At 34.8% G+C, this 57,671-nt stretch carries 57 protein-coding genes, 1 tRNA gene and 3 pseudogenes (2 of these 61 only partly in view); 36 read left to right on the top strand and 25 right to left on the bottom strand.

All coding sequences use genetic code 11. From position 1 onward, the window contains the following. On the top strand, positions 1 to 241 hold the 3' end of the coding sequence (locus tag AC2A1D_RS04975; RefSeq protein WP_343662844.1) for an NACHT domain-containing protein. Its footprint begins 3,356 nt before the window's first position; the window shows 241 of its 3,597 coding nt (coding positions 3,357–3,597); its start codon lies off the left edge, out of view; it ends in the stop codon at positions 239 to 241. A gap of 316 nt (positions 242 to 557) precedes the next feature. Here the strand turns inward: AC2A1D_RS04975 and AC2A1D_RS04980 are convergent, their stop codons facing one another. The 7 genes from AC2A1D_RS04980 to AC2A1D_RS05010 all read right to left on the bottom strand — a co-directional run bounded on the left by AC2A1D_RS04980 (position 558) and on the right by AC2A1D_RS05010 (position 7,665). Next, positions 558 to 1,391: a DUF6602 domain-containing protein gene (locus AC2A1D_RS04980; protein ID WP_059137838.1), complete on the bottom strand. Its 834-nt coding sequence runs from the start codon at positions 1,389 to 1,391 to the stop codon at positions 558 to 560. Then, positions 1,384 to 1,848 carry a M67 family metallopeptidase gene (locus tag AC2A1D_RS04985; protein ID WP_059137837.1) on the bottom strand — a complete coding sequence of 155 codons (465 nt, stop codon included), beginning with the start codon at positions 1,846 to 1,848 and terminating at the stop codon, positions 1,384 to 1,386. Before AC2A1D_RS04985 ends, AC2A1D_RS04980 begins: the two co-directional genes overlap by 8 nt. Continuing rightward, positions 1,845 to 3,521, bottom strand: a complete 1,677-nt coding sequence (locus tag AC2A1D_RS04990) for a ThiF family adenylyltransferase (RefSeq protein WP_185216877.1) — start codon at positions 3,519 to 3,521, stop codon at positions 1,845 to 1,847. Before AC2A1D_RS04990 ends, AC2A1D_RS04985 begins: the two co-directional genes overlap by 4 nt. After that, the gene (locus AC2A1D_RS04995) at positions 3,502 to 4,452 is read right to left on the bottom strand and encodes a nucleotidyltransferase family protein (protein WP_059137835.1); all 951 of its coding nucleotides are present in this window, start codon (positions 4,450 to 4,452) and stop codon (positions 3,502 to 3,504) included. The genes AC2A1D_RS04990 and AC2A1D_RS04995 overlap by 20 nt, the downstream gene beginning before the upstream one ends. Before the next feature lie 217 nt (positions 4,453 to 4,669). Continuing rightward, a complete protein-coding gene (locus AC2A1D_RS05000; RefSeq protein ID WP_484042555.1) occupies positions 4,670 to 6,295 on the bottom strand; it encodes a DUF4209 domain-containing protein in 1,626 nt (541 codons plus the stop codon). Between the two features lie 132 nt (positions 6,296 to 6,427). After that, entirely contained in the window at positions 6,428 to 7,033 is a 606-nt protein-coding gene (locus AC2A1D_RS05005) for a hypothetical protein (protein ID WP_185216873.1), read from the bottom strand. A gap of 167 nt (positions 7,034 to 7,200) precedes the next feature. Further along, positions 7,201 to 7,665: a hypothetical protein gene (locus tag AC2A1D_RS05010; RefSeq protein ID WP_185216870.1), complete on the bottom strand. Its 465-nt coding sequence runs from the start codon at positions 7,663 to 7,665 to the stop codon at positions 7,201 to 7,203. A gap of 245 nt (positions 7,666 to 7,910) precedes the next feature. On the opposite strand from AC2A1D_RS05010, the gene AC2A1D_RS05015 reads away from it, so the two are divergent. After that, on the top strand, positions 7,911 to 8,672 hold the full coding sequence (locus AC2A1D_RS05015) for a hypothetical protein (RefSeq protein ID WP_185216868.1): 762 nt from the start codon (positions 7,911 to 7,913) through the stop codon (positions 8,670 to 8,672). Between the two features lie 214 nt (positions 8,673 to 8,886). On the opposite strand, the gene AC2A1D_RS05020 is transcribed toward AC2A1D_RS05015, so the two are convergent. Then, on the bottom strand, positions 8,887 to 9,660 hold the full coding sequence (locus tag AC2A1D_RS05020; RefSeq protein WP_185216866.1) for a hypothetical protein: 774 nt from the start codon (positions 9,658 to 9,660) through the stop codon (positions 8,887 to 8,889). Between the two features lie 1,207 nt (positions 9,661 to 10,867). Here AC2A1D_RS05020 and AC2A1D_RS05025 point away from each other — a divergent pair. Beyond that, a pseudogene (locus AC2A1D_RS05025) lies at positions 10,868 to 11,035 on the top strand (Arm DNA-binding domain-containing protein); the annotation flags it as partial. Then, the gene (locus AC2A1D_RS05030; RefSeq protein WP_484042856.1) at positions 11,024 to 11,734 is read left to right on the top strand and encodes a phage integrase SAM-like domain-containing protein; all 711 of its coding nucleotides are present in this window, start codon (positions 11,024 to 11,026) and stop codon (positions 11,732 to 11,734) included. The pseudogene AC2A1D_RS05025 and the gene AC2A1D_RS05030, both read left to right, overlap by 12 nt. A gap of 2 nt (positions 11,735 to 11,736) precedes the next feature. On the opposite strand, the pseudogene AC2A1D_RS05035 reads toward AC2A1D_RS05030, so the two are convergent. Then, positions 11,737 to 13,149 (bottom strand): annotated as a pseudogene (locus tag AC2A1D_RS05035) (IS3 family transposase). 315 nt (positions 13,150 to 13,464) lie between these two features. Next, positions 13,465 to 14,949, bottom strand: a complete 1,485-nt coding sequence (locus AC2A1D_RS05040) for a helix-turn-helix domain-containing protein (protein ID WP_185216862.1) — start codon at positions 14,947 to 14,949, stop codon at positions 13,465 to 13,467. A 127-nt stretch (positions 14,950 to 15,076) separates the two neighbouring features. Between AC2A1D_RS05040 and aceB the strand changes: the two genes are divergently transcribed. The 6 genes from aceB to AC2A1D_RS05070 all read left to right on the top strand — a co-directional run bounded on the left by aceB (position 15,077) and on the right by AC2A1D_RS05070 (position 23,392). Further along, positions 15,077 to 16,651: a malate synthase A gene (gene aceB / locus AC2A1D_RS05045; RefSeq protein ID WP_185216859.1), complete on the top strand. Its 1,575-nt coding sequence runs from the start codon at positions 15,077 to 15,079 to the stop codon at positions 16,649 to 16,651. Between the two features lie 124 nt (positions 16,652 to 16,775). Continuing rightward, positions 16,776 to 18,056 carry an isocitrate lyase gene (gene aceA / locus AC2A1D_RS05050; RefSeq protein WP_065721666.1) on the top strand — a complete coding sequence of 427 codons (1,281 nt, stop codon included), beginning with the start codon at positions 16,776 to 16,778 and terminating at the stop codon, positions 18,054 to 18,056. Positions 18,057 to 18,463: 407 nt separating this feature from the next. Beyond that, complete coding sequence (locus AC2A1D_RS05055) at positions 18,464 to 19,015, top strand: hypothetical protein (RefSeq protein ID WP_002978558.1); 552 nt, start codon at positions 18,464 to 18,466, stop codon at positions 19,013 to 19,015. Positions 19,016 to 19,018: 3 nt separating this feature from the next. Further along, positions 19,019 to 20,377, top strand: coding sequence for a Dyp-type peroxidase (locus tag AC2A1D_RS05060; RefSeq protein WP_185216857.1), 1,359 nt, complete (start codon positions 19,019 to 19,021; stop codon positions 20,375 to 20,377). A 10-nt stretch (positions 20,378 to 20,387) separates the two neighbouring features. Then, entirely contained in the window at positions 20,388 to 21,524 is a 1,137-nt protein-coding gene (locus tag AC2A1D_RS05065; protein ID WP_185216855.1) for a catalase family protein, read from the top strand. 62 nt (positions 21,525 to 21,586) lie between these two features. Continuing rightward, the gene (locus AC2A1D_RS05070) at positions 21,587 to 23,392 is read left to right on the top strand and encodes a 3-hydroxyacyl-CoA dehydrogenase (RefSeq protein ID WP_185216853.1); all 1,806 of its coding nucleotides are present in this window, start codon (positions 21,587 to 21,589) and stop codon (positions 23,390 to 23,392) included. Positions 23,393 to 23,499: 107 nt separating this feature from the next. On the opposite strand, the gene AC2A1D_RS05075 is transcribed toward AC2A1D_RS05070, so the two are convergent. From AC2A1D_RS05075 to AC2A1D_RS05130, 12 genes are all read right to left on the bottom strand, one after another. Beyond that, positions 23,500 to 25,269: an oleate hydratase gene (locus AC2A1D_RS05075; protein ID WP_484042556.1), complete on the bottom strand. Its 1,770-nt coding sequence runs from the start codon at positions 25,267 to 25,269 to the stop codon at positions 23,500 to 23,502. 126 nt (positions 25,270 to 25,395) lie between these two features. Beyond that, positions 25,396 to 26,394 carry an MlaD family protein gene (locus AC2A1D_RS05080; RefSeq protein WP_185216849.1) on the bottom strand — a complete coding sequence of 333 codons (999 nt, stop codon included), beginning with the start codon at positions 26,392 to 26,394 and terminating at the stop codon, positions 25,396 to 25,398. A 3-nt stretch (positions 26,395 to 26,397) separates the two neighbouring features. After that, complete coding sequence (locus tag AC2A1D_RS05085; RefSeq protein ID WP_028122565.1) at positions 26,398 to 27,165, bottom strand: ABC transporter ATP-binding protein; 768 nt, start codon at positions 27,163 to 27,165, stop codon at positions 26,398 to 26,400. A gap of 9 nt (positions 27,166 to 27,174) precedes the next feature. Beyond that, positions 27,175 to 27,936 carry an MlaE family ABC transporter permease gene (locus AC2A1D_RS05090; protein ID WP_185216847.1) on the bottom strand — a complete coding sequence of 254 codons (762 nt, stop codon included), beginning with the start codon at positions 27,934 to 27,936 and terminating at the stop codon, positions 27,175 to 27,177. A gap of 36 nt (positions 27,937 to 27,972) precedes the next feature. Then, complete coding sequence (locus AC2A1D_RS05095; RefSeq protein WP_185216845.1) at positions 27,973 to 28,932, bottom strand: alpha/beta fold hydrolase; 960 nt, start codon at positions 28,930 to 28,932, stop codon at positions 27,973 to 27,975. Positions 28,933 to 29,032: 100 nt separating this feature from the next. Beyond that, complete coding sequence (locus AC2A1D_RS05100; RefSeq protein ID WP_065721661.1) at positions 29,033 to 29,665, bottom strand: porin family protein; 633 nt, start codon at positions 29,663 to 29,665, stop codon at positions 29,033 to 29,035. Between the two features lie 58 nt (positions 29,666 to 29,723). Beyond that, a complete protein-coding gene (locus AC2A1D_RS05105; protein WP_484042557.1) occupies positions 29,724 to 31,313 on the bottom strand; it encodes an oleate hydratase in 1,590 nt (529 codons plus the stop codon). 99 nt (positions 31,314 to 31,412) lie between these two features. Further along, positions 31,413 to 32,288 (bottom strand): helix-turn-helix domain-containing protein, encoded by an 876-nt coding sequence (locus AC2A1D_RS05110; RefSeq protein WP_123853386.1) that lies wholly within the window; start codon positions 32,286 to 32,288, stop codon positions 31,413 to 31,415. A 59-nt stretch (positions 32,289 to 32,347) separates the two neighbouring features. Next, on the bottom strand, positions 32,348 to 33,508 hold the full coding sequence (locus AC2A1D_RS05115; protein ID WP_185216840.1) for an ABC transporter permease: 1,161 nt from the start codon (positions 33,506 to 33,508) through the stop codon (positions 32,348 to 32,350). Between the two features lie 2 nt (positions 33,509 to 33,510). Continuing rightward, a complete protein-coding gene (locus AC2A1D_RS05120; protein WP_185216838.1) occupies positions 33,511 to 34,467 on the bottom strand; it encodes an HlyD family secretion protein in 957 nt (318 codons plus the stop codon). A 5-nt stretch (positions 34,468 to 34,472) separates the two neighbouring features. Continuing rightward, positions 34,473 to 35,855 carry a TolC family protein gene (locus tag AC2A1D_RS05125; protein ID WP_185216836.1) on the bottom strand — a complete coding sequence of 461 codons (1,383 nt, stop codon included), beginning with the start codon at positions 35,853 to 35,855 and terminating at the stop codon, positions 34,473 to 34,475. Continuing rightward, positions 35,852 to 36,307 (bottom strand): MarR family winged helix-turn-helix transcriptional regulator, encoded by a 456-nt coding sequence (locus AC2A1D_RS05130; protein WP_185216834.1) that lies wholly within the window; start codon positions 36,305 to 36,307, stop codon positions 35,852 to 35,854. The genes AC2A1D_RS05125 and AC2A1D_RS05130 overlap by 4 nt, the downstream gene beginning before the upstream one ends. 712 nt (positions 36,308 to 37,019) lie before the next feature. Between AC2A1D_RS05130 and AC2A1D_RS05135 the strand changes: the two genes are divergently transcribed. After that, complete coding sequence (locus tag AC2A1D_RS05135) at positions 37,020 to 38,252, top strand: site-specific integrase (protein WP_484042558.1); 1,233 nt, start codon at positions 37,020 to 37,022, stop codon at positions 38,250 to 38,252. A gap of 268 nt (positions 38,253 to 38,520) precedes the next feature. Here AC2A1D_RS05135 and AC2A1D_RS05140 read toward each other — a convergent pair whose 3' ends face one another. Both AC2A1D_RS05140 and AC2A1D_RS05145 read right to left on the bottom strand, forming a co-directional pair. Further along, positions 38,521 to 38,718 carry a hypothetical protein gene (locus tag AC2A1D_RS05140; RefSeq protein ID WP_484042559.1) on the bottom strand — a complete coding sequence of 66 codons (198 nt, stop codon included), beginning with the start codon at positions 38,716 to 38,718 and terminating at the stop codon, positions 38,521 to 38,523. Positions 38,719 to 38,797: 79 nt separating this feature from the next. After that, positions 38,798 to 39,145 (bottom strand): annotated as a pseudogene (locus tag AC2A1D_RS05145) (Y-family DNA polymerase); the annotation flags it as partial. A 54-nt stretch (positions 39,146 to 39,199) separates the two neighbouring features. On the opposite strand from AC2A1D_RS05145, the gene AC2A1D_RS05150 reads away from it, so the two are divergent. The 4 genes from AC2A1D_RS05150 (at position 39,200) to AC2A1D_RS05165 (ending at position 42,606) form a co-directional block, all read left to right on the top strand. Then, entirely contained in the window at positions 39,200 to 39,574 is a 375-nt protein-coding gene (locus AC2A1D_RS05150) for a HipA domain-containing protein (protein ID WP_484042560.1), read from the top strand. Next, on the top strand, positions 39,540 to 40,535 hold the full coding sequence (locus tag AC2A1D_RS05155; RefSeq protein ID WP_484042561.1) for a helicase-related protein: 996 nt from the start codon (positions 39,540 to 39,542) through the stop codon (positions 40,533 to 40,535). Before AC2A1D_RS05150 ends, AC2A1D_RS05155 begins: the two co-directional genes overlap by 35 nt. A 180-nt stretch (positions 40,536 to 40,715) precedes the next feature. Then, complete coding sequence (locus AC2A1D_RS05160) at positions 40,716 to 40,937, top strand: hypothetical protein (protein WP_116098584.1); 222 nt, start codon at positions 40,716 to 40,718, stop codon at positions 40,935 to 40,937. 88 nt (positions 40,938 to 41,025) lie between these two features. Next, positions 41,026 to 42,606 (top strand): recombinase family protein, encoded by a 1,581-nt coding sequence (locus tag AC2A1D_RS05165; protein WP_484042562.1) that lies wholly within the window; start codon positions 41,026 to 41,028, stop codon positions 42,604 to 42,606. 33 nt (positions 42,607 to 42,639) lie between these two features. On the opposite strand, the gene AC2A1D_RS05170 is transcribed toward AC2A1D_RS05165, so the two are convergent. Beyond that, the gene (locus AC2A1D_RS05170; RefSeq protein WP_484042563.1) at positions 42,640 to 42,948 is read right to left on the bottom strand and encodes a helix-turn-helix domain-containing protein; all 309 of its coding nucleotides are present in this window, start codon (positions 42,946 to 42,948) and stop codon (positions 42,640 to 42,642) included. A 111-nt stretch (positions 42,949 to 43,059) separates the two neighbouring features. Between AC2A1D_RS05170 and AC2A1D_RS05175 the strand changes: the two genes are divergently transcribed. The 21 genes from AC2A1D_RS05175 to AC2A1D_RS05275 all read left to right on the top strand — a co-directional run. Beyond that, positions 43,060 to 43,281, top strand: coding sequence for a hypothetical protein (locus AC2A1D_RS05175; RefSeq protein WP_484042564.1), 222 nt, complete (start codon positions 43,060 to 43,062; stop codon positions 43,279 to 43,281). Positions 43,282 to 43,288: 7 nt separating this feature from the next. Next, the gene (locus AC2A1D_RS05180) at positions 43,289 to 43,846 is read left to right on the top strand and encodes a helix-turn-helix transcriptional regulator (RefSeq protein WP_484042565.1); all 558 of its coding nucleotides are present in this window, start codon (positions 43,289 to 43,291) and stop codon (positions 43,844 to 43,846) included. Positions 43,847 to 43,902: 56 nt separating this feature from the next. Continuing rightward, a complete protein-coding gene (locus AC2A1D_RS05185) occupies positions 43,903 to 44,088 on the top strand; it encodes a hypothetical protein (protein WP_484042566.1) in 186 nt (61 codons plus the stop codon). A gap of 221 nt (positions 44,089 to 44,309) precedes the next feature. Next, positions 44,310 to 44,379 (top strand) — tRNA-OTHER (locus AC2A1D_RS05190). 499 nt (positions 44,380 to 44,878) lie between these two features. Next, positions 44,879 to 45,190 carry a hypothetical protein gene (locus AC2A1D_RS05195; protein ID WP_484042567.1) on the top strand — a complete coding sequence of 104 codons (312 nt, stop codon included), beginning with the start codon at positions 44,879 to 44,881 and terminating at the stop codon, positions 45,188 to 45,190. Next, positions 45,168 to 45,548: a hypothetical protein gene (locus tag AC2A1D_RS05200; RefSeq protein ID WP_484042568.1), complete on the top strand. Its 381-nt coding sequence runs from the start codon at positions 45,168 to 45,170 to the stop codon at positions 45,546 to 45,548. The genes AC2A1D_RS05195 and AC2A1D_RS05200 overlap by 23 nt, the downstream gene beginning before the upstream one ends. 48 nt (positions 45,549 to 45,596) lie before the next feature. Beyond that, positions 45,597 to 45,887: a hypothetical protein gene (locus tag AC2A1D_RS05205; protein WP_484042569.1), complete on the top strand. Its 291-nt coding sequence runs from the start codon at positions 45,597 to 45,599 to the stop codon at positions 45,885 to 45,887. A 28-nt stretch (positions 45,888 to 45,915) separates the two neighbouring features. Beyond that, positions 45,916 to 48,948 carry a primase-helicase family protein gene (locus tag AC2A1D_RS05210; protein WP_484042570.1) on the top strand — a complete coding sequence of 1,011 codons (3,033 nt, stop codon included), beginning with the start codon at positions 45,916 to 45,918 and terminating at the stop codon, positions 48,946 to 48,948. Positions 48,949 to 48,953: 5 nt separating this feature from the next. After that, positions 48,954 to 49,301 (top strand): hypothetical protein, encoded by a 348-nt coding sequence (locus AC2A1D_RS05215; RefSeq protein WP_484042571.1) that lies wholly within the window; start codon positions 48,954 to 48,956, stop codon positions 49,299 to 49,301. Between the two features lie 35 nt (positions 49,302 to 49,336). Next, positions 49,337 to 49,525, top strand: a complete 189-nt coding sequence (locus AC2A1D_RS05220) for a helix-turn-helix domain-containing protein (protein WP_484042572.1) — start codon at positions 49,337 to 49,339, stop codon at positions 49,523 to 49,525. Positions 49,526 to 49,527: 2 nt separating this feature from the next. After that, a complete protein-coding gene (locus AC2A1D_RS05225) occupies positions 49,528 to 49,977 on the top strand; it encodes a hypothetical protein (RefSeq protein WP_484042573.1) in 450 nt (149 codons plus the stop codon). A 24-nt stretch (positions 49,978 to 50,001) separates the two neighbouring features. Next, positions 50,002 to 50,445: a hypothetical protein gene (locus AC2A1D_RS05230; RefSeq protein ID WP_484042574.1), complete on the top strand. Its 444-nt coding sequence runs from the start codon at positions 50,002 to 50,004 to the stop codon at positions 50,443 to 50,445. Positions 50,446 to 50,457: 12 nt separating this feature from the next. Next, entirely contained in the window at positions 50,458 to 50,763 is a 306-nt protein-coding gene (locus tag AC2A1D_RS05235) for a hypothetical protein (protein WP_484042575.1), read from the top strand. Between the two features lie 2 nt (positions 50,764 to 50,765). Next, positions 50,766 to 51,212, top strand: coding sequence for a hypothetical protein (locus AC2A1D_RS05240; protein ID WP_484042576.1), 447 nt, complete (start codon positions 50,766 to 50,768; stop codon positions 51,210 to 51,212). A gap of 19 nt (positions 51,213 to 51,231) precedes the next feature. Next, positions 51,232 to 51,636 carry a hypothetical protein gene (locus AC2A1D_RS05245; RefSeq protein WP_484042577.1) on the top strand — a complete coding sequence of 135 codons (405 nt, stop codon included), beginning with the start codon at positions 51,232 to 51,234 and terminating at the stop codon, positions 51,634 to 51,636. A gap of 13 nt (positions 51,637 to 51,649) precedes the next feature. Continuing rightward, positions 51,650 to 51,874, top strand: coding sequence for a hypothetical protein (locus AC2A1D_RS05250; RefSeq protein WP_484042578.1), 225 nt, complete (start codon positions 51,650 to 51,652; stop codon positions 51,872 to 51,874). A 105-nt stretch (positions 51,875 to 51,979) separates the two neighbouring features. Further along, positions 51,980 to 52,408 (top strand): hypothetical protein, encoded by a 429-nt coding sequence (locus AC2A1D_RS05255; protein WP_484042579.1) that lies wholly within the window; start codon positions 51,980 to 51,982, stop codon positions 52,406 to 52,408. Positions 52,409 to 52,468: 60 nt separating this feature from the next. Continuing rightward, the gene (locus AC2A1D_RS05260; RefSeq protein WP_484042580.1) at positions 52,469 to 53,173 is read left to right on the top strand and encodes a hypothetical protein; all 705 of its coding nucleotides are present in this window, start codon (positions 52,469 to 52,471) and stop codon (positions 53,171 to 53,173) included. A gap of 463 nt (positions 53,174 to 53,636) precedes the next feature. After that, entirely contained in the window at positions 53,637 to 54,035 is a 399-nt protein-coding gene (locus AC2A1D_RS05265; protein WP_484042581.1) for a hypothetical protein, read from the top strand. A 598-nt stretch (positions 54,036 to 54,633) separates the two neighbouring features. Further along, positions 54,634 to 55,302, top strand: coding sequence for a hypothetical protein (locus AC2A1D_RS05270; protein ID WP_484042582.1), 669 nt, complete (start codon positions 54,634 to 54,636; stop codon positions 55,300 to 55,302). A gap of 9 nt (positions 55,303 to 55,311) precedes the next feature. Beyond that, a protein-coding gene (locus AC2A1D_RS05275; RefSeq protein WP_484042583.1) for a hypothetical protein crosses the window boundary here: on the top strand, positions 55,312 to 57,671 show its 5' portion. The gene runs 1,015 nt beyond the window's last position; only the first 2,360 of its 3,375 coding nucleotides appear in the window; the start codon lies at positions 55,312 to 55,314; its stop codon lies beyond the right edge, outside the window.

The raw sequence follows: 57,671 nt of genomic DNA on the forward strand, positions 1-57,671 counted from the left end.
TTATAATTCTCAGAATTTACTGAAAGTACTAATTAATAATTTATCAGAAACAGAGGTAGGTTACAAAAAAGTACGGGCAATGCTTACAAATTTAAAATCTGAAATTATGAATAATGACAATAAGTTTTTTTATGTTAATAATTTAATTGAAGATTCTAAATTGTCATACTATGCTTCTATCTCACGTCCATTTACATTTAAGGAAGCAAAAATTTTTTTAGAGGAAATTGAAAGCATTTAGATAAAAAAAGAGATATAGATGGGACGGTGGTAATAAATTAAGAAGTGTTTGGATAAACTTATTTTTAAAGGAGAAGATAATTATATATGCATACGAATCAAATATCTCTTGATGGGGGAATGACATATGCGGAAACAAATATGGCTTAGTTTTTTTCCGAGCCATTTAATGCGATTACTGCAATGTTTTTTGTAGCTATAGCTGTTTTTTGGACAATTAAAATAAAAGGTAATTTGGGTAATGGTTCAGGTATGGAGTTAATTAAAAACTCCATATCTAAACCATTACCCTGTAATTTTGATTCTTAAATAAATACTTAAATTGTAGGATCTATTTCCTCACCGATCTTATCAAGATATGTTTGCAAATTGATAGCTGGTACTGTTCCTATAGCTTGCTGAAGATATCGTGTCAGCTGCATAAAGAATGTTACCAATGAATTTTCTGGCTTACTAAAAGTTAGCTCTTTGAATGTTCTTGAATTGTAGTAGTCATGATAGCGTTTCTCAAAATCAATTTCGTTTCTCAAGCTGATATCCTCTTCACCATCATAGTCAATTGAGAAGCTTCCGTAATCAGCTATACAACCAAAGTCTATGGTTTTAAAACCTGTTTGAGCTTTTAGATGTTTTTCTATGGTTGAGGTTTGCTTGATAGTATTGGTGCTAGTTAATATTCCTCCCAAAATTTTGGTTAAAGGTCTTGCCGGAACCACTGCTCCGGAATTAATCATTTGTGTTGTAGTTCGTTTTAGGACTCTAACACTTTCAATTTTTTCTGCTGCATACTCAATATAGCTTTTACCATCTACTGTTCCCTTAAGATCCGGCTTAACTTCAAATACTGCGTATACGCCTTCTGCTGGTATGTAATGAAAGCCATTCTGCGAAAATATAAAAGGAGTAAACCAATTATCATAGATTACGATGTCGATCTGATGACTGGTATTTCCTTCATGATCAATAACAATTGCTTTATCTACGCTATATCGATTGGGTAAATATTTACTCAACCATTCGATCCAAGCATTTTCCAATGAATCTCCTTTAGATCCTGGATGATTAATGAATTCTCTATTGGTGCTAAGTTGTGAAATCATTTGGCTTTGAAGACCATTGAATAACATTTTAAGATCAATTTTTTTACTCATATGCAAATAGTTTTTTTTCTGAGTAATAGTAAAAAGTAAAATTTTGCATTTTCTTTTTACTAATACTTATAATTAATAGTAATGGGTTTTTGATTTGGACTCCATCGGATTCTGCTGTTTCAGTCATGGCATTGAGATCAGTTCCGCTGTACATCGTTGAACCATCAGGATGAGAATGCCATTCGCCAATATAATATCTGCTGTTTTCCTGATATTCTTTTATAAAAAGTTTTTCAAGATCTTTGGTAGACCTCTGAAATAGGACAGGAGATGCTTTGTATTTATAAGGTAGAATAATAGATTCTATAACTACAGATTTAAAATCTTCAGAATATTTTCCCAGTAGGAAACCTCCAAACTCGTTAGGATAATGTTGAACAGCAATCGTTTCAATTTCCTTTAGTAGAGATTCTTCCAGTACGATCTCTAAATTGTTATGCGTATTTTTAAGTATCAATATTCTATAATTTTTAAGGAATTGTTATTTTCCTGGATAACGAAATTGTTGAATGCTTTCTCTCCCGAGAAAATTCTATTGATTTGTTTAAAAGCCATTTGAACCAATAATGCAATATCGTTATAAGATGCTTTGAATGTCGGACTCCAACAACCCGTCGGTTCGTACATGTCATCCACATCGTTTTCGAGAACGTTCGAGAACTGATTGTTTACAAAATTGTAGATGTTTGGATAAAAGGCACAAACTAACTCGTTAGCATGATTAGTTAACGATATATTGATAAGCTTTGAGCGAAGCGTTAGTTTGTTTAATACGTACATCAAATCATTGTCGGTTGAACAGTCAAAAATAATATCGTATTTATCCAGATCTGACGTAATGTAGGCTCGTAAATTTTCATCTGTATAAAATGATTTGATATACTTTTCGAAGTAGTCATTATTAATTTGATGGGAAGTTACAAAAGGTGAGATCTCATAAAGTGAGCCTGCTAACTCAAGAATCTTATTATTGATTCCTTTTGAAAAGCGATATTCTGATCTACAGACATTTTCAGGCTCTTTAATATCATGATCAATGAAGTCAATAAACCTGCACCCTGACCTTGTTAACGTCGTTGCAATCATGCTACCAACAGCTCCTACACCTATAATAAGAATTTTTGCTTCCGTAATAGAATCACAAAATTTACCGCGTCCAAAAAAATATTCGTATGACGCATTTCTGGAAATACCCCAGTGAATGGGCGCATCAACAATGCCAGTATGCCATCTACCCGTTTTCCTTCCTTCATTTCGCTCAGGAACACCCTTAATCGGAAATTTTCCCACTTCCATTAACGCTACCTGCCAATGAACTTCCGTGCTGTTAATTTTATATCCAAGAAAAAACGGGATCACCTTTCCGTAATCTTCTTTAGCACACTTTTCCTCAAATTCATGAAGCATGGTTAGAATATCTTGAGGGAGATCAAGCTCGGCCCAAGTGGAATGGGCAAATCGATTATATTTTGCAGGCGGATTTTCTCGGAAAAGATAAATTCCTTCCCGGTCTGTAGGTTGCTCAAAATAAAAATCGTTCCAGGAACATTTCTTCTTTAAATCAGGAAATGTCTCAAAGTATTTTACGTAAAAATTATAAATGTGATCTTTTTTGTGATATCCATCATGCAGTAAAGACAATTTTACAATTCCTATTTCTCCCTCTTGAAATACTTTACCCGTTGATGTGAAAGTAAATGAATATTTATCACCTTTAACTGCAGAGTCTTGTACAACCAGATGTTCATATTTTTGGTCTGTCTCCTTGTTAATGTAGTACTTAATAATCCATGCCTTCAGAGCATTAAAGTCAATCCAAATCTTATTCTCAAGATCTTCACTATGTGCAGTATGTATACATATGTTTCCGTTTGCCATTACGTGATTGTACTGAATCAAATCAGAATTAAAAAATGTAATGGATTCGGAACTATATGTTTTTAAAGGGTATTCCTGAGTTATTAAAAAATCAAACAATAATGGATTTTCCAGTTCTTCAAAAGCAATTTCTATATTACCACTAATAAAGAATTCCCCTTGTTCTATGCGATTGATTTTGCTTACAAAGGGAATTTCTGATATTGCGGATTTTATTTTTTCTAACCTCACTCTATCCAAAACGCTGATCATCTTTTGGTATGGAAAGTCCTGAAGATCCTTTCAGTCCATATGATTCTGTTGTATCAAAATCTTTATTGGCTGGAAAATATGTTTTGATGTTTTCAGAATTTTCAGTTATCCTATCAATTATATTCTTCATTTTGTTAGATAAATTCTGGCGATCAAACCAACTGAGGTTTTTCATCAAGTCATTACTTGGGTTGCCAGGATCTTTTAATGTGAAGTCCTCACGAGTTACATTATCTTTTATGTACCTTAATACGCCTTCCGTTTTGTCCCATAAATTTCCTGTAATTGTTGACTTATCAAATGCTTTTAACGTAAAAAGCTCCATCAAAAAGGATTTGTAGGATTCGCTGTTAGAGTGCTTCCAGATTTTTAATAACCTTATTATTTTTCTTTCGTCGTCTCTTGATTTAATGGTGTCTATTTGTGACTGAATATTTGTTTTCATGTAGGTACCTTTGCTGAATCCCCAGGTATCCTTATTGAAATAAATATTCAGATCCCGTACGTCTAAATAGGAATCTACGCTGATTTCTCTTCCCGGAACAACATCAATGCTGATCTGGTCTCCATCTTTATCAGCTTTGAAAATTACACCAATAGAAACCTTTTGCTTCCTTACCGTTGCAAGTCCAGTATCCTCATATTTCTCATATAAGAAATCATAAACTGCATTGTACATTTCTTCAATCGTAGTAAAACTGTTTCTCTTGAACGGAACAACAACATCTAAATCGAATTTTATGTTGATTGCTGTATGCTTTCCGAAAGAACCTGAATTTAAAGGACTATAAATATCAGAAGTGTAATGTTCCTCCAGTGCTTCTTTTATATCATCCCTTTTATCTCTGAATTTTTGCACTAACTTATCAATATGACTCATGCGATGAGTCTCCAGTACATTAGCCAAATGTTCACTTCTGTTAACTGCCATAAAATGTTTATATTTTTAATGTTGAATTTCTCAAATCTAGTACCGATTAGAATTTCTGATATGATTTATGTCATATGTCGTCGCTTTCTGACATCATGTCGGATAATAAGCTGTAAAATGTTATTTATCAAACAATTGTTTAGCATTTTTTGTCACATAAGAAGGAGTATGTTGCAAGAACAATAACATAATCAATTATAACTTTGAATTTAGTTTATCAAGAAATATTGGAATCACATTTCGGAATTTCAAAAAACTCTTTGGTCAGCAAAACCATTTTTAAAGTGATCCACCATACATAAACTCCATAATGATAACTTTCTGCAGGTGATGCAAGACCATGGCAAATTTTATAGCGGAAGTTTGCGCTGTTACCATCAATCAAAAAACTGTTTAATTCAGATAAAAGATCTTTGTTGCAGAGTCCATCCAGCATATTGCCAGATTCTTTCAAAGAAAGAAGGGAGCCCAAAGTATTATCATGCTGAACAGCTTCATCAAGTTTAATCGTATTCCTACCATTTTTTTCGACGATGTTCTTCAGACAGTTTTCGATTTGAGGAATTAAGAGATGCCCTGCTGTCATAAAGTTGTTCTGAAAACCCAAGTAGAGTCCTTCAAGAAAAAATGCTTCACGACCTTCTGGAATAAATGGACTTCTTTCGGTCATTAAAAAACTGGCAAGAGCATTCTTGGACATTGAATGCTTCTGGATCATTCTATCTGTAATCTTAATGACTAAATCAATGATAACATTTCGACAATGGTCCCTAGCTAAATTAATATAGAACTGTTTTTCATCTGTGGAGCCACTTATTGTACCTTTACCAGTGATATGAACATATTTGTCGAAGAATTGTCCAAAAGATGAATTGGGATTATTGTCTGACCATACAGATAGATTTTTCTCATCCAAAATTGGAAGATGTAGTAATGCTGTTAGCCCACTTTGGAAATCAACAATTTCTAAACTATCAAGCCATTGTGTATAATCAGATTCTAATTTAGTACTTATTGTCATCTTTTTGAGTAGTTCATAAAAACCTTTTTGTTCATTTTTTATTTTCTCAGAAAGTCGATTCTTTAAAACTGTCTGATCAGCAATTCCTTTTATTTCTTTTAGTGCTTCCGTGTATAAGTCAAGAATGGTTGGGTAATAAGTTCTTTCTTTTTTTTCCGAGGTAAGTAAGTCTCCTTCTTTTTCAAGATAGAGAGCATTTTGTATCCTCATATCATTGTTGGTAAAGTGTTTTAATTTATTTAAAATCTTAATCTGCCATTTTATTGCACTATAATTGTTTTCACTTTCATGCTTGCTTAAAAGCCTTAAAGAAATATTGGTAAGTAAATGCTTTGAATGATTCTCAAGCAAAAATTCTGACGTACTGACCAGTGAGAATTGATAATAAGAAGAATCTAAATTACTAAAAATAGTAATGGTTTTTTCTTCAAAATCAACTAACCTATCTTTAAATATGGATTTTACTTTTCTGATCAATTCCAATGATCGCAAAAAGTAGTTTAATTCCTGTGTCTTATGATACAATTCTTCATAAAGGCCAATAGCTTTTTTAATACTGTTGATTTTATCATCACCACCACTGACAAAATTGAAATCATGTAATCTGGCTAAAATCTCTTTGTTATCAGTTTTTATCGTTGGGATAGTGAAATCTTTATCGTCAGTAAAAATTTTAAAAGACTCGCCGTTTATTGGACTCCTTACAAGCGAAAGTAATTTTTTTATTTCCTGATCTTCCGGAAACAATTGAGCGATGCGGTAAAGTTCACTACATAATTCTCTTGAGTATATATTTTCAGGTATTTGATAATCGTTGGACATTTTCTATTGTTTTTAAATACAAGAAGATTGCATTTTGTACTCAATTTTAGCCTATAGCCCTTTTGGGTTAGTTGTTTAATTGTAAAATTAAAAAGATAAATGTGATAGAAATTACGGTAAGCCGTAAGGATTTTATTTGCTTTCTATTATGGCAATTAGCTCTTTCAATTGTTTGTCGTAAATAGTAGTAAAGTCCTTGATAAAATTAGTAGTCTGAATATCTAAAGACTCAAGCTTCACTCTTACGTCCTTATCTATTTCTATAAATAATTCTTCAAAGTTTAAATTTTTTAGGCTATCAAAGTTTTTCTTTTTTAATTTCTTATGAAATTCATAGAAGTGATTCTCAATTTCAGATGTTTTCCCAAGTAGTCCATACCTTTGGAGAGTGGTATTTAGATTCTTTTGGTCGCATTGACCATAATCCAGCATACATAGGGCAAGATGTTCATCGGAATCGGTTAATAACAGTTGGAATAAACAGCCAAAATAATTGTTGCTAAAGTTATGAGCCAGTCTGTCAGGCGACATCCTTGCACTATTTTTATAACCTGGTGGGGGTAGTGGTACAATAAAGCCTTTAAAACCATTTTTGCATTCAGCGCAAGGCTGGATTTGTAGATCCATAATTTTAAAACCTTCAATTTCTTTTGTACTCTGCTTATACGCTATAAAGTGACCCAGTTCATGAAAAAAAATGGTCTTAATCTTCTCAAAGTTTTTTTCTAAAAAATTCATATTCAATGTCGGATGAAGGTCATGTTAAAGGTTGAGTTTCTAACCAATTCTATTCTTTATTAGTAAAATAACTTTATCAAAAAAAATTGTATTATGAAATTTGTTGAATACTCTGCAGATGAGTAAATCAACAACTATCAATCCGCAATAGATAATTTTATGAAAAATTAATTCTCACTTTTGGGGCTCAAATGTTCCAAACTAAAGTAATAAAAATCATTTCTGATATTATCTCTTGTCTGTCTGTTTTTAACAATAACAGGCATCTTATGTCTTCTTGCTAGTTCAGCCACAGGTTTTTTATTGGAATAAAATTTTTGAAGTAAATTTTCTGTTACTGACATATCTTGGTTAGGATCTTCAATATAATAATGATCTATTTCTATTTTAGCTGTAGATCTCTCTAAATAAAATAAATGATTCTCCAAAGTTCGTCTTTCTAACTTTGGGTTGTCGTCAATTCTGAAATATTCAGAGTGCAGAATGTCAACATTTCTCCTATCTAAAGCTAATATTAACTCATTAAAAAACTGATCTGCATTTGCTTCTGTTTTTGAAGTAAATGTAGTTGCAAAATGCACCGATGCATCAAAACTTATATCAATAAATCTCACATCTAAATAAAACTTCATGGCTTAAATTTTTTATAGTACAATTTTCATTTTTAAGACTATTTAACGCTCCAAAAAATGATAGAAAAGCAAAATTACAATAAATACTCATCATTTCCATTACGGGTTTTTACGGTATTTATAAGCAGATTTGTTTGATGAATTTTTATATAAAAAGAATAGTATACTTTTGTAACTTCTAAAAATAAAAAATGAGAATTAAAAGTTCCAAACAAAAAAAATCTCATTTTACATAAAATTTTGTAATGGCAATTTCTGAAAGAACGAGGAAAATACTTTGGGCAAAATCAGGTAACACATGCGCTATATGCCGTACTGAACTTATAAGAGAAACTGACAAATCATCCGATAACATTGTTGTGGGACAGGAATGTCATATTGTATCCGAAAAAAGTAAAGGACCAAGGGCAAATCCTGATTTTGAAGGTAATTATGATGGCCACGAAAACATATTGTTATTATGTGCAAATCATCATATAGAAGTTGATTCTTTGACGGAGTATTATACTGCAGGTAGATTAAAGCAAATAAAATTAAGTCATGAAACTTGGGTAAAGACTACGTTGCAAAAGAAACCGGATTCATTTTCGAATGACAAATTGAACATTAAGAGTTTATCTAGAATAATCACTGGAAAAAACTTATTAGAAATTATTAATCATGCTGACGTGTTTGATTTTAATCATGATGACTTAAACTCTGAAAGTGAAGCCGATCTAATAGGCAATTTTCTAGAAGAGTTACAAGATTACGGAGATATAATATCTGATTTAAGTTTTTCTGAGCGAGCAAAAGTAGTTTTACATTTTGATGAAAAAATAAATGAACTATCAAGAAATGGATTTTACATTTTCGGATTACGTCGTCAAGTAAATCTCTTTAACAGAGATTATGAGAGTTTAGGTCTTTTTGATGGAGCGTCTGTTATTATTGCACGAATAAATCATCCTGGAATATTTGATAATCATATAATTGCGCAATTTCCTACGGTATCACGTTTTGCATAAAATCACATATTGTATACCGAATAAGATTTAAATTCGCTGTGGTTATAAATTACAGGATTTTATCTTAAAATTGTCTAATAATCTTTTTCAAATGCTCAGTATTGAAATCTTGCTCTCGGAAAAATGGCTCATTATTGAGCTTTGAAATTTTCTTAATCTCAGCTATAAATAAAATAGATATCTGCCTAAAAGTTACTTCTCAGAAACTGATAGTTTATTTTAAATCTTTCATTAAGAAATAATCTTCATTAATTTTTAAAAAAATTGACTCAATACTTTTTTCGATATTTTGAACAATTAAATTTGTAAATGGATCATTTCTATCGTGCAATGGAAATAGTTCTTCTAATTTATTGTACAACAAATTTTTATCGTTGTGTTTTTTTTCTATTTCTAACAACATATTTAGAATATGATGAGAACTGATTAATGTAAAATTGCTTTTGCCAGCAACTTTTTGCATTTCCTCTAAAGCTTCTATTATCTTAAACTCTTTAAAAAATGTTGTGTAAAATTGTTCAAAAGCATAAAGAGTATCCCTTTCATATATTTCGAAAAAGCTACCAACAATGTAAGCAAAAGGTGATCTAGAAAAAGGATTAACTTTTCTTAGAACTGCGTTTCCTTCACAGACCGCTAAATATATACTTAAGTTATTCTTGTATAAAATATTGATTTTTTCAAAATATGGTAATATTTCAGACCAATCAACTTCCTCACCACTTTGAAGTTCTAAACCATTGTTATCTCCATGTACTTCAAAATGTAAGAAATAAAATTTATTTCTATTTTTAGCATTATCATATAATAAATCCAGTGTTTTAAAAAATGAATATTTGTCTGCAACTTCAAAATACTCATTTTCAATGAATTGTTTTTCGAATTTTATGTATTTTAAAGTTGTCTCGAATAGTTCTCTTCCTGTTCTTTTATCCGACTTTCTAAGTGACTCGATAATTGCCACTCCAATTTCTTGTGCTGTGATCATATTTAGATAATTTTAACTTTTGGTACATTTAAATATATAAATATCAAAATTTATTTTTGAAGAATTAGAAAATTTAGTAAATGAACAAAAAAAGGAACTGTTGAAGATAAAGAAGAACTACCTTTAAAATAAATGATACTTATTTGTAGTTTCAAGAACTTTATGATAATTTATTTCTTTTTTTTAATGTTTCAAGAATATTTTTATATTTGATAATGTGATGTATATGATTGATTTAATCGAAAAATTGTAAATTTATTTGTAAAAATTAAAAAAACACATATCTTTGCACAAGTAAAAACAAACACTCTTAATCTTGTTTAGAATAGTGACCTATTCAGTGGCCTTCACAACAAGAAAATAGTATAAAGCTTATGGATAGGGGATTTTTACTAAATGTACAAGTCCCGTCCGGATCGCGGAGAATCTTTCAGATTTCATCAAAACCCCTTAAAACATATGTTTTAAGGGGTTTTTTATTTGGGTAACCGTCAAATTATATAAATAAATGCATATTAAAAGGGGCGAATTCGGGACCAATTTTTAAGGAAAGTTATTTTGGTCCCTCTAATATAGGAGAAAATAATTCACACTTATGTTTTAGTAGACATGTCAAAAGAGGAGAATTTTGGAAGTCTTGGTAAAATTGGTCCCGAATTAAGGGGGAATTGGTCCCGAATAGCAGAATAAATGGTCCCGAATTAAGGAGGTTTCTAATAAATATTCTTACCAAAAATTGATAAAAATATTTATTCATTTAGTATAATATATTCTCTTTTGTAGGATTATTAGCTGCAATGTTAAAAATGGTCCCGAATTTAGGCGTAATTGGTCCCGAGTGACAAATTAAATGGTCCCCGAACTTAGCTGCTGTTTAATATAAATTTTATAAGGTCAAGATAAGTGAATCAAATTTAATTTGTAAATATTTATTCATTTGTAAGTGAAGTAGGTGTCCAAAATTGAAAATGGTCCCGAATTAAGAAAAAATAGGACACCTAAATCCTCTAGAAGTCCTTTTGTAAAAGGCTTCTTTTGATTCGTTATGTTTTGTAGATAAAAAGTTTAAAGTAATTTTTTAATCATCAAAAATATAATTATGAGTACTTATTTGTCCATTCTTTTTCTGGTAAAAAGATCCAAAATTTCTTCAAAGGGACTATGTCCAATTTTTATGCGTTTAACCATCAGTTGAAAAAGGTTAGAATTTTCTGTTGGTCGCTCAATTGGGCCTGAAAAGTGGTGCAATGATTCAGGAAAATTAAAAGGAAGATCATCCGAGGTGAGGCAAGTAAACAACTATTTAGATTTACTTAAATCAAGAGTGCACAAAATTCAGCAAGACTTTACATTTGATAAAGAAATGTTGACCGTTCAGATTTTAAAAGACAAGCTTTTTGGTTTAGATCAAAATAAGCGCATGTTACTTACTATTATGAAAGAACATAATGATAAAATGGAAAAGCTTATAGGAAATGAATATGCTAAGGGAACTGTTATTAGATATAAAAGTTGCTACAAACATTTACAGAATTTTTTAAAGGTAAATTTCAATTGTGATGATATTGAAATTTCAAAGATTAATTTAAAATTTATTAATGACTTTGAATATTATCTTAGAACAAAGGATGAGAAGCCCTGCAGTAATAACTCAGCTGTTAAGAATATTAAGAACCTTGGTAAAATAATTCGAATTTGTCTAGCAAATGAATGGTTAGAAAAAGATCCGTACATTGGCTACAAATCAAGTTATAATGAAGTGCATAGGAAGTTCTTGGATGAAGCAGAATTAAAACGACTTGAAACGAAGATTTTTAAAATTGATCGAATATCTGTTGTGAGAGACATTTTTGTATTCAGTTGCTATACTGGATTATCATTTGTGGATATTAGAAATCTTACAAAAGATCATATTGGAGTAGGTGTTGATGGTAAAAGATGGATTTTTACGTCTAGGCAGAAAACCAAGATTTTATCAAATATTCCACTGCTTTCAAAAGCTGAAGATATTTTAAATATGTACGTCTTCAAACTAACTTGGACATTTTGGAATAAATCCTTAAGGAGTATTTAGGGTTATAAATTTATTAATTTCTGTTGAAAATACAACTGTCTTCTTTTTCGGATTGAATCCGATTTTATTTGTCTTCTTTTTTCCAAAATTTGCTCTGATCTTCCGAAGTACACATCTGCTGGAGGAAGGTTTTTCAAAGATTCGTGATATCGCTTGTTGTTGTAGTTTTCTACGAATTTTTCTAAAGCTTCCACAAGTTCTTCAGGATGATAGAAGTGATTGAGTTTTACCACGTTTTTCATCGTTCTGTGGTATCGTTCTATTTTGCCCTGGGTTTAATTCATTGTTTTTATTTTTTAATTAATGTTTCATTGAATGCTAAAGCATTTGCGGATGCATCGGTCTTCCGTGAACCTGCTTCATCTTTAAATCTTCTTTCAGGTAGGTTCTGAGCTCGTTTGATATGTAGCAGGAACCATTGTCTGAGAGTAATTTCGGTTTGGTTTTAGACTTTAATTTTGCTTTTTCAATCGCTGTATTTACGGTTCTTTTCACATCTTCAGCCTTCATCGAATCGCATAGCTCCCAGTGGATGATATACCTGCTGTAGTCGTCTAAAACAGTGCTCAGATAGTACCAACCCCAGCCAATCACTTTAAAATAAGTGAAATCTGTCTGCCACATTTGATGCACAAATTCGGTCTTATCCTTAAATTCATTTGCTGCTGAAAGTAAAAAATGATTCGGTGCAGGGATTAAATCCCGTTGCTTCAAAATCCTGTAAACACTGGATTCTGAGATGAAAATACCTTGTTCATCGGTAACTTTGTGCGCCAGTTCTCTTGAGGAAAGTTCTGTATGTTCCAAAGCGATTTCTACTACCAAATCTTTTTGTTCTTCCGGAATGCTGTTCCACTGTCTTTTAGATGTTCTTTTAGATGTTTCCAAGCCATCGTAGCCGTTTTCAAGGTATTTCTGATACCACTTATAGAAAGTACTTCTTGCAATCCCAAAGCTTTCCAAGGTTCGTTTTACACCAATTTCACTCGTAGTAACTTCTTGAATAATTTCGTATTTCTCACTTGCTGATAATCTCATAAACTTTCTGTATTTATGGGTTAATCCAGCATGTCTAAGCTTTTTTTTACAATGTCATAGCGCAGAACCAAATCGGCAACCATCTCTTTCAGGCGGGCATTCTCTTTCTTCAAATCCGACACTTCATCACTCGTGGCTTCTCTAATAACATCGCCATTGAGCCGTTTTTTACCGGCTTCCATAAATTCTTTGTTCCATGAATAAAACTGAGATTGCGCAATACTATGCTGTCGGCATAGTTCTGCTACAGAAGTTTCTGCACGAAGCCCTTCCATTACAATCAAAATTTTCTGCTCGGCTGTGAAGATCCTCCTTGTATTTTTACGGATGTCTTTAACGAATTTTTCGGAACTTTTCTTTTTAGGTGTTTCTGTAATTAAATGTAATTCTTTTTTTGAAAACACTCCTTAACTTTTATACTATATAATGTCTACTTTTTGCTGACGATTTACAGTATTGGAGTTCTGACAACACATAATTCATATAGAAAAATCCGTCCTGCAAAAAAAAATATTGGCGGATTTTTTTATATGAACATTACTTCTATTATTTCTTTCTTAAGTATTTTGCTTTTCATTATATATAAACTAAAATATAAGTAGAAACAATAACGTATATTACCTCGCCGCAATAAGAAATTCATTTAATTTTAATTTTAGATTAGAAAAAAATATTCACAATATTATAAACTTTTACCTCTCCGCTTCACATCCCTTTTTAATTTTTTCAATCGCACTTTTCATATTCAGATTAAAGTGTTCCTTTTCCAATCGAACGGCCGGCGTCTGTCTTACCTCACAATCTGCAATACTGCACGATTCACAAGTTACACCAACGTTTATCGTTTTTAAAGTTGATGATTTAATGAAATTGATTTTCTTAATAGTTTGAGCATTCAGCAGAATTCCTAAACAATAACTTCGATTACTTCCATCCGAAAACGGGTTTTTTTGTGAAGTAGAAATCACCAAATAGCTGAATCCCTGATCTTTGTAATGAGAAATCTGGGCGTCCGTCAAAGTTTCATTTTCAGTTAAATCGTGTAGATTTTTTACAGCAATCCATCTTCTGCAGTAGTGTTCGTTGGTTGCATTTGCGTGTGGAGCTTGTTGATGGTTTAAATGTAACTCTTTTAAAATCTGAATTTTATCTGAATTTTTCTTTTTAACAAGGCATAAATAAAACAAATCTTTAATTCCCAATTCTGAAGAAAGTACATTCGTTAATCGGTAATAAAAAGTTTCCGGTGAATTGGTGAATTTCTCAATCAGACTTTCAAAATTCTGGGGGTTCCATTCATTCTGAAAGAAAAATTCTGAAGTTTTTGTAATGATTTTTTGTTTTGAAATCAATAATGCTCCGGCAAAATAAGAAGCATAAAAATTATTTAAAATTTCCTCAAAACTTCCAAAATCCAGCCAGGAGTATGTATTTGGACGATTTTTTAATTCCAAAACATTGAAGCCGATTTCTTTTGATAGAATAAATGTTTTTTGATCCCGTTCCAATTTTTTATTTAAAAGCAATAGTTTTTTTTCAGGAATAAAAAGCGAACGGAGATTGTCTAAAGTTCCATATTCTTCAAAATTTTCTGACTGAATTTTATAATTAAATTTTTCAGATAAGATATTTTCTAAAATATCCGACTGTAGATTTTTACCGATCTCTACTTTATTTTCTTGCGCAAACTGTAATGCTTTATCTTCAATTTCAGGGAAATAATTGTCATACAATTCCTGAAACGAACGAAGAACAGCGAAGTAAAATCGTTCTTTTCCTAAATTATAATTCTGAGAAATTTCAATCAAAGCATTAATGAACGCAGTTACTTTTTTTGGTGCATCGCTGATAATACTTATCAAATTATTTTTATTGATTCCGAAAAGTTCCAAAGGGATTTCTTTGAAAAAATCCGATTGTAAAATTTCATTAAATGGAGCTAAACTTTTATCCAGTTTTGTCGATACTAAATCATCAAAAGTGCAGTTCAGTGATTCTGAAAGCTGAATAATTTTATCGTGCTTCGGATATTTTTTGCCATTTTCAATTTCATTGAGGTAAGATTTAGACAATCCGGTCTTTGTAGCGAGATCCTGCAAAGACCAGTTTTTCTTTTGTCTTTGCTGTTTCAGTTTTAGCCCCAAAACCGTCTTGATATAGTCACTTTCAGAATTCATAAGTCAAAGATAAATATTTGGAAGCGATTTTTCGCATAATAAATTTTAAAATAAATTTAGCGAACGTTCGCTGTATGTGAAAATTTTTATTTAGGTTTGTAATGTCGAATCAGAAAATCAATTGATTATGGAAACAAAGACTCAATTAAGAATTAAAGCTCAGCAAAAGTTTGAAGAAATTTTTACTAATGATTTAGTTGATTTTTTGGTTGAGCTTCATCAGAACTTTAATGCTAAAAGATTAGAGCTTTTAGATGAAAGAGAAATTACACAGAAAGATTTCGATAAAGGAATTCTTCCAAAATTTCTTGCAGAAACCGAAGAAATCAGAACAGGAAATTGGGTTTGCAATCCACTTCCTGAAGATTTGCTGGATCGAAGAGTGGAAATTACTGGGCCAGTTGATCGAAAAATGATTATTAATGCTTTGAATTGTGGTGCTTCAACTTTTATGGCGGATTTTGAAGACAGCAATTCTCCAACCTGGAAAAACTGTATGGAAGGTCAAATCAATCTTTCGGATGCAATCAATAGAAGAATTGATTTTACAAATGAGCAGGGAAAATCATACCAATTAAATGAAGAAATGGCAGTTCTGCTAGTTCGTCCAAGAGGTTTGCATTTGAATGAAAAACATATTGAAATCAATGATGAACAAACTTCCGCTTCATTAATAGATTTTGGAATTTATTTTTTCAGAAACATAAAACAATTGATAGAAAACGGAAGTGCAACTTATTTTTATCTCCCCAAATTAGAACATTACAAAGAAGCACGCTGGTGGAATGACGTCTTTGTTTTTGCTCAAAACTATCTCGGAATTCCTCAGGGAACAATTAAAGCAACAGTTTTAATTGAAACTATTACTGCATCTTTTCAAATCGATGAAATTTTATTCGAATTAAAAGAACATAGTTCCGGTTTGAATTGTGGTCGATGGGATTATATTTTTTCATTCATTAAAAAATTCAGAAATCTTCCAGAATTTATTCTCCCTGATCGTGATCAGGTAACAATGACTTCACCTTTTATGAATGCATACTCAAAAAGAGTGATTGAAGTTTGTCATAAAAGAAATGTTCACGCGATTGGTGGAATGGCGGCGCAGATTCCTATTAAAAATGATTATGAAGCCAACAGTCAGGCTTTTGGAAAGGTCAGAAATGATAAAGAGCGTGAAGTGAAAAATGGTCACGATGGAACTTGGGTTGCTCATCCCGATTTGGTTTCTGTGGCGAAAGATATTTTCGACCAGTTTATGCCTGAGAAAAATCAAATCGATAAAAAGTTTGATTATCAAATTACAGAAAATGATTTACTGGAAATTCCAAAAGGAGAAATTACCGAACAGGGTGTCCGAAAAAATATCAACGTCGGAATTCTGTATATCGAATCTTGGTTAATGGGAGTAGGTGCAGCTGCGATTTATAATCTGATGGAAGATGCGGCAACTGCTGAAATTTCAAGGACTCAAGTTTGGCAATGGCTGAAAAATGAAGCATTTCTAAATGATGAAAGAAAACTGACCAGGGAAATGATTCTTCAATGGGAATTTGAAGAACTGGAAAGAATTGAAAAATATGTCGGTGAAGAACGTTTCAAAAACGGCAAATTTACTCTGGCAAAAGAACTTTTTAACGAATTGATTTTCTGTGAAAACTTTGTTGAATTTTTAACATTGAAAGCGTATCCGTTTATTTAAAATAGAATTAGAAATTTTTAATAAGAAAAGTTCTCGCACAAAATTTTTCCACATTTCAATTCGAATAGTTTCACTTGAAATCTCAGATCTCGCAACTTGAAGAAAATTTTAAAATCCAAATATTATGAAAACAAAACAGGAAAAAATTCAGGAATTAGAAAAAGACTGGCTGGATAATCCACGTTGGAATGGCGTGAAAAGACCTTACACAGCCGAAGATGTACTGAAACTTCGAGGTTCTTACCAATTAGATTATACGATTGCTACCGAAATGTCAAAGAAATTCTGGACAAAACTCAATTCTCAGGATTTTGTTGCCGGATTAGGAGCTTTAACTGGAAATCAAGCGGTTCAGGAAGTTGATGCGGGACTGGAAGCAATTTATCTTTCAGGTTGGCAAGTTGCAGCAGATGCTAATTTGTCTGGTGAAATGTATCCCGATCAATCTTTGTACCCAGCGAATTCAGTACCTTCTGTTGTGAAGAAAATTAATAATGCATTATTAAGGGCAGATCAAATTCAATCCGTAAACGGAGGTGGAGAAAAAGAATATTTAGTTCCAATAATCGCCGATGCAGAAGCAGGTTTTGGCGGAAATTTAAATGCTTATGAATTAATGAAGCAAATGATTGAGGCGGGAGCGGCAGCAGTACATTTTGAAGATCAGTTATCTTCTGCGAAAAAATGTGGGCATTTGGGTGGAAAAGTTTTGGTTCCGACTCAAGAAGCGGTTAATAAGCTAATATCGGCTCGTTTAGCAGCAGATGTTTTGGGAGTACCGACTGTAATTATTGCTAGAACAGATGCAGATGCGGCAGATTTGTTGACTTCAGATATTGATGACAGGGATAAAAAGTTTGTGACAGGGAAAAGAACTTCCGAAGGTTTCTATGTTGTGAAAAATGGTGTAGAGCAGGGAATTGACAGAGGTTTATCTTATGCTCCTTATGCCGATTTGATCTGGATGGAAACGTCAAATCCGGATCTGGAGATGGCAAGAAAATTTGCAGAAGGAATTCGTACAAAATTTCCAGATAAAATGTTGGCTTATAACTGTTCACCTTCTTTTAATTGGGCTGCAAAATTAAGTGTCGATGAAATGCTGAATTTCCGAGAAGAATTGGGAAAAATGGGTTACAAATTCCAGTTTATTACATTGGCTGGTTTTCATGCTTTGAATACTGCGATGTTTGAATTAGCTTTGGCATATAAAGAAAAAGGAATGGCAGGTTATTCTGAATTGCAGGAACGCGAATTTGCTTTGCAGAAGCAGGGTTTCAGAGCGGTAAAACATCAGTCTTTTGTTGGGACAGGATATTTTGATGAAATTCAAAATATTGTAACCAATGGTTCGGCAGCAACAGTGGCGATGAGAGATTCTACAGAAACAGCACAGTTTCATTAAAAATTTAATATTGGCAAATTTCATTGTATTTTTGCGTTTAACTATTCTTACAAAAAATCCATTATAATTAAATTTAATTGTTGCAATCTTCCTCTTTTGAGGAAGGTTTTTGTTTTGAATGTTCTATTGAGTAAATATTGAGAAATCTCAATTATAAAGATTGATTTTTTATAGTTAAATAGGTTTTATTCTCTCAAAATTACAACAAGATTAAAGATAAGATATTTCCTTTTATCAATTTAAGCTTTTAAAGCAAATAGGTGGGATTAGGGATTTTCAGTACATAAAATACGAATTTCGGTACATTACGATAGATTGCTATGGCTTTACATTTGTAATAAACTCTTTAAGATTATTGTTTCATCTTGAAAAATAATGTGAATTAGTATTAATCAAAAATCTTAATTATGAGTTTCATAGACAAAGTAAAATTGGCTGCCGAGTTAGCAAAGGCGAATTTCAGTGAAGGTATCGATGATGGTTATGACCATTCCACTACATCTGCCGGAAGAAAAGGGTTAAGATCCGGCCGTGTATCTGAGTTAACTGCGATGGCAGACCTAAAACCCGGAGGTGCAGAAAATCTCAGAACCATAATGGAAATTGCAGGTGGGGATCTGAAAGGCGCAACCAAAGTAGGAACCCTGCATGACCTTCGTATAGTTTTGTTTGATAACGATACCAAGATTCTTTTCTGCACGGCTTACGATGGCGACTGGGATGCTTATATTGATGATTTCGCCACAAAAATTCCACAGTTGATGGACATCATTTTTGGGAATGTAGAAGGCTGGCCAGGCATAAAAAACCCGAGTGTAAAACAGTTCATTCTAGACCATCAGATTACCGCGACAGGTTGGTATGTAGGTGTTCCGCATCTTACGGTGAATGATATAAGGAGAAATGATAAAATCATTAAAGGACTGAATAAGGCAATTGACGAAGCAAATAAAATCTAACCTATGGCATTGGAATTTTTAAAGCGGATTTTTAATCCCAATAAAGTAGAAATTGAGCTGAACGAAATACAGGCCTTAATTCTCAGAAGCCGCCCTATTCCGTATTTCGGAACGGTGGCAATCATTGAAATCAAAGATGCTGTGGCAGCCAGACAAATGCTCCAAAAACTGTTGCCGATTGTGAGTTCTGCGGAAGACTGGCATAAGAATGAAGGGGCATCGGTTACTTTGACATTCACTTATAAAGGTCTGGAAAAAATCGGTGTGCCTCAAGAGTCACTCGATACTTTTCCCGAATCCTTCAAGGAGGGAATGGCAGAACGTTCCCGGTTTCTGTACGACATTGGAGTCAATGATCCTAAAAACTGGGAAAAGGTTTTTAAAAGATCACATATTCACATCGCTGCAGCAATTATCGCCAACAATGAAGAGGCGTGGAAAAGCCAGCTGGAGGAATTTCGTTCTAAATTGACGAATAACAGCGGCGTAGAAGTAATAATGAGCCACGATTTCTCCGTATCTGAAGAGGTTAAAAATGTATTCGGATTCAGGGATGGCATCAGCAATCCGGAAATTGAAGGCAGTGGGATAGATGTTCCTCCCGGGTTTGATCGTCCACTTAAAGCAGGCGAATTTATAATGGGCTATCCTGGAGAAGCAGGCATCATAAAGCCATTTCCACAACCTGAAGTTTTAGGTAAGAACGGTTCTTTTATGGTTTTCAGAAAGTACCAAAGTCAGGTAGCAGAATTTAATCAATTCATTAAGGAAAATTCTTCTTCGCCGGAAGAGGGAGAACTCTTGGCTGCCAAAATGGTAGGTCGCTGGCGAAGTGGTGCACCTTTGGTTTTAGCTCCCGAAAAGGATGATAAAGCGCTAGGAGATGATATGCAAAAGAACAATGATTTTTCTTTCAAGAATGATGAGTACGGTAAAAAGTGTCCGTTCAGTTCGCATATCCGCAGGATGAACCCAAGAGATTCCAAATCTTTTGTTTTGGAGGATGAACGTTTGCACAGGATCATCAGAAAAAGTGTAACTTTTGGCGACATTGTTCCGCCGGAGGTAACCAAAAATGACGGTAAGGAACGTGGACAGTACTTTATTGGCATTAGTGCCGATGCAATGGGAACACTGGAATTTCTTCAAAAACAATGGGCAAACGATGGTAATTCCCAAAATCTGGGAACAGAAAAAGATCCTATGATCGGTGTACAGGACGAAGACGCACTGTTTTCTGCACCGGGAGAACCCCTCATCAAAAGATACCGTGGTTTGCAAACCTACAACATTGTGAAAGGAGGCGAATATTGTTTTATTCCAAGCATTTCTGCTTTAAAATGGATTAGCGAATTAAAATAAAAAAAGCACTATGGAAGATTACATCAAGTACAGTTACGAAGTGGAAGAAATTCCAGAAAATTTCGATGAGTATATTACCACCATTAATAACGATATCCGCGAATACATCAAAAATACGCCAAACCTAAGCAGGGCGACCCATCATACCAGAGATGCGCACGCCAATGGCTATGCAGTGCTGAAAGCAGAGGTTGAAATTTTGGATAATCTGCCCGAAGAACTGGCGCAGGGCATTTATTCGAAACCCGGAAAACACCAGGCAGCAGTTCGCTTTTCCAATGGTTCGTCCAGAGTTTTGCCCGATAAACTAAGCGGTAATGCACAAGGATTTGCTTTAAAGATTTTTGGGATAGATGGCAAAAAATTATCTCCGGGAGAGGAAGATTCTCCCAATGTTGATTTTAACCTGATTAATAATCCGGTGTTTTTCTGCAACTCGGCAGAACATTATGTTTTCATTTCAAAGCTGTTTTTAAAGCTAAATGATTTCTTTGAAAAGGGAGCGTTGGGAAAATTGGAATTTGCCACACTTTGGGTCACCGAAAATAAAAAAGCATTTCCAAATTTTGAGGCTTTGAAGGAATTGGGCGCTCTTAAAACTTTTGAAAAAATCCCTTCCATCAACAGTTTTCTTTATGAATTTTACAGTATGGGAGCAGTTCGCCACGGTGATTATATCGCCAAAGTAAGAGTGAGCCCAACTGAGCAGACCAAGAACGCCATCACTGAAAAAAATATTGATCTAGACAGCGCAGAATGGCCGTACAGAAAAGGAATTATCAAAGAAATAGCTCAAAAAGACCTTACGTTTGAGTTGCAAATACAACTTTGCAAAGACCTGAAAGAAATGCCTGTGAATGACCTTACAAAAGAATGGTCGCAGGAATTATCACCATTCCGTACGGTGGCAAAAATCACAATACCAAAACAAACGGTTCCTGAGGATGGTAATTTTGAAATTATGGAAAATCTGTCGTTTACACCGTTTAGAACCATAGAAGAGAATTCACCGATCGGGAATTTACAGCGTTCACGGCAATCAGCGTATGTAACATCTTCAACCTCAAGACACGAGCTAAACCATAAAAAACGTAAAGAACCAAAGAATTTGGAGGAAGCATTCAGTCCGGAGTTTTATCAATTATAATTGAAAATGAAGATTCTGAGTCCTAGTTCCGTAAAGTTTATTACCAAAAATCAACCAAAATTATGAGCAAAATAAAAAATGTAACGGTAGCTGGAAGTGGTGTTTTAGGATTCCAAATTGCTTTTCAAACAGCAATTCACGGATTTGAAACCACTGTTTACGATATCAGTGATGAGGTGCTGGAAAAGGCGAAAGCAAAGTTCGACGGCTTGGCCGAAAGTCATAAAAAGGATCTTGACGCCACCGAAGAACAAATTGCAAAAGCCAGGGAAAGACTGCACTATTCATCCGATTTGGCATTTGCTGTGAAAGATGCCGATCTTTTGATAGAAGCAGTGCCAGAAGATATTAAAATAAAAACGGAATTTTATAAGCAACTCTCTTCAATTGCACCGGAGAAAACCATTTTTGTAAGTAATTCATCCACCTTGTTGCCAAGTCAGTTTGCAGAGGTGACTGGAAGGCAGGCTCAATACCTTAACCTGCATTTTGCCAATCAAATATGGTTGCGAAATACGGCGGAAATTATGCCCCATCCCGGAACCGACGAAAAAATAACTGAGGAAATAGTCGATTTTTCCAAGGCGATAGGGATGGTGCCTGTTTTGGTAAAAAAAGAAGTTCCTGGTTATGTGCTCAATTCTTTATTAAATCCATTTCTGAATGCCGGAATGCAGCTTTGGATTGGCGATTACGCTACGCCAGAAACCATAGACAAAACCTGGATGCTGGGAACAGGTTCGCCTTACGGACCAATGGCTTTGTATGATATTATCGGATTGACGACACCATACAACATTTACAAACTGCAAGTAGAAAAGGGGAAAACAGATGATAAGGCTGTGTTGGATAAACTTAAATCAACCTTCATCGACCAAAATAAACTGGGAATTTCTACTGGCGAAGGTTTTTACAAATATCCAAATCCTTCGTGGCAAAGCCCAGATTTTTTGAAAGTGCCGGAAGCCGATTTATCTAAGGTCAGAATCAAAAATGTTGTGGTGGCTGGAAGTGGTGTTCTCGGTTTTCAGATTGCGGTGCAGTGCGCTTATTTTGGCTATAAAGTCACGGTTTATGATGTTAATGATGAAGCTTTAAATAAGGCAAAAAACCGTTTTGATGTCTTGGCTGAAGAATATAAAAACTACCTGAAAGCTGATGAAGAAAAAATCGAAAATACCAAAAATAATCTCACTTATTCGACAGATCTGATGTCTTCTTTACAAGATGCTGATTTATTGATAGAAGCCGTTCCGGAAAGCATCGATATCAAAAAAGATTTCTGGGAAAAAGCTTCTACGCAAGCGCCTGAAAAAACCATTTTTGCGAGCAACTCGTCCACACTTTTGCCGAGCAGATTAAGCACATTTACTGATCGTCCAGAAAAATTCATCCATTTACATTTTGCCAATCATATAATGGTTCGTAATACGGCAGAAATAATGGGTTCAGATCAAACCGACCCAACGGTTTATAACGAAATTGTAGAGTTTGCAAAATCCATTGCTATGCTTCCCGTGGAACTGAAGAAGGAAAAATCGGGCTACGTTCTGGATTCTTTGTTGATTCCGCTTTTGGTGGCTGGCCTTGCGCTGTGGGCGAATGACGTTGCCGATCCTGCAACCATTGATAAAACCTGGAGAATAGCAACAGGTGCCCCTTTTGGACCAATGGCTATTTTAGATTTGAATGGGATGAACACCAATTACAACATCTTAAAAGAAATCCCGGGAGAACTAACACAGAAAATAGCAGAAAAGCTAAAAGCCGAACTTATCGACAAAGGAAAACTTGGTCAGCAATCCGGCGAAGGTTTTTACAAATATCCTAATCCGGAATGGCAAAGCAAGGATTTTTTGAAAGCTTAAAGTATCCTGAATTCTCATCGAAAACAGTGAAAGAAGCCATAAATATAAATACCATAAAAAACTCAGGATTTTTAAAATCCTGAGTTTTTCAAGTATAAAACAACCTCTTATAACAACTTAGCTTCTTTTAAAATCTCTTCAACATAAGTACCTTCTATTTTCTTGATACCATATTTCTCAAGGATTGAAATCAACCAAGGAAATTCAATTTCATTGAGGTTTTTATTGTCATTAAGGTGATAGATGGATTTCAGCAGTACCCTGATGTCATATGAAGAAGCAAAAACTTCTGGGACACCTCTGTCTACATCCAAAAGGGTGTAAACTGCCTCCATTGCTGTACGCACGGAATATTCGGTTGTGAATACGGTGTCTTTTCCAGTTTCGGCAAAATTACCGATAAAAGCCAGGTTTACAGAATCCTTCGGAACCACCAATGGGCGGTCTCCCAATGCACGAGGCATAAAGTAAGATGTGATATAAGGCATACGGCAAGGGATGCTGTTGGCAGCTTGTGCAATTTCTGCTATTTCATTTTCAGGAACACCAATATGGTATAAAAATTCTTTGCAAAGCTCTATGCCCGTAGCTTCTGTAATTTTCTTTTGGATATAATTTCCTGGTTTATGAGAATACAACCCATAGACCCAAACAATTACTTCATTTTTTTTCTGAGCCTTGAAGTGGGGCTGTCTGCTGATGGAAAAGCCATACCACCAATTGGAGTCGTTTATTGTGACAGGTCCGCTAGTCACTATTGAACCGCTTCTTGGGTCTTTTTTTGTTATTTTTTCTATATACGGAATCACTTTTTCGTCGAAGAAGGTAATGCTTCCGGAGATTACCCAGTTGGCTTCGGGAATGTTTTTGTAGAACTTTTCGGGTTTTCCAAAGGCATCGTCCTGGTCTGCCAGATTCTGCCAAAGTTGCCAACTTCCGCCAATGCCGTCTGCAACAGGAGCAGGGTTATGATTGTCACCGTATGTACTGCTTTCGGTAATGGAGCCGTTGGTAACAAACACCAGGTCGTTTTTGGTCAGGCTGATGCTTTCTGCATTGCCATCTTTAATATATTCGATTTTCTTCGCTACTTTTTTGCCGTTTTCATTTTCTACAAGTATGTTCTGAACCTGGCTATCATACTGGAAGATAACACCGTGGGACTCAAGGTAGCTTACCAACGGACGAATCAGTGATTCATATTGGTTGTATTTCGTGAAGCGTAATGAGGACATATCTGCTACGCTGCCAACGTGATGGATGAAACGAAGAACATATCGGCGCATTTCCATCGCACTTGCCCAAGGTTCGAATGCGAACATCGTAGCCCAGTATGTCCAAAAGTTGGATTGGAAAAATTCTTCTGTAAATACCTGGTCTATCTGTACATCCTGTAGTTTTTCTTCAGGAAGAAGAACCAGCGCTATAAGTTCGTGGATGGCTTTCTGGGACAGGGTAAGCTTACCATCCGTGGGCAGTCTTTCTCCACGGTTTTCGATAACACGGGCGTGGGAAAAGCTAGGGTCTTCTTTATTGAGCCAATAATATTCGTCCAGTACGGAAACGCCTTCCGTTTCTAATGAGGGTATCGAGCGGAACAAATCCCAAAGGGTTTCGAAATGTGTTTCCATTTCCCGTCCGCCTCGTATGATGTAGCCTTTCTGCTCATTCCAGATGCCTTCCATACTGCCACCGGGTAAAGCTAATTCTTCCAGAATACGGATTTTGTTTCCTTCCATTTGCGCATCGCGTATCAAAAAAGCTGCAGCAGCCAATGAAGCTAATCCCGAACCAATAAGAACGGCAGATTTCTGTTCAATATTTGCCGGTTTTTTCGGGCGGGCAAATGCTTCGTAATTCCCATTACTGTAATACATAATTAGAATTTTTTAGTTTATAATATATGATAAAATAACCTTGTTTTTATTTAATAAAGTTACACATATTGCTTTCACTTTATATATCCCAAAATTCTAATTGTATATGCTGATATTCCAATAATATTATCTTTGGAGATTCTGTTTTTCGGCTTCCTTTTTCTTTTTTTCCTGCTTGCGGAAGTAACCTCTGAAGAGAAAATTATGCTTCAGAGCCTCCATATTCTGGTTGAAGCCTTCGGTTCCCTTTTCGATATTGTAAAGGCTGTTATTGATGTTTTTTGTAAGAACGGTATCAGTGATAAGGGCATTTACCGGTCCTTTTCCATTTTCTATATTTTTACTGAATGTCTGCAGGTTTTTACCAACTGTGATAAGTTCATTGCTTACTGTATTAAGATTATTGCTGGCGGCATTGACGTTATTGAAAGTCTGCTTAAGCTGGGACTCAAAATCTTTGTTGGCAAGGAGAAGTCCCGTTGCTCCTTTTCCTTGGCGTGTAGACGTAATGATGGCTTCTGCAGTACTGCTCAGGTTTTCTATATTTTCCGTGCTTTGGCGTATTTTCAGGATGGATAATTTTAAGTTTTCGGCAAATGCCTTGTCATTAATTAATTTTAAAATCTGGCTGCTGTCAATTTTATGCACAGTGTTTTTAAGAGATTTGGATATATCCTGTATATTGTTGTTGCTTGCCGATAGCGTGTTGAGTATTTCATCCACACCTGGTTTGGTATCTGCCGTGAGATATTCTTTTTCCTGCACTGGTCTGCCCGGCTTACCGTAAGGCAAAATATTGACCACCGCATTGCCGATAATGCCTTCTGTTCCAATCGAGGCTTTGGCATTATTGTCTATATGCTTTGCAATATCTTTGTCTATAAGCATAATGACCTCTATATCATCCCTTCCGGACAATTTTACTGACTTTACAGAACCTGCCTGCATCCCTGAAAATAGCACATTGCTTCCTTCTCTGAGTCCATTGGAGTTTTTGAATCTTGCCCTGAGCTCAAATTTGCTGGTAAAAATGCCTGAACCGCTGCCAATGTAAAAGAAAACAGCCATCATAAGTATAAGCCCCGAAATTACAAATAAGCCGAGCTTGATATTATTTTTATTCATATTTTAATCAAAAAATTGTTTAATGTTTTCGTCATCAGAACTTTCAAATTCCTGATAAGTACCTTGTGCATAGCATTTTCCGTCAAGCAGCAAGACTACTCTGTCAGCCGTATTTTTCACACAGTTCATATCGTGTGAGATAATGATTGATGATGTTTTGTATTTTCTATGTATATCCATGATAAGGCTGTCTATTTCTTTTGCCGTTACCGTATCAAGTCCGGTGGTAGGTTCATCATAAAGGATGATTTCCGGCTTGAGGATGACAGTACGTGCCAGAGCTATTCTTTTCAGCATCCCTCCCGACAATTCGGATGGCATAAGGTCTACGGTATGTTTAAGCCCCACACTATCGAGTGCTTCTTCAACCCGTGCGTCAATTTCAACCTGCTTCAGCCGGAACCACCGTCTTCTTAAAGGGAATTCCAGATTTTCGCGGATGGTCATAGAGTCATAGATGGCATTTCCCTGAAAAAGAAAACCTATTTTTGAGCGTGCCTTGTCCAGCTCTTGATTTTCCAGTTGGACAATATCCTGCCCGGAAATCATTATCCTACCGCTATCAGGTGTTAAAAGCCGGACGATACATTTGATAAGCACAGATTTTCCCGTGCCTGATTTTCCGAGAACTACAACATTTTCGTTCTTATCGACCGTTAGGTTAAAACCGTTAAGCACTTTTTTTTCACCAAAGCTTTTATAAATATCTTCAATGACGATGGCCGGTCCATTGTCATTATTGCCGTTTGCTGTTGTTTTTGTTTCCGCCATAATGATGATTTAATTATATCCGAGAATGCCGGTTATCTGTACCGCAATCAGGTCCAAAACGAAGATAAGGATAGAGGAGAGCACGACCGCTGAATTGGCGGCGTTCCCCACACCCCGTGTTCCTTTTACTGCATTATAGCCTTTATAGGCACCCACGATTCCCACTGCAAAACCGAAAAAAAAGCTTTTGATAAAAGCTGGTATGATGTCACTGAAATCCAAGGAGTCAAAAACCTGTGAATAGAAAAGTGACAGGCTAGTTGTACCGCCAATGTTAACACCTATCCAGGCACCATATAGTGAAATGGCATCCGCCAGGATGATAAGTACGGGAAGCATAAATGTTGTAGCCAGGACACGTGTGGCAACAAGGTATTTAAAAGGATGTGTACCGCTTACTTCCATTGCGTCTATCTGTTCGGTAACCCGCATCGAGCCCAGCTCTGCCCCGATGCTACTTGCAATTTTACCTGCAAAGATGAGAGCGGCGATTACGGGTGCTATTTCACGGATGATGGCAATGCCTACCATTACAGGCAGCTGGGATTCCACACCATAGCGTACGAGGCTTGGCCGCAGCTGCATCGTAAGAACCAAGCCGATGATAAAGCCTGTCATGGCAATAAGCCCCAAAGATTTGTAGCCTATGAGATAGCATTGTGCGAGCAGTTCCTTTATTTCATATGGTGGACGGAAACATAATAGAAAGTAATTTTTGGTAAACTGTGTGATATTGCCTGTTTCCTGTAAAAAACTACGTATTTTAATCATTAACAAATTATTTTTTTAAATTAAAATATTTTTAGTCTACTTTTCCAATTGCTGTATTTTTTTATTGAGCCAATTCCTTATATCTTCATATACATATTCTTTAATATCCTCATTAAGTATTTCGTGCCGCATAGCAGGATAAATTTTAGTTTTAACATCTGTAAAACCATCTTTTTGCATTTGTGTTACCGTTTTTTCGATAGCTTTTCCGAAGTCTCCTATCGGATCATCAGCTCCGCTTACAAAAAGAAAAGGAAATTCCTTTGGTAATTTTTCTGCCCATTTTCTTTCCGTTGCCTGTTGGTTTAGAGAAACTAATGCGTAAAAACCATTATTGGTAAAAGGTACTCCGCATAGGCTGTCCCGGCAAAATGATTCCCGGTTGGATTTGCTGAGGCTCAGCCAACTGGTAAGGTCGCCATCTTTCTCGCCTTTAAAATGTTGATTATTAATTTTTGAAAAAGTTTGGTTGATGAATTTGCTCCGGTGTTTTGGAGCAATAATATTGTTGATGGACAGGAAAAATTTAGCCAAACCGATTCCGTTGATTTTTCCTCCCGTTCCCACGATGACCGCGCCTTTAAAATCAGCTTCCTGATTCTGAAGTAAGCATCGTGCAATGAAAGATCCCATAGAATGCCCCAGTAAAAAGTGAGAAATGTTAGGGTAGTTGTTTTCTAAAAATGCTGCCATCGTTGCGGCATCGTCTATCAGTTGCTGCTTGGGATTTTCTTTTTGAAAATAGCCAAGTTCTTCCCGGTTTTCCGCCGTTTTTCCGTGTCCGAGATGGTCATATAATAGAACTGCAAAACCGTTGTTCGCAAGATATTCCGCAAAATTTTTATAACGACCGCTATGCTCCTGCATCCCGTGTAGTATAAGGACAGTAGCCTTTGGAGGTTCATTTATTGGTTCGAATAATTCATAAAAAAGATTGTGCGTACCTGAGTTGGCAATTTTCTTCCTCTTTATATATCCTGATGTGTGTTTTGCCATAGTCGGTTGGTTTTGTACAAAAATAAATATTCTGCCCTTGACAAAAGCAAGAGCAGAATAAAGTTAGATAAATTGGTTATTATAGACAATCTTTTATAGATTAAAGAGAGATTCGGTATCCTAATGAAAGATTCCAGCCACGGTTATAAGATGTTACGTTGTCTATATTGGAAAGATTACCTAATCCCAGGCCATATTGTCCTTTCAGATAGATTCCCCAAGGTGTTTCATATCCGGCACCGAAATTAAATCCCCAATCGAATCCTTTTGTTTCATCGCTGCCACTACCAAAGTTGATGTCGGTTTCCTGAGAACCGATTACTGGGATATTCTCTCCTTTATATTTGCCGCTTACTCCAAATCCGATGTAAGGCCCTACCTCTGCAAAAATTCCTCCGGACTTTCCTCCTTCAATTTTATACTGATATCCGAGATTAACAGGGACTTCAAGGTAGTCTAGGCTGGTTTTGAAATCTCCGATGCTGGTGGTGGTTTTTGAACCCTTGTTGCTATAAAATAAACCGGGCTTTACGTAAAAACCTTGTGACAAAGGGATGTTAAAGCCTGCCCCGATGCGGAATCCTGTTTTGGAGTCATCAGATTCGGAAGAATTATCGCCTACCTCAGTCTTTATTTTATTAAAATTCAGACCTATTTCAGGGTCAATCGTAATTTGCGCTTTTACAACGAAAGTAGTTGCACAAAGTGCAATGGCCAATGTGATTTTTTTCATTTTTTGTATTGATTTAAATTGTCAATCTAATATTGTCGTTAACAAAATTTTTTTATTTTTAATTTCTGTAAGAGGTATGAATGGCTTTTGCCAACACGTCTGGTTTTTTCCAGTGTTCCGTTACTGGAGTTACTTTTTTATCGAGACCGAGTAGGGTATATACCGCGATGCGTGCTGCACGAACCGAATATTCTTCTGTGAATACCATATCTTCCGATATTTCTACAAACTGACTAATCATTGCTAAGTTGGTGCTGCCTTCAGGAACAACTGCAGGACGGTCTTTTTTAGCTCTTGGCTGAAACAAAGCATCGATGTAAGGCATCATACACGGAATAACATTGATAATGCTATCTTTTATTTCCTGTTCGTGCTTTTCAAAATGTAAATGATGAATCAACTCTGTCAAAATTTCTTCGCCCGTGCAATCAATCATCGGCTTTTTCACATAATCTCCCACTGCATCTGGATATAATCCGTAGCCCCAAAGAATGGTAGTATCATCGCCTTGCGCTTTGAAATGCGGTTGTGCAGCCACCACAATTGACATTCGCCACGATGAATCTTTAAATGTCATCAAAGCTCCGCTGCCCGGTTTGTTGCCAGTGTATTCTTCAATAAGTTTTAGAAATTTATTTCCTTTGAATGTTGGCGTAAATGAATACCATTTTGTTTCATCAGGTTTGGTAAAGAACGGGTCGGGGTTACCCAATTTGCCGGGTTTCTTGTTGGCAATTTTACGCCATAATGCAAAACTTGGCGGATTTGACGGTAAATATTTTGCAGGCGTATTATAATCGCCGTTATTAGAATTATCTGTAATACATCCGTTGGTAAAGAATACCAAATCGCCTTCATTCACGGTTATTTTCTCTCTTTTTCCTTCTGCATTGATGCATTCTATTTCCGTTACGGTAATGCCATCATCATCGGCAAAATCCAAATCGGTAACGGTTTTTCTTAATGAAAAGTCCACTTTATGCTGGTCCAGAAATGCCTTCAACGGCAAGATAACGGATTCATATTGGTTGTATGGTGTTCTGGTAACCCCTTCGAGTGTTTCGATTCTTGAAAATTCCAACAGCATACGTTTCATATAGCGTTGAAATTCAAAAATACTGCTCCATTCCTGCCAGGCAAAAGTGGTTTGCCACATATACCAGAAGTTGGTCGTAAAAAAATGATCGTCAAACCAATCACGAATGGTAATGTTGTCTAAATCATTTTCATCGGCAAAAAACAATTTCACAAATTTCATCCGGTCCTGAGTGTTGAAACCCATATCCGTTACGGGTAAAATGTTTCCGTTCTTGTCAATCAACCGAGCTTTTGCCTTTGTCGGATTCGCGTGGTCAAATGCCATAATTTCATCTTTTACGGAAATGTTCGGGACATCCAGAGAAGGGATACGGGATGTTAATTCCCAAAAGTTTTCATAGGTTTCTTCGTTGAGCATACGCCCGCCACGACAAATAAATCCTTTTTCTTTAGTTCCCGCACCATCGTTGCTACCGCCCAAAATCGGCAGGGCTTCAATGATGTGAATGTTTTCGCCTTTAAAGTCTCCATCTTCTAACAGATATACGGCACCGGCAAGACTTGCCAATCCACCTCCGATGAAATACGCATGTTTGTTCGAATTGCTCATATGATATTTTTTTTAGGTTATTTTTATATGATAAAGGTATTGATATACCTTAATTCCTTAGTATCCCTAAATTCGAAAATCATATACGGAATTTCTTTTTTAAAAATGCTGTTGTCTTCGGTACTTTTGGGGCGATATTGACGCATGCTTTTTAAAGAAACGGCCGAATGCAGAGGTAGAATTAAAGCCCGTTTCAAATGCAATCTGAGAAATGTTTTTTTCTGGATAGCCGAGCAGAACGTATACTTCTTTTAATAAGGCCTCATCAATAATCTGATGTGGCGTTTTGCCGGTCGCTTTTTTTACAATCAGAATAAGATATTTGTTGGTAATGAATAGCTTGTCCGCATAGTATTGTACGTCCTTATGCTGCAAAATATTTTCTTTCACCAATTCATTGAATTTAAAAAAAATATTATTGTTATCCTGTGGAGTTGGATATGCGTTGTCTTTTCTGTCTTCATCAGTTAGGACTGCAACTTCCAATAAAATATTAATAATAATAGTACGAACAATATCTTCTGTAAAACGACCATTTCTCGTGGACTGCTGTTGAAGATAATCCAATAAATTGATTAAGTGTGTACTACTTGATTCGTTGGAAATTACTACGTTAAAGCTATTTTTATTGAATAGAGACAGATTCTCGATAAAAAATGGATTAGAAATGTTCTTGAGCAGGAAATTCTTTTCAAAGAATAGAACCTTCATACGGAAATCTTTACTGGTATTTACAAATTTTATAATTGTTGACGGAGCAGATATCAGGAATCCGTTTTGGGATATCTTGTAATGCTGATTATCAATTTCTAAATCTATACTACCAGAAACACAGATGCAGAATGCATAAAAATCCATTCGGAAGAGTCTTTTTGGGAATTCAAAAATGAGTTTTCCTGACGATATAAAGTAAGGTTCATCACAGTGTACCTGATAAAAAGATAATATTTCTTTAATACTTTCGTAAGCTTTCATAGCTTCTTATTTAATGGATTTATGCAGGAAGATATATTTTTCGCCTTATATTTATCTCGCTACAGCTCCTCTCTTTTAATCTTTCGGACTTTGTACCATAAAACGCTATAGCTGGCAATAGCGCTTACTGTTCCTATAATTATCATTTTTATAACATAGGGATAGGTGAGGTCTACAGCGCCTTTTTCTATGATAAGTATTCTAAAGGCAGGCAGGAAATGTGTAAGCGGGATGATATTTGCAATGTACTGAACCCAAGTCGGCATTTGGCTGAGCGGCCAGGTAAATCCTGACAGGATAAAGCTGGGTGTGGCAATAACCATAAGGATTTCCGTAGCTTTCAGCTGGTTCGGAACAAGGATACTTACCAAAATTCCTATAAAGCAGACCGAGATTACAAAAACACCTGCTATTAGGGTAAGCGGAAAAATGTTTTCATAAAAAGGAATTCTGAACCACTTGGTAAAACCCCAGTACATCAGCCATATCCCGAAGCTCATTATGAGATAAGGCACGATTTTAACCAGTATCAGCATAAATGCAGAACGGCTTCTATGTACCAGATATTTGAAAGTGCCGTTTTCAAACTCGGAAGCAAAAGAAAGAGCCAGTCCCAATAGTAATACCTGCTGAAGCACAGTAGCCAAAACACCTGGCCACAAAAAATACATATAGTTGGTGCTTCTGTTGTTCTTTTTTATAAACGTGGTTTTAAATGGCTCGTACTGACTCATCAGCAAATTTTCCGGAACTCCTTGTTTGCGCAATGTTTCGACCTGTGTTCCTGCTTTCAGGGTTCCTAAGACCAGCTGAAGTGCTGATGAAGAATAATTTGCCGTCAATACATTTGCAGTATTGACTATGGTAGTGACTTCAGGATATCGTTTTGTCAGCACATCTTTCTCAAAATCTTTTGGGATAATAACGACGCAGGTTGCATCTTTCTCAATCATCAAACGATTGAGGTTTGTCTCGTCAAACTGCAGCCTTGCAACAGACAAAACTTCGTTGTCATTCATCATTTCGATTGCTTTCCGGCTGAGTGCGCTTTGGTCATAATCTACCACTATGATTGGTAAATCTGTCACTTTCCCTTTGCTGTACACATATCCCAACAAAACACCGTACATCAAAGGAGCTCCAATAAACAAAATTCGGAGGACCTTGTTGCTCCAGAATAAGCCGAACTCCCGTTTGATCAGATTGAGAAATGTTTTCATTATTAAGGTTTTAGCGTTACTGTTGTTTTGCTTAGGATATCGTTTGCTTGTTGGATGTTAATAGGGTCTATCAATATTTCGTACAAAGCATCCTGCACTTCATAATCAGGATATGCTGTAGCAATATTAGCATAGGCACCTATTTGTTTTATATTTCTGATTTTCCCTTTGATATCCCGATTTTTGTAAGGTATATGCACATTGATTTCTTTTCCTTGTGCATAATTTGCCAATTGGCTTTCAGGAATAGTAAAACGGAAATAAATGGAATTATTAAGAGAACCTTTGAAAAGCGTATATCCTGGTAGTGCCAGTTCCCCCAGCTTCAATGTGATGGATTCTATTTTCATATCCTGTGGTGCAATGATATACCTTTCTTTCTCGGCAACCTGTACTTCTTCCAAAGCTCCTTGTGCACGGTCTTTTTGTCCCAACGCCATTGTTTGCTGTTCTATGCGGACCCCGTTTTTAACATCGGCAATTTCTGCATCTACGGCTATCATTTGTGATTTGGCTCCCTGATACTTCGCGAATACTTCATCATATTGCTGTTGCGGAACCAGTGAATCCTTTACCATTGCATTCATTCTTGCCAGCGATTTTTTTGCAAACTCATATTGCTCTACCAAAGCGGATTTCTTGGCATAGAGCTGTGCCAACTGATTGGCAGTAGCACCGTGTACACTCATATCATATTGTGCCTGAGCAGATTTTACCGCACCTTGTGCCTGTGATTTTTTTGCGTCTACTTCTGGGATTTCCAATATCGCCAATGTATCTCCCTTTTTAACAAGAGCTCCCTCGCTGATCAGAATTTTATCTATCCTGCCTGCTATTTTGCCTACTACTGCAATCTCTTCCCGCTCGGTTTTTCCCTGGATGGTTTGTGATACTTTCGGTTTATTCTCACAAGAAGCTAAAATGCCTGCAATGCTTAGTATGTAAATAATTTTTTTCATTTTGCTTAGTTTTGGATTTTAATAAAGTTTGATAATTTTCCCGATGCACGGTAAACTTCAATAGCAGCATTACGCTGTTCAATCACGGTTTCTACTTTGTTTAAGGATTCTTTGTATATATCGTTTTCCGCCCCCAGGCGTTCAGTGACGTTAATAAGCCCTAATCTGTATTGTTTTGATGCTATCTCATTATTATTTTGTGCTATTTTTTCCCTTTGGATCGCAATATCTACCTTATGTAACGTGGTATTGTATTCTACCTTGTTTTTTTCCAATTCCAGGTCTACTTTTTCTTTGGTGTCTGCCAGTTTATTTTCAACCTGGGCGAGTCCTATTTTGGCTTCGTCTATTTTATGTTTACGTTCAAATCCGCTGAAGAGTTCCCATTTCACGGCCACGCCTAACATCCAGTTCGGATGTAGTGTCAATTCATTTAGTTTCAAATTGGCGGTCGTATTTAATTGTTCAATCGGCACTTTTGTATTGGCATTATATAATGATGCATAGCTATATCCCGCAAAAGCCCCAACTGTGGGAAGAAGGCTTCCTTTTTCTTTTTTAAGGGCATATTCGGAAGCTTTTTTGAAATATTCCAGTGCTTTTACCTCATTTCGTTCGGCTGTGCTCAGGCTGTCCAAAATAATGATGGGCTCCAACTGATGATTGGTTTTAAGAATTTCTTCTTCAGAAAGATTGGTGGATTGTTTTATCTTGAGTATCAGAAGTTTTCTTTTATTTTGAACATCTGCACGTTTGGAAGCCAATTCCAGAGTGGAGAGTTTGATTTTATCGCGGTCATAAGGAATTGCCAACCCTTCGGATATCGCCTTTTCTACTCTTTCTTTTTCCTTATTCAATCTCTTTTCGCTGTTATCGATCAGTGTTTCGGCGGTTTCCAGAAGTTTGAGACGGTCAAAGCTCCCTATGATATCTTTTATCACCTCATCTTTCTGATTTTCCATCATAAAAGCTGTTCCTGTATTTTTTTCTTTGAGAGCTTTGGCTCCATTGAGGATTTGTCCGCCACTGAACAGTACAGCTTTTGCGGTAAGACCTCCATAAAGGATATTCGCATTTGTGCTGAAATCGGAAGATCCCCCAAAAACAGGATATCCTGTGATGGGTAAATTCAGGGTAGCTAGATCTAATTTTGCATCACTGCTGATGTAAGAGTATAAACCTGAAGCCTCGACCTTCGGGATATATTTGGCCAATATGCTTTTGCGTTCTAATTCTAATTTTTGTAATTCAAGATCTTGATTCCTTATTTCAGTATTTTTTTGCAATGCCTTTCCGATAGCATAATCCAAATCCTTACTTATAAGAATCTGTGCGTTGGTGATAGTGCCGAGTAGGATCAATGTAATGGCTAACTTTATTTTTTTCATACCATTTCGTTTTGAATGTTGTTTTGAATATGCTGAAAGAAGTTTTTTATCTCCATAATTTGATTTTCTGAAAGTCCTCTGGTTGCTCTTTCGGTGACATTGTTCACAATATACATTACTTTTTCCTCTATCTCCTTTCCTTTATTTGTTAAATATATTAGATTTTGCCTTCTGTCAGTAGGGTGAGACCTTCTTTCTACGTAACCTTCTTTTTCCAATTGATCAATAAGTCTAGTTATGCTGGGTTTATCCCTGTGGGTAAAATCTGCTATTGCCTGCTGTGAACATCCCTGTTGTTTCCATAAAGGTACTAGCACCGACCATTGTTCCCGGGTCAGGTTAATATTATTCAATTTGAATTGCTGACCCAAAAAACGATTGAACAGTAGAGGTACATTCCCGGTAAGCAGATTGTATCGATCTTGTTCAGTTAATATTTTTTCAGCTTTCATATAAAAATTATTATTGAACAAAGTTAATTAAACAATAGTTGTAATAACAACTATTTATGTTAAATTTTTTTTAATCTTAAAATCATTGAGATGACATAAGCTTTTTTATTTAATTCTTGTTAGTACCATTTGTGATTAGTGAAAAATGTCTAAGTTAGTTTGAAGACGTACAATAATGAAAAATCAGCTATATTTGCATCAGTAAAAATAGTAGTTCATATTCTTGCTTCAAAAAGTGACCTATTCAGTGACCTGAAAAACAAGAATACAGTATAAAGCGTATCCATAGGGAGTTTTTTAAGAAAGAACAAGTCCCGTCCGGATCGCAGCTATAAAAACAAAATAGCACAAAAAGCTTTAAAACATACGTTTTAAAGCTTTTTTCGTTTTTAGACTATTTAAAAAGAGTCAAAATTGCACAATCTGAAAGTGACTTATTCAGTGACCTGAAACATACGGAAAAATAGGTCACTGAGAAATTGAAAATTCAATTCGATATTTTTTCATTAAAAAATAAAAAAAATTGAATATTCTTTGAAATTTTTTATCAGATTTTTTAATCTTAAGTGACCTATAAAAGTGACCTCACTCAAGTGGTTTAAAGAGGTCACTAAATGTTTTGAAAAGCGCCTCTGGTAAGCCAGTTCAGAAAGTGAATATCTTGTTAATGTTTTTTACTGAAGTTAATTTTAAACTCATAAAATTCAAATAAATGAACAAGACATTTAATCTACTTTTCTATGTGAAGAAATCAAAGATCAATGCTAATGGAGAAGTGCCAATATACCTGCGTATTACGGTTGATGGGAAAATAACCGAGATTAGTACCAAACGTACTGTGAATACTAAAAAATGGAGTTCAGGGATGCAAAAAGTAACTGGTACATCTGAGGAAGTCAAGTCGCTTAATTTTTATCTCAAAACATTTGAACATAAAATTTACAATATCTATCACGATCTGATTAAAGATAACGAAAAAGTAACTTGTGAAATTCTCAAAAATAAGTTCCTTGGAACAGGTGAATTCAATAGAACACTAATACCAATTTTCTTAGACCATAATGATAGAATGGAAAGACTTATTGGAAAGGAGTTTGCATCAGGAACTCTCGGAAGATATAGAACTTGTCTCAGTCATATCAGAGAATTTTTGAAATGGAAATATAATGTATCAGATATTAATATCAAGAAAATTGATTTCGCATTTTTAAATGATTTTGAATTCTTTTTACGAACTGAAAAGTCTTGCAATAACAATTCTGCCGTAAAGTATATTAAGAACTTTGGAAAGATTGTTCGTATCTGCCTTGCCAATGGTTGGATTGAAAGAGATCCATTTCTTAACTATAGCTCAAGTTTTAATGAAGTAAGTAGAGTTTTTTTAAATGAACAGGAATTAGAGGTTATGTTCAATAAAGATTTCAAGAATGAGCGGTTGTCACAAGTCAGGTTTATCTTTCTTTTTAGCTGTTATACAGGACTGGCTTACATAGATACGCAACAACTTAAGCAAGATAATATTAATATTGGCTTAGACGGTAATAAATGGATTTACACAATACGGCAAAAAACAAAAACAAAATCAAATATACCATTACTCCCTAAAGCGGAAGAAATTATCGAGAAATACGCAAATCATCCAGCTTGCTTAAATAGTGGCAAGCTGCTACCTATACTAAGTAATCAGAAGATGAATGCTTATCTTAAAGAAATCGCTGACCTTTGTGATATAAACAAAGAACTAACTTATCATATTGCGCGTCATACTTTTGCTACTACGATAACTTTGGCGAATGGTGTCCCTATAGAAAGTGTTAGTAAAATGCTCGGACATAAAAATATTAAGACCACTCAGCATTACGCGAAGATTCTTGACCAGAAAGTGAGTGAAGATATGCTAGTGCTAAGAAATATTCTTCAAATAAAAGCAGATTCCCTAAATTAGAATTTACAATTTAGATTTTAAGCGAGGGTAAGATTTTATAATTTTAAAAAAATAATTAAGAAAATGGCACCAACTCTCTTTAGTGGGTGCCATTTGTCGCTTGTAACTATAAAGAAATAGATATAGAAACAATAAAAAAAAAGATTTAGAAAAATAGTAAAATACATAAAGTGATTAAGATTGTCTTTGGTTTATCTAATAGAACTTGGATGTGATAGATTTCAAATACTACTATATACTTATAGATTCTTAAATGCTTTTAACATATTTAGTGGATTTGATTAAGATCAAGTACATAAAGAAAATGTTCCAGATTGACCACCTTCTTTATAGCAAGCCCTGGTGTTGCCCAAGCCATATCCATATTAACTATAATAAGTTCATTTCCTCGTAAAACTACCTCAGCAGGTTGATCTAGCTGTCCATTTACACCATTTACATCTTCATTATGATAGAGTAGTTTCACTTTACCATTTTTAGAGATGCGATAAATTGAATTACCATTAAAATCCGCTAAATAAAAACATTTTCGCACTGTGTCAAATAAGCAGTTCGAAAATCACATTGCCGAACATTGGAATTTTTTTGACAGACAATGGGTTTAAAAACGGTTGAATAGACTGTGGTTTCAATTCTAATTTGCCAGCAGGCTTTGCTTCCCCGGTTTCTATTTTTGAAACTGTTTTATTGGTTGATAAAGCAAAACTAATCGGTAAACCTGTATTTTTCTTTACAGCCCCAGCAATTTTTGTTGTCCACTGATAGCATCCGAAAAACTTATCCATTCCTGAGAGATCAAGATAGAACTCATCAACACTGGCTTTTTCCATAATGGGAACTTTTTCCTGGATAATCTCTGTCACCTGATGTGACATATTGAAGTAGTACTCCATATAGCAGCTTGGGAATATTTGGCATATCGATTAGCAATCAATGCGGGAATTAATATGTCTGAAACTAAAATTCAAAAATTAGGTAATAATTACCATAGATTTTTCACTAAACGATTTGATCGCATTGGCGAAGGTAGAATTCATTTTTCGTCAGCTATGACTATGACAGGAAATTATGAAGATTTATTAAAAGATGCTACACCCAGCTATTTAGAAATTGTTGATTTTATAGAAATATCAGGTGCAGATATCAAAAATAATTTGGAGGAATTGTGGAGAAGAATAGTATTCAGTATCTGTATATCAAATACCGATGATCATCTCCGAAATCACGGATTTCTTTTAACTCCAAAAGGATGGGTACTTTCACCAGCATATGACCTTAATCCATCTGTTGATAAAGATTACTGGTGCAACGAGCAAGCCTAACAGACTAAAAATTCAAGATGATTTTAATTCCGGTAAAGTCAAAATTATTCTCGGCAGCGAAGCTATTCAGGAAGGAATGAATCTTCAGCAAAATACTAGTGACTTATATATGCTCTCTCTTCCCTACAATTTTACAACTTTACGACAGGTCGAAGGTCGTGCCTGGAGGCAAGGGAACAAACACGAAAATGTAAGGGTTAATTTTATGCTTACTAATGATAGCATCGATGTATTTATGCTTCAGAAGCTTCAATCAAAACAAGCAAGATATTTGGAAGCAATGAAAAAAGGAGCTAATGTTTTAGATATTTCTGATATCAGTACGCAGGAACTCAAAACATCCATTATAACAAATCCGGAAACAAGATCTAATATTGAAATTGAATTGCTAAAAAGAAAGATTGAAAGTGAGAAAAATAAGCATCTGGCTGATAATTCGTTTGTTTTAAGGAAGTATGAAGATTTCTTAAAAGTAAAAGAGTTGGTAACTAAAGCTGAACATTCCTATAATAGGATTTTAGGATACTCTGAAAACAGCGATATAAATTCGGATTACTGGAAAGACCAATTACCATCATATCAGAAAGCAATTGATTTGGCTAAATCTGAAGTTCAGAAAACAATTGAATATCTAGCTGAAAAGGGTGTTAATGTTACAGAGATCGAATTTCAAACTAAAACTACGGATAATAAAATAGCTGAATTGGACAAAAAGTTGGAAGAGCTCCCACACATTAGGATACAGATGATTACAAAATATAAAATTGAGAAGGAGAAAAAACAAAAACTGAGTCAAACGAGAGATAATGTAATGGAAAGGATGGATGAAAATGTTAAGTTCTTCGTACAGAAAAATAGACAATTTAGTGAAGGTGGTTCAACTAACATCAAAGCTGTTGCTAAGCAAACGTCAGACCGTCAAATCGGAGAACAACCTATAAATCTTTTGCGAAAGAGATAGAAGAAACACCAAATGAAAATCACATCAATTTTTTCAGAGAATTCTTTTTTATACCAGACAAATCTTAAATATCCCTCACTCACTTGTAGAGAGCTTTATTGTACAAAATATTTACGATTTTTATTCAAGCTTCAAAATTGAGGATGAAATAAATATGTCCTTAGAACTTAAATTTTTTAAATGTCCAAAGCAAAAATAAATAAACGGCCGTCTGCTAATGCTTCAAATTTATTTGAAGTAGAGTCGATTATGAATTTTAAAGAAATGCCTTTGGAGGTTGCTATTAAAATGCTCAAAGCTTCAGAAATTTTTGTTTCGGAAGAAGAAGCTTCCGAGATATTATCACTTTTACATACTCTTGCTAAAATTACGATCAAAGAGTTTCTTTTAAATAACGATTAATTTCTTATTTTAGTGATTCATAATTACTTAGTTTAACAACTTTGTAAGTTTTATATTATTCTTTATTTCCAATTTAAATTAAATGAATATGAAAATTGCTGATTTATATATACGTGTATCAACAGACGAACAAGCTGATAAAGGATATTCTCAGCGTGATCAAGAGGAAAGATTGAGAAAACATTGTAATTCTTTGAATATAGTTATCGGTAATGTAATTTATGAAGATCACTCAGCTAAAACATTTGAAAGACCTGAATGGAAAAAGTATATGTATGGATTTAGAAGGTTAAGAAAAATTAAAGAAGGAAGACTGTTATTATTCACAAAGTGGGATCGTTTCAGTCGTAATACTAGTGAAGCCTATCAGATGATTTCCAATTTAAACAAGCTAAATATTACTCCACAAGCTATTGAACAACCGCTTGATCTGAGAGTGCCGGAAAATAAACTTTTGCTTGCGATTTATTTGTCTACTCCCGAAGTTGAAAATGATCGTAGGGCAATGAATGTGACTTATGGAATGAGAAGAGCTATCAAAGAAGGGCGGATGATGGGAATAGCTCCGTATGGATATATTAATAGAAGTAAAGAGGACGGGAGAAAATATGTTGCAGTCAAAGAACCTGAAGCATCAAATATAATCTGGGCTTTTAAACAGGTAGCCAAAGGACATCTTCCTACTGCTGTGGTTCTTAAAGAAATGAATAAACGTGAAGGAAGGAAACTTACAAAAAATTCATTTATGGAAGCTTTAAGAAATATAGTATATACTGGCAAACTTTTGTTAAAAGCTTATAATGATGAAGAAGAGAGAATAATTGAGGGAAAGCACGATGCTTTAATCTCAGAGGATTTATTCTTGAAGGTACAAAGCATTCTATTTAGAAAAAGTAATAAAGATGACTTTTTACCTGCCGGTCGTATAATAAATGAGGAACGCTATCCTTTGAGAGGACTTTTACTATGTCCAAAGTGTAATAAAAACTTGACAGCCAGCAGTGCAAAGGGAAGAAGTAAACATTATTATTACTACCATTGTACAGTTGATTGTGGTTTTAGACACAATTCTGAAATTGTCAATGATTTATTTGTGGAAGAACTTTCAAAATTCAGCTTTAACAATGGTGCAACAAAAATATTGAAAGCAATATTTATTCAAAATTTTGCAGTTGCGTCAAATAGCGTTGGTGATGAACGCAAAGTACTTCAAAATAAGCTTAATGGAATAGAGCAAAGAATTGAAAAAGCACGAGATATGTTCATTGAAGATAAATTAGATGAAGAAGATTTTAGAAGCATAAAAAATAAATACAAAACTGAAATAGAAAATCTGAAGGTTAAATTAAGTGCTTTAAAGAGTTCAGCTGAAAATAATAATTTTGAACAAAGGATAAATAAAGCACTTGATTCCATTACAAATATTTCTGAAAGATATAAGAATGCGAACACAATGGATAAAAGGGCAATTGTTGGTTTGATATATCCTGAAAAGTTAATCTTTGATGGAGAGAATTTTCAAACCACAAAAATCAACAGTTTTGCTAATGGTATCTTTTTGATTAAGAAGGAGTTAGGAAATAAAAAAAACCGACAAAGAAGTGAATTATCTTCTAATGTCGGTCTTGTGACCTCGACAGGATTCATATTAAGTTTAATTATCAATTAGTTATGTTTAGATTTTGACAGGATTGTGTCAAATCTATATTTTTTGGAGTATTTTTTTTATTTCTTTTATTCCATTTTCTAGACTTTCCAGTCTTTCCGAATGCGTTCCTGCTTCGGTTGTGCTCTTCAAAAATCTTGTCTCTGTATTTTTATCCAAAAGTAGATTTAAATCTATATCTGGATAGTTTTCTTGTAGTGCTTCAAAAAAATCTTGTGAAAAGCGGTTTCTTCCGTTCAGCATTGCAGAAAGAGTTACTCTATTTATATCCAGCTTCTCAGCAAAATCTTTTACTTGTATATCATTACTTTTTAGGTAATGATAAATTTTCTCACTGATTGTCATATAGTTATAGTATTTATTTAAAAAAATAACACGTTACTTATTGTATCTTATGATATAATATGTAACTTTGTCACATTAAGTAACGAACTGTAATAAACTGTCACAAAAGTAATGAATAAAACTAAGGTAAAAAAAATTGATTCCAATATCTCTGAATCTTTCAAAATCATTGATAACTATTTACCTACACGATATACTTCTGAAGTATTGGAGATTGTTCCGGAAGCTACTAGTGGAGCAGTTAGGCAGGTTAAAAATCGAAAGAAAGGCGATCTAAAAATTATCGCAGCGCTACTACAAGTAGCGCGGAAATATGAAGCAATTTTAAAATAGAATATTGATGACTACAACTAGACTTTATCCAGGGATGTGTGACGACACCCTCGAGATATTTTACATTCATGAAGAGGACCGGCTTATGGTGATTAAGGAAGGTAGGGTTAGGGATTTTGAAGAGCTTCCCGAAAAGGATTTACAATTCCTCGATGAAATTATTGATCAGGAAATTGAAGTGAAAAACATTTTGGAATCTTGGGCAAATACAAGACCAGAACAGAGAAGAAAATTAGCTGAGTGCAGGTTTGGAGGTTTAAATTTTCAAGCCGATTTCAAAAACAATGTAGCGAGTCCGGATAGTTTTGATTGTCCATTAAAGGGAACTTGCAAGGGGTTTGGAATTGTTTGTAAACCTATTGAATATAATGGGGTGAGTTTAAACTCTCAAGATACTGAAGCAATCAAGCTTTTAACCTCAAGTCTTAAAAATACCGTCATAGCAGAGCAGTTAAGCATGCCAACCGGTTCCTTTGAGGTCTATAGAACGAGATTATACAATTCATTAAGAATTTCTACAAAACAAGAACTGGCCAGAGTAGCGTTCGATTTGGGCTTGGTTTAAAATATGTTAACCGATCCCCGTTTCGGCGGGGCTTTTTGAAAATGGAGAAAAAAATAGTGATAGCAAAACTGGATATTTCTGGAACAATGGAGCAAATACGCTCAGTTACCGATGAAAATTCACTTTTTGCATTAAGTAGGAAGTTGAGAATGTATAAAGATTTAGGTCTTATATCTATTCCCAATATTATCCGAGAGTGTTTGAATGAGCAGCTCGATTGGATTTATAGAAAAGATAGTTGATATAATTATATAATGTGGTGTTTGGTTGGGTTGCTTATCACCAAAATCTGAAGAAATGCAGTAAAAAGATAAGCGGGAAGGATGCAGTGATAGCTATTAGATATGCAGGAGGTAATGTTTATGCTGATATCCGGTTCGATTCCGGAGTTCTTACGATTCTCATGTTTAATTTGAGTTTTCATGGTTATTAGTTTTTACTCAGCCATTTGAGGCTGAGTTCTGGGGAGGTAGCTTAGTTGGTTAGAGCAGGGCATAGAGTCCCGGTCGCAGGTTCAAGTCCTGTCTTCTCCACGATTCTCATGTTTAATTGATGAGTTTTAATGGTTATTAGTTTTTACCCGGCCTTTACCGGTCGGGTTTTTAATTTCAAATTATTCGTATGCCTAAAATATCAAAACAATTTTTTCTCGAGATAACGCCGGAACAATTTCTTAATCATTGTTCGCCGTTAGAGCTAAAAGAAATAAACATTTTAATTCAGAGTGGATATTATGTAAAAAGGATGGAAAGTCAAATCTGTGGAGTGTGTGGGTGTACCGATTATGATTGTACAGCATGCATCGAAAGAACAGGAAAGCCTTGTTATTGGTTTGAAGAAGATCTATGTAGTGCATGCGCTGAAAGTACGACTAAGGTAATTGAGCATGAAGAGGAAAGTTAAAGGTGTATCAATAAGCATGAACCATGAAAAGTGGCAAAAATGTAAGTGTGGCAATGAGGAGGATCTTCGTAAAACTTGGAAATGCTCTGTCTGTGGAGCGATACTTTTTAAACCAAAATAATCATCATAATGAAAAAATACTTAACAAAGGTTAGCAATGCAATTTGCCCAAAGAACAGTCTTGAGCGTTCCGTTCAAGAATTTTTAAAAGAGAATGATAGATTGCTTATTAACGAATCTGATCTCAAGCAATTCAAAGAGAATGTAAATAGTCAGATAGGATTTCTTAACCAGCTTCATAAAAGATGTGCTCCAAAATCGCCCAAATGGTCTAATGTCGGTTATGGGAAAATAAAAGACTTTTCGTTGCACGGAACCGATTGTATAACCTTTTCCATCTATGAAATAAAAAATGAATATGAGATCAATAAATGTTCCTGAATCTTTTTTAAAAAAGATGGCTAAAAAAATAAAGTTTGAGAATCTTCAAAAAGACATTGCAGAGATATTCGAATTTGAAAATGAAAAGTTTGTATGTGTTGGAAGTTCGTCAAGTTTTGAAGATGGATATAGGACAGTATCGACCTTAACTGCAATATTAAAGTCTGAATATTGCGGTGAAATAGAACCTTTGAATTGTTTTGAACATCATGAAGCTGTTGAAAAAGGTAAACGCAAAAGAGGTTATGAAGGAAGATTAGTTAAATGCAATAAAATTGAATATGTGCTATTTGAACCTGTTTTATTTATTAATGAAAAAATAAAATCACAATATGAAATCACAAAACCTAATCACTAAGATCAGATTGTTCTTCAGTGCAAAAAGAATAATAAAAACGCATTGGTAATGGATGGTGTATTGATAAACATTAGTCGCATCAAAACAAAGACTGAAGAGCATTATCGGTCTGAAGGAAAAGAAGAATACTTTAATGAGCGAATCGAGCATTTTAAAAAGGATATTGTCTCCGAGTTTTCAGTTTTTAAATCAAATAATCCTGACCAGGAATTTCAAGACTATAAAGAATCAGCAATGTGTTCGGTTTTTAATAGTATATCAAATGTAGAGATCGCTCTGTTGCCTGTAGGCTTGTTTCTAATTGCCCTCGACAAAATAACAGAAGAAGATTTAAAATAAAACAATAACCAAAAAACAAAGAGTTTGCATGTCATTTCCAATAAACCAACAACAAATATTTGAAGCCACTAATGGCGGTTGGGATCTTATCGAAAGATTTCTTCCGGAAGCAAATATTAACAAACATTTTAAAATCAGAAAAGAAGGTACAGAAAGTGCCAATGTTTCAAAAAAAGATGGAATCTACTTCGTTAAAGACTGGGGTGATTCCGGAGGTTTTTTCGGGAAATCTAAACACGGTATTCATATTTATTCCCATTTCACAGGGAAAACATATTTTGAATCTTTACTCGATCTAGGCGAACAGTACGGATTAATTGATAAAAATAAATCAGCTGTAAAAAATATCACCTCTTGTAAGTTTCACGAATACGAAGGGGTAGAGCTTAATGATGATAATTTTGCGTACATAACAAAAGATTTTACAGATTACGAGCTCGAGATTTTGGGGCCTTTAGTTACTCCAGAGCTTTGTAAAAAGTATAGCTTGTTTTCGTTGCATTCTTATTCATGGTTAAAGAAACAAGAAAACACTCAAAAAGAGTTCTGCGATGTTTATACGGTTACCAGTTCACCAACCTACCCAATTTTAGCTTTTATTATTTCGGACAAAAGAAAACCAAAGCTTTCGCTTGTTGGCGAAAATAAAGATGTTCGTGTAGAACCTGCTGATCCTTCTAGAGAATGGTTGAAAATTTATCAGCCTAAAAGCTCAGATAAGAAATATAGATTTTCCTATTTAGGTAAAAAACCGAAACAACACATTTTCGGGTTTGACATTCTGAAACAAAAAACTGAAAAAGAAAGAGACGTTAAAAGTGACGAGGGGCATACAATTGGAGTTGAAAAATACATAGAGAAAGTAAGAAAAGTAATTATCTGTTCCGGCGATCGTGATTCTATCAATATGGCTTCAACAGGAAAGGCGGATGCGGTTGTTTGGTTTAATTCCGAAACTGCAGATATTTCCGAAAGTGAAATAGGGTTGCTTTTCAAACACGCGGAAGAAGTTATTAATGTTCCGGATTTAGATCCAACTGGAGTTGAAGCGGGGAAGAAACTTGCGCTCGAGCACATGGATGTTAAAACAGCATGGCTCCCTGAAGAGATTACTCGTCGAAAAGATTTCCGAGGTAATGCTCTAAAGGATTTTACCGATTTCATGAAAATTAACGCAAGCTTTGATGATGAAAATCAAACAGAGCTGAAGAAAAAAGTTGAGCGTTTCCTGGAGCTTGCGCGCCCAGGTAAATTTTGGACTGCTACTTGGAATAAAAGTAAGCGTACAGAAGATTATAAAGTCAATTATAAAAACGCTTTTAATTTTTTAAAATTAAATGGTTTTTACCGAATTAAAGATGAAAATCACAAGGATGGATATTACTTCGTAAAGCAGGATAAACATACGTTAAAAGAAGTTACAGCGCAGGAAATTAAAGATTTTTTCAATAGCTTCTTAGATAATAAGCAGCGCGAAAAAGGATTGAGGTATTTTCCGGATGATCTTCTAAATATGCTTATCGGTTCTGAAGCTGTCTCTGATAAAAAACTCGTAAATCTTGAGGTGAAAGAATTTGACTTTACGGATTATACAGCAACTTGCCAATATTTTTTCTTTGATAAATTTATTTGGAAAGTGACTAAAAATGGAATTGAAGAAATTACGAAAGGGTATAGTCGTTATGTTATGGAAGGGGATATTCTCAATAACTTAATTAAAAAGCAGACGAGATTCGATTTGAATAGTCGCGAGATAAAACCGGAAATAAATCATATTGATAGTTACGGAAAACTCCAACATGGAAAACCTTTTTTTGAAGTGAAAAAAGATGAAAACGGAAATTGGGATTTAACGATTCTTCGTAAAGATTGCGACTTCATGAATTATCTCATCAACGGGAGCCGTGTTCATTGGAAGGAAGAAGTTAAGCATCTTTCTCCAGGGAAAATTGAAGAATACATTGCCGAAAACAATTTCATAATCGACAAGTATAAAACCAAGGATTCTGAAGGCGGTTTGAATGACGACCAAGTTTACGAGCAGGAGCTTCACTTTATCAATAAATGCTGGTCTTATGGGTATGCGCTGCACCGCTATAAAAACCCTTCAATGTCGCCGTGTTTGTATGTGATGGATAATGAAGTAGTGGACGATTCTGAATCTCATGGTAGAACAGGAAAGTCTTTGATGTCGAATAAAGCGATTCGATTATTTATGAACTCAAAATATTTTGGAGCTCGTAAAAAGAATTTGCTTGAGAACGAATTTTTATACGATGGAGTAACGGAGAAAATGGACTATATCCTGTTTGATGATGCCGATAAGAAATTTCAATTCAATCAGCTTTATACAGATATTACTGGAGACTTGAACGTAAACCCTAAAAACCAAACGCCTTTTTTAATTCCGTTCCATGAGTCGCCAAAATTTTGCGTCACAACAAACTATGCGCCCACGGGATTAGATCCGTCAACACTTGATAGGATGTTATTTGTCGCTTTCAGTGATTGGTATCATGGGCAGAGCGAAATGTGGGGACGTAGAGAGCCGAAGGACGATTTCAAAAAAATGTTTTTTACCGAGTGGGACGATAAGCAATGGAATGTCTTTTTAAACTTCAGTATGCAGTGTCTCCAGCTTCATCTTTCGATTCCGGAGAAAATAGGAGCACCGCAAAACAATATCAAGAAACGAAACTTAATGTCTGAAATTGGAAAGGTATTCCTGGAATGGGCAGAAGAATACTTTATCGAATTAAGGCTCGATGTAGACATCGACAAAAAAGAAGCTCACACTGCATTAGTTAATTATAATGTTTCGATGAAATCAACTTCATCTACCGCTTTTAAACATAAAATGAAGCAGTTCTGCGAGCTAAAAGGTTGGGTTCTAAACCCTACGGATAAGTTAACGACTTCTGATGGTCGTATCATGAGATCATTCAATGGTCAAACAACTGAAATGCTTTATATCTCAACAAAAACTAACGGACCTTTCGGCGTTGGTGAAGCGATTTCGCCAAACGATCAAAGCGATAAAAGTCCGTACGATGTAAAATAATTATTATGAAACAAACGAATTGCTTTGTGCCACCATCCAAAAAAGCGTTAAGAGATGGGTTTGGGTTTCTCAGTTTCAATACTGCTTTTATCAACCTAGATATTGTAGTAGTGCAGTTTATCGAGTCGGGAGAATACCTTGTTTTGCTTTATCGAGGCGCTCGAAAAGTTGGCTACCTGTACGAAGGCGAAAAGCTTACTCCTAAACAAGTTTTCTCCGCTTATAATGACGCTCCGGATAATTACAATGAATTGGATGATTATGCAAGTGCCTACGAAAATAGGATAGATGTTGCGGTTCCTATTCCGGAAAAATATGTATTCATTAATGAACAGGAAGTGGTCAAATCTTGAGTTTTTCATCTGTAAAAATGTAATACTGTAATGCAATGAGTATAGAAATGATCAAGCGGATTATGGAGGTTTCCGGACATTCAAAAAAGCAATTCGCGAAACAAATTCAGGTGAGCATAACCACAATAGATAAATGGCTTGCCGGAGCTTATAAACCTTCAAAAGAAAACCAGGATAAAATCAGATTAAAATATAAACCTACAATCGCAAAATTATACAAGTAAAAATGAAAAAAATCTTGCTACAACTAAATAAAAATGAAATCAATCTCATTAAAGAAATTTCTACTACATGGTTTAACATGGAAAATTTCAACAATGAATGGTTAAGTAATTGGGAAGCCGCAGTGAAGATATATTACCGCTGCAGCGCATGGTCTGAAGAAAAGCTTGTTGAGATTGAAGAAGATGTTTTAGATGGTTTTAAAGACTGCATTCAAGATTATGTTTTTCAAGGTTTTGAAAACGATATAGGCTTTCTGAAATTTAATATAGGGAAGTTTTTATTTATAAAAATTTTGGAAGTACTTCAAATAGACTATCCACCAAGTCTATTTATTCCTCTTGCTTATGAAAGTCGAGATTGCCATAAACCTATTAAAGTTGATCCTACAAAAAATCCACTTATAGAGTTGGCAAAACACGATATCTATATAAATCCCAGCAATCAGAATTGATAATTTTTAAAATAAATAAATACGATGGACTACATTAAATCTTACTACGATTTGCCATTCCTTAAACCAGGAATGAAACTTGAAATTGCCGGCAAAAAATGCACTGCCGTAAAAGAAAAAAACGGAAGCCTGCTGGTGAAATTTGAAAACGGTTCTGAAGGTCCAATTCATCCAACGTGGGAAACGGTTTATTTTGATGATAAAGGAAATATCATCAAAGACTTTCGAAAGAAAAAATCAATATCTTCTTCTTTTGCTGATCATTATAAGGAGACAGAACCAGAGGAATCTTTCCCAGACAATACACCCTTTGAAGATCAAGCTGTCGATGATTATTTAAAAAATAATATTGAACACTTCTCTGGATTCGGTCACGAAGACGGCGGGAGTTTTGGAGGCGGTGGCGCTTCTGGCGACTGGGGTAGTAGAGAGAGTGATTCTAGCTCTAATTTTTCATGCTTAGATTGAAAAGATAATACAATGGAAAATAAAATCGAACTATCTGAAAATCTATTTTTAGAATGCGTACAAGAGAATTGTTGGGACGATGATGATAATCTCGTTTCGGTAGATTGCTATTTTTCCTTTTTCGGAAAAGAATGTCAAGCTATTGTCGGTGTAGAGAATATTGATTCTGCTAATTCTAACTATTCTATGATTGAGTCTTGCAGCGAGCTTCACGATTCGCTTCGAAGCTTACTTGAAGAACAACACGTTTGGCAAATAATCTATACTCAAATAGAACTGTTTGTAAAAAACTGGAATTTAAAATATCAAAACAATTAAATATGGAAGAAATGGAAATGCCAACACCTTGCGAACACTGTGGAACTACCTTCGACTTAGACGATGGATATGCGTCTGAAAAATGGCATGAAGGTATTATAATCTGCTCAAGCTGCCACGAAGAAGAAGAGGAAGAAATGGAAGAAGATGATCGTTGGGAAACGATTAATCTAGATTTATCAAATTCTTTATATGGATTAGAAAAAGAAAGTCTCCTTCTCGAAAAGCTAGACAAGCAAAATAGAGATCAGATTTTACAGGTTGCAAAATTACTCCAGGAAAAAATTTCAAAGGAAAAATCTTCTGAAGAAGTAAAAGCAGAGAAATGGGACAAGCTGGACGAAGAAATCGGCAGGTTCTACAACAACGAATGCGAAAGCAAGGACGAAGAAGATGGTGATCTTCTAGATATTGGCGAAACTGCAGCTAGAGCTTTTGGCTATTTATAAACTTAATAAAAAATATTTTATGCTTACAAAAGAACAACTACAAGAAATTTACACAGAGGAATTCGTTAATGATCCGGAAATTGTTTTTGATTTATTGGAGAATCTTCAAGAAAACAATCAAAAGGCTTACGAAAAAGAGACGTATGCTGACCATATGATTTTGAGTCATGAAATAGATTTTGACTTAAATAAAGAGGCAATATCAAAAATCATCAAAGATCAAGATAAATATAATTTCCATCAGGAAGATATGTTTAATGGTCCTGCAATTGAAGACGGAAAAATGTGGATAGATTTTCTTTCAGATTCCTATGAGACTTTGTCAAAAACAAGAAATCATATTCACTACGATTTCGAATATGAAATTTATTATGATCCTGAAATCCATGATAAATCCGAGTGGAGAAACGAGAGACAATACTAATTTTAAAAAAATAATGACAGATAAAGAATATTTTTTTCAGGAAATGCGAATGACAGATGAGCAATTGGAAAGGCTTTGGAATTTCTACAATGAAAATGTAAACTGTGAAAACTTAGAGGTGGTTACGCCTACAAAAGTATTTTCTATAGAATATCATTTTTCGACAATTGGTACAATGAAATTTGCGAAATCCAAAAATAAAGAGCTTTGGATTGATGAAGAAGAATTTAATCCTTAAAACATAACGTTAAAAGCATTTCTGAACTGCGACTATGCGCAATGTTTTTTCGGAGCAGTTTATAAATGCAGCGTTATGCACAGTTAATTTATTTAAAATCAAAATATGAATTATAAAATAAAACATTTACAGCTTTTTTTGGAAGGCAAATTTGATTTAATTCCAAAAAGTTTAGGCGTTGAATTGGTTGAATTAGGAATATTAAATTATTCAAAATTAACTCCAGAAAATTATGAATATTGGTGGTATGAAGTTGATGATAAATTTAAAATTGATAAAAAGAAATTCACTTTTAATTGGTCAGATTTAGTGCCAACAAGAAAAATAGAAATGGTAAAGGATTTTATCAAATACCACAAAGAAGATGAAAGTATGTACAAATTAATAACTGCTATTTTGAACATTGAATCAGCTCGATTTGATGGAATAGACATAAATACAGGAAAATCGGAATTTGAAAGACAAATTGAATTTTATTACGGAAAATTTAAAACTCAAGTCGTTCAGATGCAGTTCGAGTTTAATTGTGCATAACGTCCGGATTGACGAATGTTTTTTTTCGCTAATCCAAAATAAATAATAAAAACAATCAATATGTTATCAGAAATAAACGAAGCTAAATCTTTTCTTATAGAGAAGTTTGGCGATACAGATAAAATCATTCCAGGGACGTATGCAGTTCCTACGCAAACTTCATTAGGACCTGCCTTTATGAAAGTAGTGGTTAATGAAAATTTGGGACTATGCGACTTTTCTTTATGGTTAGACGAAGACTTAACGGAATCATGGCGTAAAGTAGTTGAAACTACGAAGCGAAATCTCAAAACAGAGAGAGAAATGATTAGTGAAATTGGACTAAACTTTATGGAGTGGGCTGATTTTTATTTCACTGAAGAGAAATTAAATTCAGAGATTAGTAAGTTTATAACTTACACCGCTTACACTAATTCTTGTTCTTATGCTAAAACCACTTCAGGCGTAGCTTTTAAAAATAAACTGAAGCTTTTCTGCCAACTTAAAGGATGGGATTTAAACCCAAAGAGGAAGGTGAATAATCCAGATAGAAGAATAATAAGGTATTTCGAAGGCAGAGCTGAAGAGTTTTTTTATATAGCAACTAAACCGGAAGAATTAATACTGATTGAAATTAAGCTCGAAAAGAAACAAATGAAAAAAGCTATTAAAGAGTGCGAAAAAAGAAAGTGGAGCTACAGTAAAGAAGAAGGCTTGATAAAAATTCATGTTCCGAAAGACTGCTTGAGTGATCTCTTGTATGTAGGTTACTACATCTTCGGATAACTAATCGCCTAGAATCCATTATCCCGTCAATTATATTGGCGGGATTTTTTTATGCGATTCTCGCGGTTCTAAAATTACATTGGTTCAAAATTAAAAAATACCAGGACTGGTAGATACGTCCGGCTGTTTCCCCCTTACCCCTTTCACCCCGCTAAAAAAGGTTTTATTTTTGTAATATTGTAATGAATATCCGAAAAGCCTGTGTTTGTAAGGCTTACAGTCTATTTTATATTTTGTAATTTTTAATAAGTATTACAAAAAAAATGTAATAAAAAAGAGTATTACAAAACCATTACAACTTGAAAAACGGGCTATTACAGAATTTCAAAACAGTTAACTACTTGTTTATTAATTAGTTATTACAAAATTACAGACTTACAAAAAAAATACCGTGTTTTTACTTTTCTTCAAGATGTTATAGGTATCAAAAGATATATTAAGTATCTTTGTTGAAAAGCAAAATATGAAAGGTGAAAGATTGTACATCAGTGAATTACGGTTAGTTTCTCAAGATGAATTGTACGATGGGATTCAAGATGATGAAATTCTGTACAAAGCTCTGTCTATTGACGAAACATACTTTACTCCAGGCTCTGCATTCTACTCATGGGAGCAAAAAGATTCTACTGCAGGTTTTTACATTCTTAATGAAATTGTGTACACCAATCCAGGTCCGATAACTGAAGCAGCTTCAACGAAACTGAATAAAACAGGAGCTGTTGTTGCTTACTTAAATAACGGACGAAAAATTGTGATGTATAGAAATGATTATGGCAGTAACGTAAAACTGTCTCCTCAGATCTCATCAGCTTTAGATAAAACTCAAATTAAATTTTCTCTGAGCAGTTTAGATGTATTATAATGACTTGATTCGTTTAAAACCTATAGAGGTTCCCGGTTATTTAATCTCATTTCTCCTAAAGGAATGCGACGGAGTTTCTATGCTCAAGGATGGAGGCGAGTACAAGCAGATTCTCATAGAACCAAAGAGTGTTCTCGGGCAGTTCCTTAATGCCCGACATAATAAACCTGAAGAAATTAAAGAGTATGCGCTAACCATTTACTGCACAAAAAAAGGTTCAAAAAAAGTAACATCTACGGATATTATCAATCTATATAACTCTGCCGAGTTCACGATGGATTGGTCATTCGAAGATATTGAGGCTTTTTATAAGTGGCTAGATTCATTCTTCAGGACCTATTTTTGTTTTTATGTGAAAGGCTTTTGCAAAGGATCTACTTCTCGTCGCAAAATTACGCTTGCCATTACTGCGTTTTGTGAGCTCTACGATTTGTATGAGTACGGATACTCAAACAATACTATGCGAATTATTTATTTCCGATACACCAACAAAGGAGTTATGAGCTTGTTTCAAAATAACAATAGATTAAATTTTGGATTTTTTGGTGTAACATAATTTGCGAGCGCAATTATTGACTTTTGTCAAAAATTAAAGACAATGGCTCAATACCGCCTTAATGCCCGAAAACCAAAAAACAATGCAGGTCTTCCGACCGCAAAGCGGGGCGAATTATATCTGATCCATAAAGATGATGTTGCATCGATGCCTACGATAGATCCAAAAGGAGTTCTATGCGATGGCGACATTCATCTCAAGTCAGGGCGAAGAGTTCACATCTTATATCTTACTCCGTCTACACAAAAAAGAAATATCAATTCTGAAGGAGATCCTGATTCTCGAGGCTTCAAAAAAAAGGTAGTTGGAAACTTCCCTGGAGACGATGTGGAAATTCATCAATTCATGAAGAATAACATCAATGAAGGATTCTTGGTGATTATGAATTCTTACGATTCTTCTTATCAAAGGTTGTACGGTAGTAAAGATAATCCGCTGTACTTCAATGGCGAGTTTAAAGATGACTCAGATGGCAAAGGATATGAGCTTACGTTTGAACAGAACTTTGCTGATGATACACCATTGCTCTTCTATAATGGCGAGATCCTTATCGATGAATCTGCTTTGGAAGAAGAAGATATCGAATTTGATACAAAATATGTAAGGCTTGATGGAAGTAATCTTTCAGAAGCTAATCAACAATTATGGAAGGAAATGTTCAAAGAAGAATTCCTGACCGCCGATTTTTTCCCAATAAGTAACCAATGGTAATTTAATATTATGATAACGAATTTTTTAATCCCGGTAACGGTTAATACACTTCCTCAGATTTCAGAACTTGAAGGCAAACAAGGTATGTTTGTTCTTCCGGATGGATCCATCAATATCAATCGAAAAGATGGAACCTGGATGGTGATTAATAAGCAATCTGATCACGCCGGAACTTTAGTTCCTTCTGCTAATCCTTCAACAACTGCAGGAGTTGCAAAATGGTATTGGGCAAAAGCAGGAACTTATACTAATTTAGGCGGCTTTACGCTTTCGAAGTCGGGGATTGTTTCTTATAATGGAAGTACATGGTCTTCTTTGGAATTAGATTTTCCGGAACCTATGAAGTATATCCTACAATTTGCAGACCTTAATTTCCCTGTTACTAACCCTTCCGTTGGGGAAAAAGTACAATGCGTTGAAGATTTTATTGTCTATCAATTGCTTGATGGGCAGACTTCTACAAGCGCAAATACCCCGTCTACTTCACCTAGTATTTGGAAGAAAATGGGAAGGGAAGATGATGTAAGCAAAATTTTTGCTTTTAAAAATGGAAATTTAAACCCCGAATTGCCATTAGAAATTTTAAATTTAGGAACACCAGTAAAAGTAAATAGTTCGGTTTTGCCTGATGCATTTGAAAAAATAGGTATTGAATATTTTTTTAAGTCTACAAAAGTAGGCGCAGTAAATATGGAGATTTACCCCGAAGTAAAAAAAGAAGATGCTATTTTACCAAAAGCAAATGATTATGTAAGACTATCATATTGCTTATGGGGTATGGAACAACCACCAATTTCTGAAAGTGGAGTGAATTCAAGACAAAAATTATTTCTTTTTAGCGCAAATCCTCAAACTTCAACATATCCAATAAAATCAGAAATTACGAAGCTTGAAGACAAATGTTTTAAAATTGATTTACTTTATAAAATTCCTGAAACCGTTGCGGATTTAACTCACGTGTGGTTTGAAATTATACTTGAAACAAATGACTATATTCCAAACGGAACGGACGTTTATTTCGGTGCAATTAATTTCACAATTTCAAATAATGACAAATTTGGAATAAACAATGAATTATCGATGTCTCAAGCTAATTCGGCTTTAAAATTAGCAAGGGGCGCGGCGACAAAAGACGAATTGAATAGCGTTTATGATTTTATAGGCTCAAAGTTTAAAGTTAATTCAAGCATTAAAGGCGGAAATTTCGACCCAGTTAACAATATTTCAGGGGATCAATATTTTATTAAAAATAACGCTTTTTTGGAAAGTATCAATTCGCCGAAAATTTCTTCTCAAAACAAAAATGGTAGTGGTAATGTAGAATGTTATATTGTTTTTGACGATGAAAAAAGAGCCGAATATTTTTCAAATTCAGGAAAGTTTATAAAAATAAAATGGAAAGTCTTTTCAAAAACGGGTGTGATGTGTACACCTACGACATCGGGGCGTTTGGGTTTGATTGGAATTCAAAATTCGGTTTCTTTCAGCAACGGAAATGTAACATATACGCAATTAAATGCAAACATTTTTGAAGTAACGGCAATTTGGCAAATCTCACAAACATCTTTACCGTCAATTATTTGGATTTGTAACGTTTGGGAAGCCGATAGGGTTGCAAGTGATTATGTTGTAGGAGATTTAGGCGTGACGGCGTTTGGGGTTTGGTATGGAGAAACCGCCGAAGAATTGCAAGACAATTTGTTGCAGTATGATTTTTTAGTAGACGTAAATAGTAATTTAACAATAGCACAGGGCGACGAAAGATATTCTAAAATTGAAGATATTCCCGACCCTGAAAAATTGAATTACAATAATGTTGCGTTTAATCAAACTGCAATTGCGCCGTTTTTGAAAAAGTACATTTCAAAAGAAGTTGATGAATTTAATCAATTGACAATAGGTTTAACGGGAGATTCAATTTTAGGAAGACAAGACAACCCGTCTTTTAATCCTGCAAGTCCTGAAATATCTTTAACGGAAGATATGAACAACCCTGCTGAAACCCAAAAAGGATATATAACGGGACATTTTCCGCCGAATATGTGGGAAAAGGTTGTAGGATATGAAGTTTTAAAAATGATGCAATACAAAGACGCTGACGTTAAGTATTTCAATCACGTTTCCGCCGAAATTACAAAGGTTGGAAATTGGGTTGATGCTTATCCGGTTGGGGCGGATTGTTTAAGATTAGCAACCGTCACAGATGTAAATTCTTATATTGAATTAAATTTCAATTCGGCTTCTTTTGTGAAATTTATTTTTTCGTGTTATGGTGTTAATTCTATGACAAGAAAATTAAAGGTTACATTTTCAGAAGACAACGGCGCAACATGGAAAACGCCTTTGGAATTATCATTAATTGAATCTTA

The organism is Chryseobacterium sp. HNCC26DJ239, assembly GCF_057180445.1.

Coding starts and splice junctions, on each gene's coding strand:
- AC2A1D_RS05085 (WP_028122565.1), bottom strand. CDS start 27,165: ATGGCGGAAACAAAAACAACAGCAAACGGCAATAATGACAATGGACCG.
- AC2A1D_RS05125 (WP_185216836.1), bottom strand. CDS start 35,855: ATGAAAAAAATAAAGTTAGCCATTACATTGATCCTACTCGGCACTATC.
- AC2A1D_RS05080 (WP_185216849.1), bottom strand. CDS start 26,394: ATGAATAAAAATAATATCAAGCTCGGCTTATTTGTAATTTCGGGGCTT.
- AC2A1D_RS05205 (WP_484042569.1), top strand. CDS start 45,597: ATGGATGGTGTATTGATAAACATTAGTCGCATCAAAACAAAGACTGAA.
- AC2A1D_RS05005 (WP_185216873.1), bottom strand. CDS start 7,033: ATGAATTTTTTAGAAAAAAACTTTGAGAAGATTAAGACCATTTTTTTT.
- AC2A1D_RS05235 (WP_484042575.1), top strand. CDS start 50,458: ATGGAAAATAAAATCGAACTATCTGAAAATCTATTTTTAGAATGCGTA.
- AC2A1D_RS05130 (WP_185216834.1), bottom strand. CDS start 36,307: ATGAAAGCTGAAAAAATATTAACTGAACAAGATCGATACAATCTGCTT.
- AC2A1D_RS05245 (WP_484042577.1), top strand. CDS start 51,232: ATGCTTACAAAAGAACAACTACAAGAAATTTACACAGAGGAATTCGTT.
- AC2A1D_RS05060 (WP_185216857.1), top strand. CDS start 19,019: ATGGCATTGGAATTTTTAAAGCGGATTTTTAATCCCAATAAAGTAGAA.
- AC2A1D_RS05120 (WP_185216838.1), bottom strand. CDS start 34,467: ATGAAAAAAATTATTTACATACTAAGCATTGCAGGCATTTTAGCTTCT.
- AC2A1D_RS05260 (WP_484042580.1), top strand. CDS start 52,469: ATGTTATCAGAAATAAACGAAGCTAAATCTTTTCTTATAGAGAAGTTT.
- AC2A1D_RS05170 (WP_484042563.1), bottom strand. CDS start 42,948: ATGACAATCAGTGAGAAAATTTATCATTACCTAAAAAGTAATGATATA.
- AC2A1D_RS05105 (WP_484042557.1), bottom strand. CDS start 31,313: ATGAGCAATTCGAACAAACATGCGTATTTCATCGGAGGTGGATTGGCA.
- AC2A1D_RS05180 (WP_484042565.1), top strand. CDS start 43,289: ATGACTACAACTAGACTTTATCCAGGGATGTGTGACGACACCCTCGAG.
- AC2A1D_RS05110 (WP_123853386.1), bottom strand. CDS start 32,288: ATGAAAGCTTACGAAAGTATTAAAGAAATATTATCTTTTTATCAGGTA.
- AC2A1D_RS05135 (WP_484042558.1), top strand. CDS start 37,020: ATGAACAAGACATTTAATCTACTTTTCTATGTGAAGAAATCAAAGATC.
- AC2A1D_RS05015 (WP_185216868.1), top strand. CDS start 7,911: ATGGCAATTTCTGAAAGAACGAGGAAAATACTTTGGGCAAAATCAGGT.
- AC2A1D_RS05150 (WP_484042560.1), top strand. CDS start 39,200: ATGTCTGAAACTAAAATTCAAAAATTAGGTAATAATTACCATAGATTT.
- AC2A1D_RS05160 (WP_116098584.1), top strand. CDS start 40,716: ATGTCCAAAGCAAAAATAAATAAACGGCCGTCTGCTAATGCTTCAAAT.
- AC2A1D_RS05240 (WP_484042576.1), top strand. CDS start 50,766: ATGGAAGAAATGGAAATGCCAACACCTTGCGAACACTGTGGAACTACC.
- AC2A1D_RS05200 (WP_484042568.1), top strand. CDS start 45,168: ATGAGATCAATAAATGTTCCTGAATCTTTTTTAAAAAAGATGGCTAAA.
- AC2A1D_RS05040 (WP_185216862.1), bottom strand. CDS start 14,949: ATGAATTCTGAAAGTGACTATATCAAGACGGTTTTGGGGCTAAAACTG.
- AC2A1D_RS05210 (WP_484042570.1), top strand. CDS start 45,916: ATGTCATTTCCAATAAACCAACAACAAATATTTGAAGCCACTAATGGC.
- AC2A1D_RS05000 (WP_484042555.1), bottom strand. CDS start 6,295: ATGTCCAACGATTATCAAATACCTGAAAATATATACTCAAGAGAATTA.
- AC2A1D_RS05070 (WP_185216853.1), top strand. CDS start 21,587: ATGAGCAAAATAAAAAATGTAACGGTAGCTGGAAGTGGTGTTTTAGGA.
- AC2A1D_RS05030 (WP_484042856.1), top strand. CDS start 11,024: ATGTTGACCGTTCAGATTTTAAAAGACAAGCTTTTTGGTTTAGATCAA.
- AC2A1D_RS05095 (WP_185216845.1), bottom strand. CDS start 28,932: ATGGCAAAACACACATCAGGATATATAAAGAGGAAGAAAATTGCCAAC.
- AC2A1D_RS05165 (WP_484042562.1), top strand. CDS start 41,026: ATGAAAATTGCTGATTTATATATACGTGTATCAACAGACGAACAAGCT.
- AC2A1D_RS04980 (WP_059137838.1), bottom strand. CDS start 1,391: ATGAGTAAAAAAATTGATCTTAAAATGTTATTCAATGGTCTTCAAAGC.
- AC2A1D_RS05255 (WP_484042579.1), top strand. CDS start 51,980: ATGAATTATAAAATAAAACATTTACAGCTTTTTTTGGAAGGCAAATTT.
- AC2A1D_RS05175 (WP_484042564.1), top strand. CDS start 43,060: ATGAATAAAACTAAGGTAAAAAAAATTGATTCCAATATCTCTGAATCT.
- AC2A1D_RS05195 (WP_484042567.1), top strand. CDS start 44,879: ATGAAAAAATACTTAACAAAGGTTAGCAATGCAATTTGCCCAAAGAAC.
- AC2A1D_RS05215 (WP_484042571.1), top strand. CDS start 48,954: ATGAAACAAACGAATTGCTTTGTGCCACCATCCAAAAAAGCGTTAAGA.
- AC2A1D_RS05270 (WP_484042582.1), top strand. CDS start 54,634: ATGGCTCAATACCGCCTTAATGCCCGAAAACCAAAAAACAATGCAGGT.
- aceA (WP_065721666.1), top strand. CDS start 16,776: ATGAAAACAAAACAGGAAAAAATTCAGGAATTAGAAAAAGACTGGCTG.
- AC2A1D_RS05220 (WP_484042572.1), top strand. CDS start 49,337: ATGAGTATAGAAATGATCAAGCGGATTATGGAGGTTTCCGGACATTCA.
- AC2A1D_RS04995 (WP_059137835.1), bottom strand. CDS start 4,452: ATGGCAGTTAACAGAAGTGAACATTTGGCTAATGTACTGGAGACTCAT.
- AC2A1D_RS05020 (WP_185216866.1), bottom strand. CDS start 9,660: ATGATCACAGCACAAGAAATTGGAGTGGCAATTATCGAGTCACTTAGA.
- AC2A1D_RS05010 (WP_185216870.1), bottom strand. CDS start 7,665: ATGAAGTTTTATTTAGATGTGAGATTTATTGATATAAGTTTTGATGCA.
- AC2A1D_RS05065 (WP_185216855.1), top strand. CDS start 20,388: ATGGAAGATTACATCAAGTACAGTTACGAAGTGGAAGAAATTCCAGAA.
- AC2A1D_RS05100 (WP_065721661.1), bottom strand. CDS start 29,665: ATGAAAAAAATCACATTGGCCATTGCACTTTGTGCAACTACTTTCGTT.
- AC2A1D_RS05075 (WP_484042556.1), bottom strand. CDS start 25,269: ATGTATTACAGTAATGGGAATTACGAAGCATTTGCCCGCCCGAAAAAA.
- AC2A1D_RS05090 (WP_185216847.1), bottom strand. CDS start 27,936: ATGATTAAAATACGTAGTTTTTTACAGGAAACAGGCAATATCACACAG.
- aceB (WP_185216859.1), top strand. CDS start 15,077: ATGGAAACAAAGACTCAATTAAGAATTAAAGCTCAGCAAAAGTTTGAA.
- AC2A1D_RS05055 (WP_002978558.1), top strand. CDS start 18,464: ATGAGTTTCATAGACAAAGTAAAATTGGCTGCCGAGTTAGCAAAGGCG.
- AC2A1D_RS04990 (WP_185216877.1), bottom strand. CDS start 3,521: ATGATCAGCGTTTTGGATAGAGTGAGGTTAGAAAAAATAAAATCCGCA.
- AC2A1D_RS05230 (WP_484042574.1), top strand. CDS start 50,002: ATGGACTACATTAAATCTTACTACGATTTGCCATTCCTTAAACCAGGA.
- AC2A1D_RS05250 (WP_484042578.1), top strand. CDS start 51,650: ATGACAGATAAAGAATATTTTTTTCAGGAAATGCGAATGACAGATGAG.
- AC2A1D_RS05265 (WP_484042581.1), top strand. CDS start 53,637: ATGAAAGGTGAAAGATTGTACATCAGTGAATTACGGTTAGTTTCTCAA.
- AC2A1D_RS05115 (WP_185216840.1), bottom strand. CDS start 33,508: ATGAAAACATTTCTCAATCTGATCAAACGGGAGTTCGGCTTATTCTGG.
- AC2A1D_RS05225 (WP_484042573.1), top strand. CDS start 49,528: ATGAAAAAAATCTTGCTACAACTAAATAAAAATGAAATCAATCTCATT.